The sequence below is a fragment of the uncultured Shimia sp. genome (assembly GCF_947498095.1).
Lineage (GTDB): Bacteria > Pseudomonadota > Alphaproteobacteria > Rhodobacterales > Rhodobacteraceae > Shimia.
On the sequence record NZ_CANMJE010000014.1, the window covers coordinates 1 to 54,129 of the forward strand.

Below are 54,129 nucleotides of genomic sequence, written 5' to 3' on the forward strand. Positions count from 1 at the left end.
AACCATCATACCAATGGAACCCAGGCCGATCATGCACTAACAATCAACTTGGACCCGTCAGATAGGGCTGCTCAACGATAACCGTGGATAAACACGGACATTCATGGAATGTTTTTGAAACATTTTGTGAAGAAAAAACCCCTCTAAGGGTTTGACCTTAAAGGGGTTATTTATGGCTCCGGCGGTAGGGATCGAACCTACGACCAATTGATTAACAGTCAACTGCTCTACCGCTGAGCTACGCCGGAACATGGGGCGTGATATAGCGATGGAAATTTCTGGCGTCCAGTGGATTTTGTCACATTTCCAAAGTTTTCCCGATTTTTTCTCAGAGCCTCTCAAACACGGCTTCGGATTCCAATGGACCTTGGGGGGAAACGATATTTTTTCCTGTAAGATCAACAAGGTGTGCAAAGACGTTGCGAGTTGCCGCACCCATAAGAGCGGTGGGGGTTTCAGTGTAAATTCGGCAAGCGAGATCATAGGCACGCGCGGGGCCGTCTTGGAGGGCAGCCAATATCTCAGCCTCTCGGCCCAATCGATGATCTATCAACCAATCAAGCCGCGCATTGGGTTCCGTGATTGGCGCGCCATGGCCTGCGTGAAAAACCGACCATTGCCGTGCATTCAACCGGTGGCATGACGCCATAAAGTCCGTCAGGTCTCCGTCCGGGGGGGAGACCAGCGAGCTGGCCCAACCCATCACGTGATCTCCTGTGAGGCAGATATCGTTCCACGCAAACGACACATGGTTGCCGAAATGGCCCGGCGTGTGCAGCGTTTCCAGCTGCCAGCCATCACCCATTACCAACTCACCGTCAGCCAGAGTGTGGTCCGGACGAAAGGATGCGTCCACGCCTTCTCCACCGCCGGCAAGCCCCTGTGCTGCAAGTTCTTGCATCACGGCACTGCGCCCGGCAAGGGCATCTCCGAACGCCCAGATGTCAGCACCGCATCGCTGGGACAGGCGGGCCGCAAGCGGGGAATGGTCCACATGTGCATGTGTCACAAGGATGTGGCTGATGCTCTGGCCCGGTTCAAGAGCGGCAAGAATCGCCTCGAGGTGCGCGTCGCTGTCGGGGCCGGGATCAATCACAGCGATCTCGCGTGTACCAACAAGGTAGGTGTTGGTACCACGAAAGGTCATCGGCGAAGGGTTGGTTGCAAGCACACGTCGCAGGCCCGGTGACAGAGCTTCGGGTTGCCCGGGCGTGGGGTCAAATTCAAGAATTTCCGGTGTCATGGGCTTTCCTTTAGGGCCGTGTCACGGCAAGGTTTAACCATGATGTTCAATTGGCTCAAACGCTATATGCCCCGCAGCCTCTATGCGCGGGCCGCCCTGATCCTGATCCTGCCGATCGTGATGCTGCAACTTGTGGTGACGACGGCCTTTATTCAACGGCATTTTGAGGGCGTCACAGACCAGATGACACGTGCGGTTTCGCGCGAGATTAATCTGGTGGTGGATGCGGTGAACGATCTTGATCAAGGCCCGCCACAAGATGCCGAGTTGGCAGAGGTTCTGGATCTTCTTGACATTGATCTGCGGTTCGATGTGCCGGATCCGGGCGAGAACCTGCGACGGTGGTTCGATTTTTCTGGAATCGTCGTCATTCGCACGCTGAACGAGTATGTCCCGGGGGTGGTGCGGGTCGATTTGCCCAACAACCGGCGCATGCGTGTCTATGTCGAAACCAATCGCGGGCTGGCTCAGATCGAATTTGAACGCAAGCGCGCCTCGGCCCGCAATCCACATCAGATGCTGGTCGTTATGGTCTCCTTTGGCATTTTGATGACGGTGATTTCTTTTCTCTACATGCGCAATCAACTGCGCCCGATCACGCGATTGTCTCGCGCTGCCGAAGCCTTTGGCCGCGGCCGCCATGTCGCCTATAGCCCCGGAGGAGCCATCGAAGTGCGCGCGGCTGGCAATGCGTTTCTGGACATGAGGTCGAGGATCGAGCGTCAAATCGAACAGCGCACGATGATGTTGTCGGGCGTAAGCCATGACCTGCGCACGCCTTTGACGCGGCTTAAGCTGGGGCTCAGCCTGTTAGATGACGAGGATGTTGAGCCTTTGGTGCGCGACGTCGAAGACATGCAACGGCTTCTGGACGAGTTCTTGAGTTTTGCCAAAGGCGCCTCGGAAGGGGATGTTGAGGATATTGACCCCGTAGCTTTGGTGCGCGGATTGGTCGAGGACAGTGCGCGGGGCGGCAGCAAGATCACGCTAGGGAACGTATCTGGCGAAGGCAATTTGCCGCTTCGAGAAATCGGGTTGAAACGGGCGATCGAAAACCTGATTGGCAATGCCGTGCGCTATGGCACGAATGCCAAAGTGTCTGTCGAGCTTTCAAACAAGTTTCTGCGCATTCGGGTTGAGGATGACGGACCGGGCATTCCACCGGAAGATCGCGAAGAAGCAGTAAAACCCTTTGCCAGACTAGAGCCCGCCCGCAATCAGAACCGCGGCTTGGGTGTTGGGCTGGGCTTGGCGATTGCGGCCGACATCGCACGTGCGCATGGCGGCGTTTTGCGATTGGGTGAAAGCGAGACCATGGGTGGGCTCTGCGCCGACATCGTTATCGCACGCTAGTATCCTTGGGCACGATCGACTTCGTGAAGCAAAGACTCTCCGGCGACAAGGCTGCGGTAATTCCGGGCCACGTCCGCAAAAGCGTCCCCCAAGTGCCAGCCAGACACATGCGGGGTGATGGTCACGCAGGGATGTTGCCACAGAGGGCTGGAGGCGGGCAGGGGCTCTTGGTTCAGAACGTCCAGCACCGCGTGGCCGGGGCGCTCTTTGTCCAACGCTGCGACCAGGGCGCCTTCATCTACCAGATCCCCGCGCCCTGCATTTAGAAACGTGCTGCCGGGCTTCATGGCCGCGAACATCTTTGCATCAAACAGGCCTCGCGTCGCCTCGGTTGAAGGCAGAATGGCGGCTACGTGATCTGAGCGGCCTAAGAGGTCAAGTAAGCCGTCAATTCCGTGCAGGCATTCAATGCCATTTACCGACTTGGGGCTGCGACTCCAGCCCAGCACATTGAATCCGAGTTTGTGAAACAAGTCAGCCGTATAGCCGCCAATGTGGCCAAGCCCCAAAACACCAACTGTGGTTTTGTGGGTCTCGCGCGGCGCAACGGACGTCCAGCGGCTGGCTTCTTGCTCGGCTGCATAAAACCGCATGTTGCGTTGTTCGCGCATTACGTATGCCAGACAGTACTCTGCAATCTCGCGGGCCGGGGCCTCGGGTTTCAATCGAGCGACGCGCACATGTGGTGGCAAGGCCGGGTGCGCAACAATGGTTTCGACCCCGGCACCCAGTTTCTGAACCAACTCGAGATTCGGCAGGCGCGCGGGAAGATCAGGACGCAGACGTGACACGGCCACCATACGGATCGCTGAAGGGTCCCAAGCATCTTCATGGGTCACGATGTCGAGGTCGGGGTCGAACCTGCGCACTTCGGCCCGCAATTCTGAGTCGGAAAACCAACCGGATGTTGCAGCATCGATCAACAAAGTCATGGGAATATCCTGAAAAGGGCGGAATTTGGTAGGCCCGGCATTCACCGGACTGTCGGCCTAGAATGTCTTTGGGTTTGTTGCAAGCCCCGTAAAAAAGGATAGTGGGCACCCTCTACGAATTAATCGTCCAAGGACATCTCCGCATACGCACCCGAAAACCGGTATCAATCCTGTACCGTGGAGAATTGACATGAAGCTCAAGGACGCAGAAATCCCCGCCAAGAAGGTCGGTTCCAAACCCATTCGAATGTCGGATGGTCGAAGGCTATCATTGATGATCCGCTTACGCGGGTCTCGCAGCTGGCAACTCGGCTACACGCGCTCGAACGGCAAGGCCGCGACCGCTTCCTTGGGAACTTACCCTGAAGTCAGCCTGAAGAAGGCGCGCTAACTGGCTGAGAAGACCAGTGCGCAGATCCGGCGGGGTCTTGATCCCTTCGCTGAGAAGCGCCGGGACGGGGCGCAAGGTGAGTCGGTTGACTCTTCCAGAAGGTCACCTAGGACTTTCTTGCCAAGCGCACCAATTGAAGTGACTGCCATATGGAGTGCTTTCGTAACCGGATGCGGAATGACGTCTGGCCCCGTATTGGCGGCCTGCCTGTCGGAGACATTCAAGCCATCGATGTCATGTCGGCAATCCAGCCCATCCTCGACCGTGGCGCGGCGAATACCGCCAAGCGCGCCGTGGGCATAATTGGGCAGATCATGTCCTACGCTGTGGTCATCGGTCTGGCATTATCCAACTCTACGCAAGGGCTGACCATTGCACTGGACGACCCTATTCCAACCAAGCACCGCGCGGCCGCCACCAACGACCACTATACCCTCGGCAAGATTCTTGATGAGATCTGGTCGTGGGAAGTTGGCTCGATGGCGCAGCGGCTCTTGCCGATGTACGCTTTGATCTTGGCGCGTGCCGGTGAAATCCTGAACATGCGCTGGCCTGAGATCGACGGTGATCTCTTGCGCTAGAAGGTCAGCAAGACCGGCGTCATCCAGATCGCGCCACTTTCCTGGCAGGCTCTGGAGGTCATTGAGGGCGTTCGGGCTTTCATTGGTCATCGCGAGTTCTTGTTTGCGAATCCTAGAGGATCCGGAAACAGGAGCGACTGTGACGGTGTTTAATCCCGAGTGCTGGCTCCTTGATATCAATCAAGAAGACAGGTTTGGACTATCATCAGCGGGAAAGCTTGCCCCAAATTCGTTGTGACAACGCTCGATCACATCGAATGGCAATTTTCAGAAACATTTTGGCAGGCTCTCACAAGTGATTTGCCCAATTGCCTCCCATTTACAGCTTTATAAGGTAGCCAAAAGTGTTGCCTCAGTTAGGTGATGATTGCCAAATTTACAGCGACCTCATGCCCCACCCGGCTCGTTGTAGAACATGAGTGAAGACTAACCCGGCAAGCGTTAAGTTTGTCGGGCCTTTTTTAGGGTGGAGTTATTCATTTTGCACTTAACCGGCAGATTTTTTTGGTTTCACAACTAGCTATTCGCCTCATCCGCAGGTGCGATGCCCAGCTAGAATTTCCAAGCTGGCTAAATTGATCTTAGAAGTTTGATCTACGAAAAACATTTGTGCGACTTGTGCTTTTCTGCCAGAGTTGTCGACATTGAAATCGCTCCCTTCTTTGGTGCTTCCTTCATGCAGGCCAACAATTTTCGACTAAAGCATATTTTTGAATACGTTCAGCGGCAAGACAGACCTTTGGCTAATAAGTGTCTTGCTGAGGTAGGATTATCAAAAGCCGACCTGCATTCTGATAAAGTCGTAATTGACACCATCAAAGAGGCTCAGTTCTTGAGACTGGCGTTTCATGAATTAGGCGACCCCACAATTGGTGCGAAGGTTGGCCTCAAATATTTTTCTTCGGCTACATTGCCCGGCTACATCGCTCGCTACTCGGAGAACACGGCGGCAGCGATTGAAACTTCCGCGCGTTTTTACTCCCAAACAGACACCTATTATAGATACTCACTCCGAAGGTCGGGAAACGCTGCTGCATTTGAGATTGAAGCAGCGGACGCAAGGGTTGCAAAATACCATCGGCATAACGAATTCTTGCTGTATGGATCGTTGACCTATTTGCGAAGCATCACAGAAAGTAATTTCTTTCCACTGGAGATGAGGTTCGCGCATGAGCACAGGTCAGAAGTGAAGTCCTTCGCGCGCCTTGCTGGTTGTTCCGTAAAATTCGGGTGCGAAAAAACTGAGATGATTTTGTCGAATAGTACGCTTCAAATCCCAATCCCCACTTATGATCCGAGATTGCGAAAACATTTAACAGAGTACGGTGAGCGATTGCGTCAGGAGGCTCCAGAAGAGCTTCCTAGTTTGCAGGCACTTATCGAAGGTGTTCTCACCAAGGGCTTACCCAATCGACTGGAACCTTCCGATGAAGTTGCGGCCAGTCTGGGTCTAAGTTCCAGAACAATGGCGAGACGCCTGACTGAAGAAGGTACTACCTTTAGGACAATTGTTGATGACCTTAGATTTGAGCTCGCAAAGTCTTACCTCAAAGACAAAATCAGCGTTACGGAGATTGCCTATTTGTTGGGTTACTCGGACACGGCGGCATTTTCTTCAGCTTTCAAACGTTGGTCTGGCGAAGCTCCAAGTGGATATCAGAAGAGAAAAAGCTGGTAGTTTGCTTGCTCGTTGGGGCAAAGACCTAGATTGCTACAATTCTCCCTGCTTCTCAATCCAAGTTATTGGCAAGAAAATCAATGAATGCTCGAATTTTTGAGGGAGTGTGCTGGGTTGCTGAGTGAAGCGCAAGCACGCCAATTCGCCTTGTTGGAAGCGTGGGCAGTATCTCAACAACCTCAGCGTTTCCTAATGCTTCCGAACATAAAAAGTCTGGTAAATGAGCAATGCCCAAACCAGCACGGGCGGCCATGAGTTGTGAAGTTCCATCGTTAACAACTAGTTTTCCTACATTGCGAACGTGCCGTGGTTGACCTATCGTAGAGGACAATAGCCATCTCGCTTCAGCGGAACTTCCGGAGGAGTGAATAAGCTGATGGTCTTTGAGATCATCAATAGTGTCTGGTTTCCCATTGATCGCGATGTAATCATGGCTGGCTACTAGCCGCATCGTCGTTTCTCCAACCTTTCTGCAGCGTAATTCACAGTCGCCCAATGGCCCTAATCGGAGGGAGACATCCCAACCGCGTTCTATCATGTTCGCCCCGCCCCTATTCAACTCTATGTCCAGACAAACTAGAGGATATTGGTCGCTAAAGGATTTCACCAATGGCATGAGTCTATGAACCGCAAAATCGGCTTGGCATCCGACTTTCAGCATTCCAATTGGTTCAGACTGCATATCTAACACCACCGCATCGGCTTCATGTGCGTCGCTGAGCACGCGCCGAATGCGGTCATAATAAATGTTACCAACTTCCGTTGGCGAAACTCTGCGCGTGCTTCGGTTCAAGAGGCGTGCACCCAACCGAGATTCGAGTGCGGCCACGTGTTTGGAAACTGAAGATTTTGAAACGCCCATTAACTTTGCGGCATCAGTAAATCCTCCTTGATCCACAACAGCTGCAAAAGCCTCTAGTTCGCAGAATTTGTCCATTGTTTTGTCCTCTTGATACGATTGGGATTTAAGGACATCGGCACTTGATGGTTTGTGATTTTCCGACAATTTTATGTTGGGACTTGCAAGCCCTTTCTGCCCACTTAAGCCAAGGAACAGATCTCTGGCATTGAATGGCCAAGAGATTTAGGAAACCCACTCGGTCAGTTGATGCTGGCCGCGTCATCGCTTACAAGAACCTGTCCGGCCCCTGCGCGGCCAGTGCACCCGCTAAGGCCTCCGGGGGCATCTTCCAAGCAATATGGGCAGCGTCCCACTTTGGCGCGGGCAAATCAGCGTCGGTAACCGTGCGCAAAGGGAATGCCCCCTGTAAGCCTGCCCTGATCAGAGACCTCAAAAGGTAGCCCTCGCCACCGGACCCAGAGCGGCCAAGGTCCACGGCCACAATCGTGGTCTTGCAACCCAGTTGCCCGTTCATCCGACCATAACCCCGAGCATCGCAGAACGAAGGCGAAATCCGAGTTTTCTGTTCCTCGAATGCCCACCCTGCGCAGATGTACTTCATGCACCTACCCGTGACCGATGATCTGACGCCCGATCGCGCGTGGGATTATGAACGCAAGTGCTTGATACTCACTGACGACCACGCTGACGAGCTCATTGAGCTCAACATCGATGACCTGCCGCAGGACGATCCCATCTAGCGCAAGGTGAAGTCCAACTGATGGGAGCCGTGACAGCATGTCGCTAGTGTACCCATCCGATTGACGGTGGGTACGAGCACCACTCATAGGCTAGGTTCTGCTGCCTTTAGGGGAGTACGTTCAGGATCTCGAGATCGAGAAACGTCTGGGTGAGGAATGGAAAGATTACAACGAACCAGACTCATCGGCTGATGAGAAGCATGTCCAGACACTGGAGAACGCGGTCTATTGGTCGAACTTCTATTCGAAGCCTGATGCGTGAGAAAATGAGTACAAAAAGCACCAATTCTCCCAGATGTGTTTAATGGTTGTGAGTACCGGTTCCGGGTCAGGGAACAAATAGCCACATAAAAAATAGTTTTGCGGTGGAATTTGGTAGGCCCGGCAACTAACATACCCCCTGTCTCATGCCATCTCAAGAAGTATCATAAATCATTGTATATATTAGCTTTTATTATATAACTTGCCATTTCCTGTCTCACCAAATATCAGCGTGTCTCAAGAAATCAGGGCACAATCAGGGCACAGCATGGCACTTTCAGAAAGCAAAATCCGCACCGCAAAACCCCGCGATAAACGCTATCGGATGACCGACGGTGGTGGGCTGGTGATGGACGTCACACCAGCAGGCAAGAAGGTCTGGCGCTACCGCCTACAGGCGGACGGGAAGGACCGCACCGTCACCTTGGGCGAATATCCTGCTATGGGGCTGCTGGACGCCCGTCAGACCGCCTTGGACCTCAAGCGTGACGATGTGGACCCCAAGGTCGCTGTGGCACGTCAGCAGGCCGCACAGGCTACGACGTTCCGCGATCTGGCCGAAGCCTACATGGAACGCGAGAAACCACATTGGGCCGATGGTCATCACCTGAGATTTAGAAACCGAATGGTCAACGATGTCTTTCCGGTCCTCGGTGACATGGCACCGCGCGACATCCAGCCCGTCGATGTGATCCGCGCCGTTACCGGTATTCAAGACCGTGGGGCCACAGACACGGCTGTCAGGGTGGTCGGCATGATAGGGCAGGTGATGCGCTACTGCGTGGCCCGAGGACAGGCGGACAGGGACGTCACAGCCGATCTAAAGGGTGGTCTGGACCGTCCACCCCCTGTGAAGCACATGGCCGCTGTGATCGACCGTGACGACCTCGGGCGCATGCTTGTCGACATTTGGGACTGGGCAGGGAATTCCTACGGCAAGCCACTCCTGCAATTGGCCGCGTATCTGTTCCAACGCCCCGGCGAGATACAGGCGATGCGTTGGGCCGACATCGATCTGGACAAAGCGCTCTGGACCTACACCGTCAGCAAGGTCGGCGTGGAGCATGCCGTGCCATTGCCAGCGCAGGCGGTCGAGATATTGCGGGAACTGCACAAACAGACCGGACGGTTTGAGTTCGTGTTCTACAGCCACAGCGCCAAAAGCGGACACGTCAGTCCACAGATCGCGGTCAAGCTATTGGACAAGATCGGTTGGCGGGATCGTCAAACGGTTCACGGGTTTCGCGCTATCGCCCGCACGGTCATAGCCGAAGACTTAGGGGCCGAGCCGCGACTGATCGAACAGCAGTTGTCACACAGCGTTCCAGAGGTTCACGGCAAAGCCTACAACCGCACCAGATTCATCAACGAACGGCGCAAAATGGTGCAGGAATATGCCGATCACCTGGACAAAATTCGCGCTAAAAATACGGGTGTATGCGCGTAGTTTTTTGGCATGTCATTGTTCGCACTGGTTTATTGGATATAAGAATTTCTATATATAAAACTAAGCAATAACAAGGGGTTGTGGAATCTTCCTCAAGTGAATTAGTGTTTCTCCAGATGTCACTATCAATGGAGAAAGACATGCAAAAAGCCGTACCAATGTTGCGTATGCCGCGCGTTCTGGAACTCACTGGCCTTAGTCGGCCTGTCCTTTACCGTCTTGTTAAAAAGGGCAAGTTCCCAAAGCCCAAACAGGTTAGCCCGAATGTCATCGCGTGGCCTGAATCTGTGATTGCCGAATGGCAGGCAAACCTGCCCGAAAGCACCATTAAATCCTGCAATCCGAAGGTGGGTGCGGTATGACCCGTCTCGCTACGGTATCCCACGTGACGGACCGGGCTATCATTGAGGCGGCACAGGCGTTTGTGCGTGAAGCCGAGTCCGTGGTGGTCCGTGGCGTCAAGCTGGGTCACATGCTGAACGAACGTAAACGGGACACCCCGCACGGTCAGTGGACCCCGTGGGTGGAAGAAAACCTGCCGTTCGGTATCAGCTTTGCACAGAAGTTGATGAAGCTGGCCGACAACGAACAGGTCATTACATCAAATGCCGCATCGGTTCCGCTTTTGACCATCAACGATGCGCTGGCGGTTGCGCGCGGTAAACCCGCACCGAAGCCACAACCACAGCCGCAGCCGAAGCCCGCACCAGCACAGCCACAGGCCACGCTTGGGGACTTGGAAGCCACGTTGTCAGCATCGGCCAAGGTGCGGCTGGACAAGACCGTCGAGGCGCACAAGGCCGCGCTGGATGAAGCCCATGACATGGTGTTGCGGACCGTTGAGAAAAAACACAAAGCCGAAATCGACCGACTGGCATGGGAACGCCTTGATGCCATATTGCCCGGTTTCGAAGAACGGGTGAAGAAAGCGGAACGGTGGATGCGCAAGGATAAGCCGTTCACACAAGCCGAATTCAAATTGCTGACGATGGCAACACACCCCGACAAGTTTGGTGATAAGAAGCAAGCTGCCGCATCGGACCTTCACAAGAGGTTGCGGGACATGGGTGATGCGCTGGTAACCAAGCCAAGATCATTGCCTGATCGAATGCCGTCGCTGGATGAAATCCGTGCCAGTCACGCGTCACGGATCGAACAGAAAATGACCAAGCGTGAACGTCACGCACGGGGCTTGGCGTTCGACATGCTGCGTCGGCTGTATCCCGATTTTTACGGTGACACCTGAACGACCCTGACACACTTGAATAACTGATCCTTGCCGAGTGTGTCGGCCAAAAGAAAACCCGTCGCGCTGCGAGGGCGCGACGGGTCCAACAACAACCCGCGATCTGCAAGGAACAGGCCGTCATGAATGACATAGTACAATACCCACCGGGAGTGGTACAGCAACCGACTCTGTCTTACGAAGAAACCATTGCCCGCGAACGGGCGATTTTCGCAAGCATGAAGGCTGAAGCACAAGTTCGGCAATTGACCACCGCAACAGACTTGCCCCGAAACTGGCCGCACATTGGAACTTGGGAAGATCGGGTCAGGGATCACGAAGGTGATGTCGAATACCTGGTGCCTGACCTGATACCGCGTGGCCTGATCACAACGCTGTTCGGGCGCGACGGGATCGGTAAGTCGTTTCTGATGATGTACGTGAGCATGTGTCTTGCCGTAGGCAGATGCCCTCTGACCAACGACTCAGGGGGCACACCACTGCGCGTGTGGTTCTTGTCCACCGAAGACCCCGAACGCGCCATTGTGAGCCGTTTCAAGGCGATCAGTGAATCCCTATGCCTCGACCCATACGAGGAATCCCAACTGTCTCAGAACTTCGTCATGCCGCAGATGAAGGGCATAGACACCTGTTTGCAGATCACCGGGAAAGGTGGCCAACCAACTGCGTCACAATATGCGCGGATGTTGGAACGTGCGCTTGACCAAGGCGCACCCGATCTTCTGGCAATGGACCCGATCAGCGATCTGTTCAGGGGCAACCAGAACGCGGCAAACGATGTCGCCCCGTTCCTCTGGTACTGTGAGACGCTGGCCGACCGGTACAACATGGCACTTGCCCTGATCGGTCACCCTGCCAAGGACGAAGAATCGCGGTACGCTGGGCACTCGCTGTGGTCCAGCAAGTCCCGTAGTCGGCTGTTCCTGTTCTGCGAGAAAAACGTCACGTGGTTGGAACAGGACAAGCGCACCAACGGCCCGAAGGCGAAACCGATCAGATTGAAGTGGAACGATGGTGTTCTTGCCCCGGTGTCCGAACTGGAACAAGGCGACACGGACCGTGCGATCCGTCAGGCCATTGAGGAAGGATTGCCCCACTGGGCCGCTCGTGGCGAAGTGGTCTCTGTGGCCAACACCGCGCCGAACAAGATGCACAAGATGTTACCCGACTATGATGAAGCCGATGTGCGCCGTATAACGGGCCAACTATGTGCCGACGGCACGTTACGGACCGTTGAGTTTGATGGCACCGATAATGTTCCAGACATACGTAACAAGCGTAACGTAGCCAAGAAAGGTGTGTGGTGGAACAAGTGAAGAACTACTGCTGAACAACTGCTGAACTACTTCCCAGTGGTTCTTTGCACCTTACAAAGACGGTTCGTTGGCTGGTGTCCTTGCGCTCCGCTGAACTACTACCCCCTGTAAGGGGGAGTAGTAGCAGCAGCGTCACCGGACAACCAACACGACATTGTTAACGCAGTAGCGTTGGTGTGATGAACCACTATCCACCCGCAAGTATGTCACGCACCGCACGCATATAACCGTCACACCATATGCCCACCACGCAACGACAGCGTCCCATCACGCAACGACAGCCCAACCACCAACGACAAGCAACGACACGACCTGCCACACCACCAGCATCATCACATCCGCAACGGCACGACCTGCACCGTCATCGTCACGCAACGGCCTATAACGGGTCGGCTATATCCATCAGGGGCGGGGTGTTCCGTAACTTCGACTTGGGGGTCACCACCGCACAGGGGAGAGAGATTCTAGAACTAATCCGAAAAATGACCCCCCTGTACCAACCTTCCAGTTACTGGAATCTTGCGCTATAATAGGCCGTCCGCGCGCCCCGACGGGTGTCCTTGTTTGTGGGGAATCATGATCGAAGACCGTGAATTTATGCGTCGAATCCGCCTAGAAGCGATGATCCGTCACGCTCGACGGTGTATTGCCAGAACCGCTGGCAGACCGACCACGTATGAGACGGATGGCGTCGAGCATTTCATCACCTGCGCTGGTGTTCACATCCACGTCGCCCCGGACAGCAAATCCAGCAAGCAAATCCTGCAACAGTGGTGCAATGAGGCGAACATATGAGATTGAACCCCGCGCTTTTGGCTGACGCCGCTGACTGCAATCGACACCTGCGGTGGATTGAAGGTGAGACGATCCCCAAAGTGGCACGTGCTGGCCCTCGTATGGGTGAAGGTATCCAGCGCAGGGCCAAAACGTGCTGTGCGTCCTGCGACAAACTCATGGCTCCGGGGTTTAAGAAATACCGAGGTGATCCGTGGTGCGGTCGACAATCTTGCGCGGTTCGTTTGGACCGTTGGTGGAATAAAAGTACGACATAAACCACTGATTTATTTCGTTTTTGTCGTACCTAAAATCTATACAGACGCAAAATCCATGAGCATACTTGTCGACAACCAAGGATGGATCGACGTATGCCCAGCATCAAAACAGCCCCCACAGCATCCCGAAAACTGATTAAGTCGCTGGCCTTTCGCCGCCGCGAACTATTCCTGACGGCCAAACAGGCTCGTGATGGTGTAGCAGGCGCGGACCGTGAGACGGACACCCAGATCGCGCGTATCCGCAAACACGTCCATCGAGCCACCGAGGCCACCGAGGCCGCACAAGCTGCCGCTGATGACTTCAACACCGCATCCCTCATTCTGAAATCTGGTACCGACTGTGGACCCCTTTCCAGTCCGGTATCCAGACTCGCAGCGCTTTCTGTCCGGTTGGGAGGGAGTTCGGCCCTGACCGATCTGGTGGAAAGCGCTGCACACCAAGCCCGAGATGCCGCAACCCTGTCGCAAGATCGCCTCGACAATTTTAGCGACGACATCGCGGCATCACTGGCCGCTTGTGATCTGGTCGAGGCGCAACGTGACGGTGATGACGCCCGCGTCCGCCGCACTCGACGCAAATACCAATTCCACAAAGACGCACACTCCGAGAGGACCGCCCGATGACCAACCCCTTTAAAGACACGGGAACCAATCCATACGATTTACCTGGTGGCCCCTCTGCGACCCGATCTGCCAACTCTGACGGCATGATCGGCATCGGTGGGGGTGTTGGTATCAAGGGTGACCAGATCGTCACGATGGATGCTGCCGCTGGCACCGTGAACCCCGCTGGCCAAGCCCTTTTGCGCTTCATTCTCGGTCGTGTGGACCAGCGCGAAGCGGCAATGGCCGAAGTGATCGGCAAGCTGATCGCCAAACACATCCAGCCTTATGAACGCCGGATCGATGAACTGGAAAAAGCCCTCGACCAAGCCCGGTCCGATGTGTCCGACGCGATCCGCACCAGCGTGGTCGGATACTTGGATGACGCCCCGACGCTGGATGAACTCGACAAGATGGCCAAGCGCCACAAGAAAACGATGGAGCAAAACCAATGACCCTTTTCCAAGGCAACACCACCGCCGACCGCAAGGCTCGCACAGCCCTCGAAAACGAGACCAAGGCCGCTGCTTTTGACGATGCTCTGGCAATGGCCAAAGACGCGCCGAAGACGGCCCGAGAACTGGCCGCAACCAAGGCTGAACTGGCCGCACTGCGCAAAACGGTTGATCGTCCCGTCCATGTGACTGTCCGACCGCCTGCCGAGCCTAAGAAGGCCGCGAAACAGGCCCAGCTATCATCCCTGCGTCTTCTGTCTGCGGCTGCTTATGGCGGCATGAAACAGCACGCCGATCAGGGCCATATCCACGCCCATGTCGAAAAGCTATTCGGGGATCGCAACACGCACCAGCATGTGATCCGCGATGCGACATCCGTGGCGACCACAACGTCCGCTGGTTGGGGTGCAGAACTCACCAATTCCATGAGCGTGGGTTTCATCCGTGATCTGGCACAAACGTCCTGTGCTGCCCAACTGATCGCCCGTGCTGGTATCCAGCCGTTCAACGGTGCCAACTCGCTCACATGGGGCATGCGTGCTGACGACGCCAAAGGCGACATGAAACCCTCTTGGGTGGCTGAAGGCGCGACCATCCCTGTGATGCAATCTCGGTTTAGTTCCGTGACCCTTGCCCGTCACAAGCTGGGTGCGATTGCTACGGCATCGGACGAACTGATCCGTGTATCAAATCCGGCGATCCTGAACCTGATCGAAGAATTTGTCAGGGAAGATGCCAGCACCGGACTCGATGACAGCATGTTCAATCCGAACCTTGCGGAAATTGCTGCGGTTCGTCCGTCCAGCCTGACCTACAATGCCACCAACGACGCCAGTGATGGCGGCTCGACCCTTGCCGACATCCTGAAGGACATAAAATGGCTGCGGTCGGAAATGTCTGCGGTCAACGCTGTCGACCCGGTAATCCTAATCCACAGCGACCGCTACATGGCGCTGCAAATGGTGACCAGCACCGACGGCAACAGCTTCCCGCTGCGTGACGAACTGGCCAGCACTGGTGGTTTGTTCGGTGTGCCGATCATGCACAGCCCGTACATGAACGCACAGCACGCCATTGCGCTTGATGCTGCCCGTCTGGTCGTCGCAATGGATGGTGTCCACGTGGACACATCCAGCGCTGTGACGCTTGTGATGGCTGATGCGGATGGTGTTGCCCCGACAATGCTTGATGCGGGTGCTGTGAACGACAGTGGCGGATCGATCCACGTGTCCGATGCGGCTGGTACCACACCACCCCCACAGGTGCGCGGCATGTTCCAGACATCCTCGACCGCGATCCGGTTGGTCATCCCGATGACCTACAAGATGTTGAAACCGTCCGTCGCGTACCTAACGAACGTGCTTTGGTGATCTGATGGGTATGCGTATCGTAAAAGCCAATCCTGATCCGCTGACCGCAAGCGTGGTGACGGTCAACGCCTGTACTGCGGACGTCACGATCCGTGCGGGCGATCAGGTGCGTATCTCGGACACTGGCGACATCCGCACTGCAATTGGCCTCTATCTGATCGACAATGGTTTCACCGGAAACGAGACGATTCACATCCGCACTTTGCAGCGGTCCGAGTGGGCTTGTCAGTCGAACGAATACACCAACCTTGCGTCCGGTCTGACGAAGACCAAGGCGGCGAAACTCAGGAAGGCGTCCCGCCCATGAGTGAGCGCATCCCGATCTACACGAAACAAGGCGTAGCCACCGGCCAGACGGTCGATCCGTCACGGTACGACATGCGGTCGATCCCTAGTCGCGGTCTGGTGGCGCTTGGACATCGTGTCGGTCGGGACGGTCTGCCCGAGTGGTCGCGGATATTTGTGAAACAAGGAGACCTGCCCGATGACACCCCAACGGAATAAATACGGCACCCTGACGGGCCAGACGTTCGATGAAACCCGCTTTGATCTGCAAAAGACCGTGGTACCTGGACTCGTCCAGATGGGCCGATCACAGGCCATGCACGGCAGGGCCGATGATGCCGACTGGTGGCCTGTCTATGCTCTGGCGACCGACTTGCCGTGACCCGCAAAAAGAGGACCAAAAAGATGCCTTTGGACATGACCGGACAACCAGACCGACCGCAAGTCGACCGTGATGCGGTTGCGCTGGCCCTACAGCGAGAACTGGGCCGACCCTTGGCGTGGTCCGAGTATGTCCGCATCTGGAACGTGACGACCGACAAGATGGGTCGGTCGGATTTTATCCGCGACTGATGACGATCCGTGATCAGATACTCGCCGCGCTTGATCCCTTTGTCGCGCTCGGTCTGCCGGTCAATGTAGGCGTGGTGGACCTGAGTGGGTCACGGGTGGAAGTGGTTGCCCAGATCGGCCCTCTGACGGTCCTGTCTGGTCGGATACCGGCGACGTCTCAGGCTGTGGATGACCTCTTGGCGCGGCAGGGATGGATGTTGGCGGCACTCTATCGCCTTCAAGGTGGGCCACGCTCACCAACCAGTCTGCAAACCAATGTCCCGCCATATCTGACCCCCGTCGCATAACCTAGCCGATACGGTCCGTTGTGTCATTGTGGCTGGTACCTGGTATCTGGTGGCCGGGGGTATGCCGAGACCTAAGCCCGACAGATCGCCACCGCACACCGAAGCACGGAAAGTTACACAGCGGGGCTTAATGCTCTTTTTGTAACGAGTATTTAAGCCTATTCGCCATTATGATGGCCAATTAATAAAAATAACCGTTACAAAAGCGCTTGCACATACCGCGTTTCGCTCCTATTTCGGTCTCGAAAAGGGGAAACAGATGCGCAAGAAAGCCACAACACGGGAAGTTATCCGGGCCGAAGCCTTGGGTAAAACCGTATCCAAACAAACAATGATCAAGACGGAACGCTTTGTTGAAGGCGTGTTCTCTGAACTGACGGACCTGCCTATTTCCCTTCGTCACGATTGGACTATCCGGTCTTTGACCGCGAAGAAGTCAGTGAGCAAAGGCGGGAAATACAAGGCGCGGTTCCGTAACTATGAGTTGGACGCCGCCGATCAGTTTGGTGAAGACGGTGCAGGTGTTGCGCTGCGTCTGATCCGCTATGTTGATGACGATACGGATTTTGACGCTTTGGTCGATTGGACTGAATATCCTTCGTTTGCCGCCGATCCCGAAATCGGAAGCCTGTTTCGCATAACCACATGGGACTCCCTGCGCTGCCTTGTGGCGCACGAAGTGGCCCATGCTGTCGATTTCCACCAAGGTGGCGATGGTGGTCATCGTGAAAGCTGGAAGGCGATCTATCGCGACTATCGCAAGCGTCTGGGATTGGTCCGTGTCGCCCCGTTAACCTCAACGGCGACAGACACAACCTGCAACCACTGCGGAGAACTTTTCATCCCCGCCCGTAAGAATACAAAGTATTGCAGCACCAAGTGCCGTGTCGCAGCGCACCGGGAGTCGAAGCGATGACCAGCATCACCCGCAAGATCGGCGCGAACCGTGGCAAGCCCCGGCTCTGGCTGGAAGGCAAGGTGCTGGTGTCGGCTGGTCTGGACCATGGCAACCGCTGGAACCTCGTTCCGGTGGAAGGTGGTCTTGATCTGGTCCGAAGCGATGACGGCAAGCGCAAGATCGCCGGAAAGCCCGGTCGACCCATCATCGATCTGGCTGGCGCATCGGTCCCTTGGCCCACTGGTACCGTCGTGACGCTGACCTTTAAGCAAGGCAAAGGAGTCATCCATGTCAGATAATATCGTCCAGTTTCCGACCGCATATGAGCCATACGAGGCCCAGCCACAGCCCGTCTCGGTCCGAGTGGTCCTGACACCACCCCCTGCGCCTTTCCTGACGCCTTTGGGCGTACTGGTGGCTGTGTTGGCTGGTGTGGTGACGTTTGTCGCGGTGTCGGCTTTGATAGGGTAGTGCTTGGCAGGATCAGCGCTCAGAAATGGCCTTCGCCACCGAAGAAATGATAGCTTCTATATTGTCGTCAGACTGACGGCAGTCGAACGTCATTACATAAACGCTTTGTAGCGCTTGGCCCGGTTCCATGATGGAAATCCCGAGGCTCGATACATACATTCCCTGCCAGTCATTCTTGTAATATCTTCTCAAGGAAAGTGTTCGATTCCCCAGGAATTGCTTCGACATTTTGATGGTATCTGGGCTGAATAATGAATCAGAGAAATGGTCGCTGAAAACCAATCTGGTGGAGTTTACTTCCACAATACCATCTCCACTCATAGCCGAGTCGATTAGGATGTCTTGATATGTGTTTCCAAAATTTACGGATAAGGTCATGCTGTCGCTGCCATGAGTGGAATAAGTAACTCTCAAGCTATCACCAAGACTGAGACTATCTTCGTAACCAGAATATTCTACTGGTTTGCCCTCCTCAATTCCGATGATCTTTTGGCTGTTGATGGTGCAATCCATTGAGCCTTCAATGTACTCAGCAAAAGCGGGTGTCGAGCAAAGGGCGAAGCAAACGGCCAGAAATGTCTCTTTCATAAAATCATCCAATCATGCGTTCTAGGCTTATGAATAAAGCCTGACGGCGAAATCAATCTTTGAGGTTCGCCACATCGACAGCCGACAATCCGCCGCCCTGACTGACCTCAGAACTGAGCTTCGCGCAATGAAATCTCCAACGTCGCCTGCACATCGATCCTGCATTGGTTTTCCCTGCAAGGGATCTATGTTGAGGCTCGTGCGCGGCGAGATTTCCTGCGCGCGGCGATTGCGCCAAAACACCCTAGACCACCTATTAAGAGCATTCCCGCAGCGGGAAGTGGTACTGGAGCGGGTGCTTCGATGCCTTCGGCCTCAAAGCTATAACCAACCAAGAAAAAGTGAGCACTGAACCAAGCCCCCATTCGATGCCACCCGTCGACATCCCAATCAACACTGACTTTATAATTTTCGCCATCGGGATTAAACGTGACATAACGTGGATCAGGGTACCTTGGGTCGCTATAGTCGTAATTGTAAATCGTGCGATCACCATTGAAGTATGGGATGTTGAAAAACAGTTCGGTGATTTTTCCCTTGCCCAAGTTCCATTCGATTGGTTGGATGTAGCTGATTTCCATGCCCAGACCTTCCCAATAGCGATTGTGCTGACTGAAAACGGCCGGGTTATCCTCGTCGATCATGTATGTTGTCGCGGACGCAGTACCGGCAAAAGCCAATAGTGCAATCAGAGAAGTCGTAGTTAAGCTTTTCAAATCTTTTCTCCAAAAACATCGTCTTTGGATTTTACTTAATGTTTCTCGCTCAACAGTATTTTCGAATGGTGGTCAAAAGCTTGCTTTATTACGCCAAAGCAAGTTGGGCTTCATTTCAACCGCTCGACCTTATCACCACCCCGATTGATGTCAGCGCCAAGCATGGCGTCCTGTGCCGCTCCGTCGCCGTGATAGACCAGCCGGTAATCTTTGACCTTATGCTGTCCACAGCGGCGACACCGCGCCCGCTCAACGGCCTGTGCGACCGTCTCGGGTGGTTTGCTCAATGCGAGCAATACCGGTACTGGCAGGCTGGCATGGTGACCGCAGGCACACTCGCACCAGATCAAATGTTTCGGGATACTGGTCAGGCGTGTTCCGCCAGCTTTGAGTCGTGCCACCATGTTTTTGGGTGTACTGGAAGTGAAACGGTACGGCTACCTTGATTGCTTCGCCCGCTTTGCGATGAGAAACTCAATTTGCGCTGCGAGTGCCTCAGCTTCGGATGGTTCCAGCAATTCTACTAAGTTTAGCAATTTGTTGTCTTCGAGGACTATCTCACACTTCAAAAACTGTTCGAGAGTTTTGCCGTAACAATGAGCTACACGTAGAGCGTTCTCGACTGTTGTGGTAGCTCCAGCACGTAATTTGACCTTGGTTAAAGCGCCCCGTGAGACGCCAGAGTGACGACACACTTCTGCAAGTGTCAGTCCCTCGTTTTCCAAGTGCCAAATCAAGGCGTTTTTGAATAGGCCGTCCACAAATTCCACACACTTTTTGGTTGCTAAAACATTTATGTGCAGAAGGGCGATTGTTGGTCAATGTTTCCAATAGCCGCCTATACCTCAGTTTCTTTCTGGCAAAACGTAAAACGGCCCGCACAAGACGGACCGTTTAGTGAGACATCATCGCAAGCCATAACTGGGACTGCATCATCCAGCCTGACCGCTCCGTCTCGGGTGGACAATGGCACGGGCAGGGCGGAACGTAAAGAATCAGGGCACACATCAGGGCACAGATTTCTCCGTGATCCACCTAAGTGATTGTTTTAGAGGTGATATTATGGTGGAATTTGGTAGGCCCGGCAGGACTTGAACCCGCAACCAAAGCGTTATGAGCGCTCTGCTCTAACCAATTGAGCTACAGGCCCACCGTTTAGGCCCTTTTGCTAACATAAGGCACGCCCGCGTCAAGAGTTACCGTTGCCTGTTGTCAAATGATGGTCTAGTGCCTCTGCAAGTCCTGAAATGGAGTGGATTATGAGCGACGGCAAGAACGGCATCACCTATGCAGATGCAGGTGTGGACATCGATGCAGGCAATGCGCTTGTGGACCGGATCAAACCTGCTGCCAAGCGCACCACGCGCTCAGGCGTGATGGCGGGGCTTGGCGGGTTCGGCGCATTGTTTGACCTGAAAGACGCAGGCTATGTCGATCCGATCCTTGTGGCGGCCACCGATGGTGTGGGCACCAAGCTGCGGATTGCGATCGATACCGGCAATGTTGACGGCGTGGGGATCGACTTAGTCGCGATGTGCGTCAATGATCTGGTGTGTCAGGGTGCCGAGCCTCTGTTCTTTCTGGACTATTTCGCAACTGGAAAACTGGAAACAGATCAGGCCGCACGGATCATCGAAGGCATTGCCGAGGGGTGTTATCAATCCGGCTGCGCACTGATTGGTGGCGAAACCGCCGAGATGCCCGGCATGTACGAAGCGGGTGACTTTGATTTGGCCGGTTTCTCGGTTGGCGCGATGGAGCGTGGCGCGGATCTGCCGGCTGATGTCGCCGAGGGCGATGTCCTCTTGGGACTGGCGTCTAGCGGCGTGCATTCCAACGGCTACAGCCTTGTGCGCAAATTGGTTGAGATCTCGGGCCTTGCTTGGGGTGATGAGTGCCCCTGGGCCGAAGGCACTTTGGGAGCGGCTCTGCTGGCCCCCACAAGGCTCTATGTGAAACAAGCGCTGGCAGCGGTGCGGGCAGGGGGCGTGCATGCTCTGGCCCATATCACTGGCGGTGGGTTGACCGAAAACCTCCCACGGGTTCTGCCTGATGATCTGGGCGCCGACATAGATCTTAGTGCCTGGGATTTGCCGCCTGTGTTCAAGTGGCTCGCCGCCACGGGCGGTATGGCCGAGGCGGAAATGCTCAAAACCTTCAACTGCGGTGTAGGCATGATCCTTTCAGTGGCACCTGACCGCGCCGAGGCCGTTGAGGCGCTGCTGCTAGAGCAGGGCGAAACTGTGTACCGACTGGGTACTGTGACGTCCGGTGCTGGCATGCGTTACGCGGGTAAGCTGCTGTGATCCAACGGGTTGCCATCTTTATCTCGGGTGGCGGCTCGAACATGGTCAGCCTTGTGCAGGACATGTTGTCGGGTGGCCACCCAGCGACTCCTGTGCTGGTGCTGGCCAACGACGCAGATGCAGGCGGGCTGAAGAAGGCCGCTGATATGGGTGTTGCAACTGCCGTGGTTGATCACCGCCCTTTCAAAGGTGACCGCCCAGCATTTGAGGCTGCTTTGCAATTGGAACTGGACAAGGTGCAGCCTGACATCCTGTGCCTGGCCGGCTTCATGCGCGTTCTGACTGAAGGATTTGTCGCCCCTTGGGAAGGGCGCATGTTGAACATTCACCCGTCGCTTTTACCGAAATACAAAGGGTTGCAAACCCATGCCCGTGCGCTTGAGGCTGGTGAAACGGAGCATGGCTGTTCAGTACATCTGGTGACACCTGCATTGGATGATGGCCCAATCCTTGGTCAGGCACGCGTGCCAGTATTGGCGGATGACACGCCTGATACCCTTGCGGCGCGGGTTCTTGAGCAGGAACATCGCTTGTATCCGGCCGCGTTGCGCCGCTTTGCGGCAGGGGATCGCACCCGCTTTGATCTCTGACCGCAGCACCTTACTTAAGGTGATTTGCAATTTGACCTATTTCCCCGTAATCCCTCGGGACCGGGCAGAATTTGAACAAAAAGACACGCTGCAATGAAAACACTGACTACGACCGAGGAACTGGCCTCCTTCTGCGAGATGGCTGCGAGCAAACCCTATGTCACAATCGATACCGAATTTCTGCGCGAACGCACCTATTACTCCAAGCTATGCCTGATTCAGCTGGCCGTGCCGGATCACGATGGGGATGATGCCGTACTTGTTGATCCTCTGGTCAATGGCTTGTCGCTTGAGCCGCTCTATGACCTGTTCCGCAATACAGATGTGGTCAAAGTGTTCCACGCCGCGCGGCAAGACCTCGAAATCTTTTTTGTCGAAGCGAAGGTGTTCCCCGAACCCTTGTTTGACACGCAGGTTGCCGCCATGGTTTGCGGCTTTGGAGATCAGGTCGGGTATGAAACGCTGGTGCGAAAGATCGCACGTGAAAGTGTTGATAAATCAAGCCGTTTTACCGATTGGTCGCGTCGTCCGCTGACCGAGGCGCAGCAGCGATACGCGCTGGCAGACGTCACACATTTGCGCCAGATTTACGAGTTTCTCGCGAAAAAGCTGGAAGAAACCGGACGCGCGCATTGGGTGCGGGAAGAGCTGCAGATTCTGACCCATGAAGACACCTATATCATCAAACCTTCTGAGGCTTGGCGGCGGATCAAAACGCGTACCACAACACCAAAATTCCTGGCCATTGTGCGGGAATTGGCGCGTTTCCGCGAAGGCTATGCCCAGAGCCGCAACGTGCCGCGCAACCGGGTTTTCAAAGATGATGCGCTGATTGAGCTGGCTTCGACCAAGCCACAATCGATGCAGGACCTTGGGCGCTCACGCCTATTGTTGCGAGAAGCCCGCAAAGGCGAAATCGCAGACGGGATTCTGAACGCGGTGACACAGGGTCAGGCTTGCCCGCAGGACCAGATGCCAAAGGTCGTGAATGGCCGCGACAAACAGCAGGTTAATCCGGCATTGGCCGACCTTTTGCGGGTCCTGCTCAAAGCCAAGACCGAAAGCTCGGGCGTGGCGTCAAAACTGATTGCGCCGGCAGCTGATCTGGATGCAATTGCTTCAGGCGATCGCGATGTTCCGGCACTGAGTGGATGGCGCAAAGAGGTCTTTGGCGACGACGCGCTGCGCCTGTGCAATGGTGAGATTGCTCTTGCAGCCAAAGGCAAGAACGTCAAAGTCATCTCTATCTGATTTGGTTTAGCGGCGACGCGCCTGGCGTGCGTTGTCGGCTGCGACGACCTTGATCGTGCGCACGCCTTCCAGCTGTTGATCTGTCAGGTTGTGCGCCACGGTAACTGTGCGCGCCTGATCGGTCCCACCACGCGTGCCCCATGAGGGATGAACTGCCAACAGTTCATACGTCAGAACGCCATTTTCCGGCTTGCCTTCGTTCAGGGGCTGCAGTTTCACGCTGAACGCGCCTTGCACGTAAGCCACGCCACTGGCCCGGATCAACGCGCCATCATCCAAGCGTTCGACAACAAGTTCCGTCACCTTTTGAACGGGAACGCCCGGGTAGACTTCTTCAGGCCGTGTCGCCAAGGCGTTTTCTTCAGGAATAAGGGGATTACGCTCAGTGGTAGAGCCTGTCGCCACTTCTTGCGAATTCCCAAACCAGTTCCGCGGATTCAACCGTGTGCTACACGCGCTCAGCACGATTGCCGCTATGGCTAGGCTAAAAGCAATTTTCCGCATTGGCTCACCCTCATTCTCTTTTCCATCAATTAACGGATTGTGATTGCATTGAAAAGCATCAAGGCAGGGCTGGACCTTTGTCTCTGTGCATCCTAGTTGATTTGTGCGGAGTAAGGAGAGCCCGGAATGGCCAGCGCGGCGTTTGAAGAGATTGTCGAAGACTTTGAGTTCATGGATGACTGGGAGGACCGGTATCGCCACGTGATTGATCTGGGCAAGGACATGGACGCGCTGGATGATGCGTTGAAAGTACCAGCAACCAAGGTTGACGGGTGTGCCAGTCAGGTTTGGCTACATCCCCGGATCGAAGGCGGTGTGTTCTCATTTGACGGTGACAGCGATGCCATGATCGTACGTGGGTTGATCGCGGTTTTGCGTCGTCTTTACAACGGTTTGACCCTGGCCGAAGTCGGCAGTGTCGACGCGCGTGCCGAAATGGAACGGCTGGGTATGAATGAGCATTTGTCGTCGCAACGCTCAAACGGTTTGCGGGCCATGATTGAGCGCATTCATCAGGTGGCCGCCGACGCGGTTTGAACCGCGTTACTGGTCCTTGGTTGCACGGTCGCGAAAGTGCGCCAATACATGCAGACGGATGGCCGAGGCCAAACCTGTTTCAAAGCCGCGTTCTGCATCAATTTCGGCAGCCAAGACGTTGATTGGTTTCGATTTTTCTTCCGCAATTTCTCGAAAGGCGCGCCAGAATTCGTCCTCTAGAGAGACACTGGTCCGGTGACCTTTCAACGTCAGGGAACGTTTGACGGGTCGATTCATTCGCGTTCTTTTCCGTCAAGATCGCGCCGGGCCTTATCCGTTCGAGCATCCTCCAGAGATTTCTGGGCCTTCGTTCGTCCGAATTTCACAGTGTTTTCATCCGCCCGTGCTTTCTGATCCCGACGGGATTTGGCTTTGCGAAACTGATTAAGGTTGGTGACATTGCTCATGGGGTGAGTGTATCGGCAATCGCGGGCTTTTCCACCGTTTCCTTTGATCTGCGACGCGACGGGCGCAAATACCAATACCATATCCGGTAGGCCTCAAGGGCGATCAAGGGCCCAAAATGCACCATTGCAGGCACCACACCGCTCCATTTGTGCAGCGCGGCCCAATGCACCAGCGTCAACACCGCGGCCACATAGGTTGTTCGTTGCAAGGTCTTCCAGTTTGGCCCCAGGATTCGCATGAAACAGTCCATGCTGGTCACTGCGAGGGGAATGAAAATGGCAAAGGCCAGCCATCCGGTCCAGATGTAAAGCCGGGGCAATTCCATAAGAATGCGATCGAGCGAAGCCTTGTCGATCAGGTAAAAAATCGTGTGCGCGGCAGCGTAGGCAAAGGCAGCCACTCCAAAGTAACGACGGTTCTTACGCAGCCATCGCGGCCCGCGCCAGCCTTTGAACAGCAGCATAAGCGGTGTGGCCATCATAGAGATGATCATGAAGCGGGCCGAAAACTCACCCGTTGGATGCACAAGAATGTGGTAAATGCGAGGGCTGTTGGAGGTCAGCAATTCATTTGTCATCGCCAATGCGGGCAAGGCGAGCACCAGCCAAAGCCAATAGGGAGAGAGACGGGACATGGCAAACTCCTGATTTCCAGCCGCTTGATACCTGTTCAAACGCGCGTAACCAGGCATTCCGTCGCTCGAAAAACAAAAAAGAGCGCCGAAGCGCTCTCTCTCGTAGTTCGTTTTTTCAGGATCAGTCTTTGGGACCTATCATCTGTTCGGGTCGCACAACGGCGTCAAAGGTTTCGGCGTCAACAAAGCCCAGCGCGATAGCCTCTTCTTTCAGTGTCGTGCCGTTCTTATGCGCGGTCTTGGCCACTTTGGTGGCGTTGTCATACCCAATCGTTGGTGCGAGCGCTGTGACCAGCATCAGCGATTCTTTCATCAGCTTGTCGATGCGGGGCTCATTGGCCTGAATGCCGTTTAGCATACGGGTGGTAAAGCTGTCGGCCACGTCACCCAAAAGCTGGATCGACTGCAGCAGGTTGTAGGACATCATCGGGTTGTAGACGTTCAACTCAAAATGACCTTGCGAGCCGGCAAAGGTCATGGCGGCATTGTTGCCCATCACGTGCGCGGCAACCTGTGTCATGGCCTCAGCCTGAGTTGGGTTCACCTTGCCGGGCATGATAGATGAGCCGGGTTCGTTTTCCGGCAGGATCAGCTCGCCCAGACCGGAACGTGGTCCGGAGCCCAAGAAACGGATGTCGTTGGCGATCTTGTACATCGCGCCCGCTACAGTGGCCAAGGCGCCCGACATGAACACCATGGCGTCATGCGCGGCCAGCGATTCAAACTTGTTGGGGGCCGTCACGAACGGCAGGTCAGTGATCCCGGCCATATGGGCAGCCACCGCTTCGCTCCAGCCGTGTTGGGTGTTCAGACCGGTGCCAACTGCTGTGCCACCCTGTGCCAGTTCGTAAATGCCGGGCAGGGCGGCCTCAACGCGGGCGATGCCCATGCGGATCTGGTGGGCATAGCCGCCAAATTCCTGACCCAATGTCAGCGGGGTCGCATCCTGAGTGTGGGTCCGGCCAATCTTGATGATGTCTTTGAATTCTTCAGACTTTGCTTCAAGCCCTTCGGCCAGCTTGGTCAGGCCGGGCATCAGCACATCACGCACGCTCATCGCAGTGGCGATATGCATGGCGGTGGGGAAGGTGTCGTTAGACGACTGGCCCATGTTGCAGTGATCGTTGGGGTGCACGGGGTCTTTCGACCCAATCACGCCGCCAAGGATTTCAATGGCACGGTTGGCGATGACCTCGTTCGAGTTCATGTTCGATTGCGTGCCCGAGCCGGTTTGCCAAACGACCAGAGGGAAGTTGTCGTCAAACTTTCCGGCGACCACTTCGCTGGCGGCCTGAATGACCGCATCGGCAATCGTGGCGTCCAGTTTGCCGGTCGCCTTGTTCTGCATAGCGCAGGCTTGCTTGATCACGCCCAGCGCGCGCACGATGGCGACCGGTTGTTTTTCCCATCCGATGGGGAAGTTCATGATCGAGCGTTGGGTCTGTGCGCCCCAATACTTGTCAGAAGGCACTTCCAATGGGCCAAAGCTGTCGGTTTCTGTGCGGGTCTGGGTCATGCGAGGCTCCGTGTCAAAAATCACGTTCCTCTTATCGGAATCCGTGGAAAGTTCAATAAGTATACAATTGAATACCGTCGAAATCGCTCTGTCTGCGAAAGGATGCCGCGGCAAAGACCGCTCAACAAGTTCGAGTTAGCGCAATCATGTCGCTTTGGCAGTTGCGCTCGACCGCGACTTACCGGCGGAAGCTGTCCAAGCTGACGATCTCGGCGTCTTTCTTGGGCTCATCTTCATCGTCGATCTCAGCGATTGGGGCCTCTGGAACCTCATCGCCGTCCTCGGGGTCATCATCATCCTGGGTTTCGAACCGCAGGCCAAACTCAACAGACGGATCAACAAAGGTCTTGATTGCGTCATAAGGAATATAGAGAGGCTCTGGCGCGTCTCCGAAGTTCAGTGTCACCTGGAACCCTGTATCTGTAACGTTCAGGTTCTCGTACCAATGTTGCATCACAACCGTCATCTCACCGGGATAACGATCCACCAGCCAATCCGCGATGTTCACGTCTGGATGGTGCGTGTCGAAGGTGATGAAGAAATGGTGTTCGCCGGGCAATCCGTTGGCTTGCACATCGCTCAGGACCTCTTGGATGAGGCTGCGCATGGCGCGGTGCATCAGGTTTCCATAGTCGATCGTGCGCGGCATGGGTCCACCCCTGTTCATTCGTCTCGACAATAATAGATTCGTCGGGAAACAAAAGACGTGACGGCAATTTTCAGCAATTCGTTTTGTGTCACATCAACGGCGCGGCAAAGATTGCCGCAACGGCTGTGATGACAAGTACAATCACGAGGGGCAGGCGCAAGCCCAGTAGCAAGCCGCATCCCAAAAGAACCAGAAGTGCTGGCAGAAGCTCAAAACTGCTGAGGTTCGGGAGCGTGACAGGGCCGACGCTCTGGTGTTTGGAAAACAGAACGTGGAGCGCGAACCATAGCCCGAGGTTCGCAATGACCCCAACGACAGACGCAGAAATCATGCGCAATGCGTTTCCAAGTCGAGGTGCATGCAAAAGGCGCTCAACATAGGGCGCACCGGCAAAAATCCACAGAAAACAAGGGGTAAAGGTGCACCATAAGGTGACCAGACCTGCCAATACGGCCAACCCAGTACCACCGGCTTGATATCCAGCAAGATGCCCAACAAATTGGGTGACCAGTATCAGTGGCCCCGGTGTGGTTTCCGCCAGTCCCAGCGCGTCCATCATCTGGGGCGTTGTCAGCCACTGATGCTCTTGCACCACGGCCTGCACCATATAGGCCAGAACCGCATAGGCCCCGCCAAACGTCACCACGGCGAGTTTGGAAAAGAACAAGGCCAAATCGATCAGGAACTGTGCCTGTAAGACGATAAGCAGAGCCACAGGCGCGGCCCACAAGAGACCCCAAATAAGAACTGTTCTGGCTGTGCGTTTAAACGGGACCGAGGCTGGTTTTGGACTGTTGGTTGGTTGTAACGCGGGCAGGGTGGCCCCGGCCAAAGCTGCCAGCAAGATCACCGCCGGAAAAGGCAACATCTGTGTGAACAATGCTGCAAAGGCGACCATGGCGGCAAGCCAGGCCGCCTTGTCGTTCAGAACTTTGCCAGAGAGGCGGATCAACGCTTGCAGCACCACAGCCACAACCGCGGCCTGCACGCCCACAAAGGCATGTTGTACCGCGCTGACCTCGCCAAATGCCACATAGAGGGCGGCTAGTGCTGCAATAATGAGTGCGCCGGGCAAAACGAACAGCAACCCACCGATCAAGCCGCCCAAAGTGCCGCGCAGCTTCCAGCCCGTGTATGTCGCGAGCTGCATGGCTTCGGGCCCCGGCAACATCATGCAAAACGACAGTGCACCAAGGAACTCTTTTTCCTCAAGCCAGGGGCGTTGCTCGACCAGCTCCCGGTGCATCAGGCTGATCTGCGCGGCTGGCCCGCCAAAGGACAACAGGCCAATGCGGCCAAAAACGCGGACGAGTTGCGAGAGTGAGATTTGCTCCATTTTACTGCTCTTAGACATGCTCATGGACCTCATTGGCCCCGTCTCGGGCCCAGCGATAAAGGGCATCATAAAGCGGCAAACCTGCAGTCAATTGCGCCTGATCTTCTTTGTAAAGTCTTGATAAACCTACCGAAAGCGCCAAGAGCCCCGCGGCTTGTGGAACCTTGGTAAGGTGGTTGGTGTCGGCGGCACGCACGACCTCAGCCAGCCGCTCCAATGGGTCGTGGGTCAGGCCAAAGCCTTTGACCATCGCGTCAAAGCTGCATTGGTCCGCGACGTGGCCCCAAGGGGCGTCGGGAGTGTCAAAGGCGATGGCTTGAAATCGGTCCGCAACATCCAAAACTTCGGACGGCGGGACAAACAAAAATCGGGCTTTGGGGTCAATGAAGCGGCGGATGAGCCACGGACAGGCGATGCGATCGACTTTCGGGCGGTGGCGCGTCACCCAAAGCGAGCCTGCGTCGGAACAGGGAGGCAAGGCTGTAATAGGCGTGCACGGCAACTCCGCGGCCTGCCACGCGAGGATACCTCCGGCCAGTACTTCGGCAGCAATTCCATGGGTTCGTAGCAGCGCCGCAGCCCCGTGGCTAAGTTTCTTGCCCTTGTGGCAGATCACAACGGCCTTTTGCCGAACAAGCTCTGGGGCGAGTGCGGCGACTTGAGTGTGTGCCACACGGCGCGCGGTAGGAACAACAAAGGGGTGGGTGGCAAGATCGCCATCGATCCGCACATCCAGAATAACTGGCGCGTCCGGTCCGCCAAGCTGGCGCATCAGGTTTGCAGGGGAAATCTCGTTCAAAGACGGCACAAGGCATCCTTTCTGAAAAGGGTCAGTGGATGCGATCCTTGAGCCAAAGCCTCACGGGGTGGTCGCGCGACCCCATAAGACGAATGTGCCCAATCGTGTGTGTTCCGTCAATCGGTTTGCAAACTAGGCGCCGATACGCTGCCCTGTCAGGCATAGCGCGAGGGATTGTTCCGGCAGCAGGCCAATTTGTTCAAAAAAGCTCATGAAATCGAAACTGTTATAGGTTTCAACCATCTTGTCGCCGTCAAAGCGGGCGAACAGCTGGCCCGTACCCATCAACGGTTTGCCCGTCGCTGCAACGGTGACGTGCACGGAATAGAGTGCTGAGGCCCAATCGCCATCTTCCATCACCATGTCGAGTGATACGGTGGGGTTTTCAACCACGTTCAGAAACATCGGCACCAGTTCGCGAAACTCATCCGGGCCCATCTGCATTTCCGGAATTACTCCGGCGGCCTGCGTGACTGGTGTAAACAACTCGTCAATCGCGTCCAGATCGCCATTGATCCAAACCCTTTGATACCAATCTTCCAGCAGTTGGCGCTTGTCCATGATGTCATCCCCTCGGTTCAGTGACACTGCGAGCATGCGGGCCAGAGGCGAAGATTCGGTTAATGTGGGAAAGTGCAGGCTTCTGTTGCCAGGTGCCTGCGAACCCCGCCTTAGGTCGCTAAACCCAAGGAGTTAGTTTCGGCGACATTTACAGCTTACGCTGCAACTGCCATTGCCGGAGCACGATTGTCATTTGCAATTGTACAAGTTTCGCCGGTAACGGTGGCAGACAGCCGAGACAAAGCTAACACCTTTAGACGTTCGTCGATCCTATTTCGTCCCCATCGATCCCCAAATGAAGGATGTGTTGGTGGAGACGCCGGGTACCGCCCCCGGGTCCGATCCGCTTATTACGAGCGCGTTTATGTCCATAGTTCCCGAGGGAACGACACAAACATAAGGGGTTTAGAGAGTGATTTAAAGAGCGAAACGACGGGTGCTGACAAAATGTGAAAAGTTATTATTAGTACGTGCGTGCAGCCTCTAGCTAATGTTGTTTGTACTGAATCGACTGGTAGATGCCCTCGGGAATACCATATCGCAGGGCTGCGCGCGCCGCTTTGCATCTCCAGTTGGGTGACTTTTGGCGTGCCGGTGGCAAAAAAGCCAGCCCCGCCAGTGCCCATACCCAGGTTCGGGCAGGTGCAGCGACATGCGAGGTTTTGTCATCACGGTCCATACGAAAGCTGCGTAGTTCTTCGTAGATCGAGAAGAACCGGGTTTGGCAGGTTTCACATCGCCCGCGTTGGATGGCTTTCTCGTCCCAATGGGGCGGGTTGCGGCCAAGTTCGACGCTATCGACGATGTTGTATGTCCCGGTTTTACACTTTGGACAGACAAGCGATTTGGACACGGGTGTCTCCTGACCGCTCTATGGGTAGGACTTGATGGTGAAGCCTTCGGCTGGATCTGGCGCAAGGAAGTGCGCGGTGATCCAGTCAAATTGCTCGTCCGTGACGGTGAAAGGAGGGTCACCTGTATCGTTGCGGGCCTTTAGCCGGGCGCGGCAGACATCGTCAGGCACGTCGAGATAATGCAAAAGGTGCGGGCACTTAGCGTCCTTGGCGATTTCCATCATCCATGCGCGTTGATCGGGAGTGTTCGCGGCAAAATCCATCACCACGGTCGTACCAGCCCGCAACAAGTTCAGTACATGGTTCGTCAGCCCCGCCCGCAATCGCGCAGAATTGCGCACATAGTCGCTGACATCTTTCATCTCGCCCTCATAAAGCGTCGCCAGTAACGTGTCTTCGCTCAGAACCACCGTATGAGGTGCCGCAGCCAGTTGCGAGGCAAGCGTGGACTTGCCCGAAGCGATCTTACCGCAAAGAATGTGCAGGGTGGGTGGGGACATCATGGTGGGCCGTTACTCCGGCGCTTTGGCCGCGCGCGCCGCCATAGCCTGTTGGCCCAGTTCCAACGTGTATGACGTCAGCTCAGCCAAAGCCGCGTCTGCCTGATCTGCAGCATGAGTCTCAATGGCGTCAGCGATACGGCTGTGTAGACTAACAATCATGTCGCGGTTGCGTTGGGTAAATGTGATCATGTTCATCAGCGGCTGCATGGCTTCAACAGCGCCGGCCAGTTGGTAAGACAGCACAGGATTCTCAGCGCCATCGACCAGGGCACGGTGAAAGGCGACGTCGCTGTCGCAAAAACTCTCATCAGACAGGCCCGGTTGACCCTGACGATGAATTTCGGCGCGCATGGTGGCCAATTGGTCCGGCGTCCGGCGCTTGGCAGACAAAGGTGCACAGGCACGTTCCAGTGCAAAGCGTGCCTCGCAGGCGGTTTCAAAATCGACCGCGTTCATCGACAACAACAGCGTCGAGGTGGTGATGTGGTTGGCGTAGGCGTCCTGATAGCTCAGCCGCCGCACAAAGGCGCCCCCCGTCGCGCCACGTTGTGTGCGGATCAAGTTCTGGGCTGCCAGACGTTTCAATGCCTCGCGCACCGTGGAACGGGACACGTCAAACTGTTCGCTCAACTCAGTTTCCGAGGGCAGGCGGGCATCGACATCCATATCCCCGGAAATGATTGAATCCCGGATGGCTTTGGCAATTTGTGCCGGCAGGTCGGCCTTACTTTTGGGGTCTATTTTCATTTGTCTGACATTTAATGTTTGATCGAAGTTTAAATGTCTGACAATTTACTTGCAAGGAATGAGTCGCCCAAAGGAGTGACGACGTGTTTGCTGCCCGTATCCGAGCCATGACCGGATTGCACTGGATCGCGCTGTTTGCTGCGATCCTTGGGGCGTGGAGTATTCTTTATATGATGTCGCTACCTGCGGACCTTCGGGACGCGGGGCGTATTTATGGCGCGGATTTCTGGGTCGCGCTTTGCACAGTGACACCAGATACTGCTGGCTATCTGCGGGTTTTAACTATGTGGGCGCTGATGTCTGCAGCGATGATGGCCCCGACGGCTTTGCCCGCGTTCGCCACCTACGACGATCTGGGGCATTCCACCACCGGAACACGGTTTTCGCATCTGGTGTTGGGGTATCTGGCTGTCTGGTTGGGCTTTTCGGTCTTGGCAGCCGCCGTGCAAATGGCGCTGTTTCAGGCTGATCTGATCAGCGCCTTTGGTGACAGCCGCTCGACATGGCTTTCGGCGTTTCTGCTGGCCGTCGCTGGTTTGTACCAATTCTCGTCCGTGAAAGAAGCCTGCCTCAGCAAATGCCGCATGCCTCTGACGTTCTTCATGCAGCATTGGGACGAAGGCCCGTGGCGCAATGGGGTGCGCTTGGGGCTGGTTTGTCTGGGCTGCTGTTGGGCGCTGATGCTGCTCGCGTTTGTCGGTGGCGTCATGAACATCGCCTTTATGGGGCTCGCGACCATCATCATGGTTCTGGAAAAACTGCCCGAGATCGGGCGTTACATCACGCGGCCCTTGGGGGCCGTGTTGCTGGCATCCGCCGCCGCACTTGTGGCGACAACATTTTGAAATTTGAAACGGAGGAATTCTAATGGCTTTGGACCAAGTGGGCACAGTGCCCTGGACGATCAAAGGGGAGCTGATCCTCAACTGCAACTGCACCGTGTTTTGCCCTTGCGTGGTAAGTCTGGGCAAGCACCCGCCCACAGAAGGTCACTGTCAGGCCTGGGCCGGTGTGCGCATCGACGAAGGCCAGTACGGCGATGAGGACCTGTCGGGTTTGAACGTCGGCCTGTTCCTTGAGATTCCGGGGAACATGGGTCGCGGCAACTGGAAAGCAGCGGCATTTATTGACGATCGCGCCTCTGAGGCGGCCTATGAAGGCCTGGTCAATATCTTCAGTGGCGCCGCGCGCGGAACCACCGGGCTGTTTGGCTTGTTGGTCAGCGAATTTCTCGGCGCCGAGCGTGAAGAAGTGGTGTTTGAGACCGAAGGCAATGAACGTCGCCTGATGGTCGGCAAAAAGATCCAAGGTGCCGTTGTGCCGGTCGAGGGCAAGGGCGGTGAAGACATCGTTGTGACGAACACCGAGTACTGGATGGGGCCGGACATCACCGTTGCGACCGCCACCAAAGGCAAGGTTCGCGCCTTTGGCCGGGTCTGGGATTTTGATGGCCGCTCAGCCGAGATTTGCCAGATCGATTGGAAAGGCCCGCGCTGATGATCTCAGTCGGATACTGCCAGATGATGGCGCGCTACAACGCGTGGCAAAACGAGCAGGTCAAGGCTGCAGCTGAACGGCTGACCGAAGCAGAATTACGCGCTGATCGTGGCGCGTTTTTCAACTCGATCATGGGAACGCTGAATCATCTCTTGTGGGGCGATCTCTTGTGGATGTCGCGGTTTGATGGCGGTGAAGGGCCGAGCGTTGGGCCAGAGGGCCACACGACGCTTGCGCCCACGTTGGCGGTCTGGAGTGCAGAGCGGTTCCGGACCGATGGACGCATCCGTCTATGGGCAGACAGGCTTCACGAGATTGACCTTACGGGTGACATGTCCTGGGTTTCCACTTCTGATAACCAGGATGTCACATTTCCGATGGCGCAGGTCGTCGCGGGTTTCTTCAACCACCAGACCCATCATCGCGGGCAGGTTCATGCCATGCTGACCGCAGCGGGTCAGGATCCGGGTAACACGGATCTTACTTTTATGCCTGAGGAGCCGACATGGCGGTAATTGTTCCTTCGCGCCGCGTGCGCAAAACCCCCTTTTCCCCCGGCGTCGAGGCGGCGGGCGTTAAGGGCTATACGGTTTACAACCACATGCTGTTGCCGGTGGTGTTTGAAAGCGTCGAAGCCGACGCGGCACATCTGAAAGAACATGTGCAGGTCTGGGACGTGGCGGTCGAGCGTCAGGTGTCGATCAAAGGGCCGGATGCATTGCGGTTGATGAAACTGATCAGCCCACGGGACATGGACAAGATGGCGCCGGATCAGTGTTATTATGTTCCAACAGTGGATCACAACGGCGGCATGTTGAATGATCCTGTGTCGATCAAGCTGGCTGAAGATCACTATTGGCTTAGCATCGCCGATGGCGACGCGCTGCAGTTCGCTTTGGGACTGGCGATTGCCAAGGGTTTTAACGTCGAAATCGACGAACCTGATGTGTCTCCGCTGGCAGTGCAGGGGCCGAAAGCCGATGACCTGATGGCGCGTGTGTTTGGCGACGTGGTGCGCGACATTCGATTTTTCCGGTACAAGCGACTGACCTTTCAGGACACGTCTTTTGTGGTGGCGCGCTCAGGCTGGTCGAAGCAGGGTGGCTTTGAGATTTATGTTGAGGGCAGCGAGTATGGCATGCCCTTGTGGGATGCTCTGTTTGCGGCTGGTGAAGACTTGAACGTACGAGCAGGCTGTCCGAACAATATCGAGAGGATCGAAAGCGGCTTGCTGTCCTACGGTTCGGATATGCGGCGCGAAAACACCCCGGTCGAATGCGGTCTGGGCAAGTTTTGCAACAGCCCCGAAGACTACATCGGCCGTGCCGCGATCGAGGTGCAGCTTCGTGATGGGCCGCCGCGTCAGATCAGGGCGGTGGCGATCTCGGGGGATGAGATTCAGTCCTGCACCGAAGGTTGGCCAATGTTGGCGGGGGGCAAGCAGGTCGGTCTGGTGGCCAGTGCTGTCTGGTCGCCGCAGTTCCAGACAAATGTGGCCATTGGCATGGTCGATCGCAGCCATTGGGATGCGGGTACGGTGACAGAGATCGCAACCGAGCACGGCATGAGGTCTGCGACTGTTCAGAAATCATTCTGGCGGTAGCGTAAGCGGCGGGGGCAAGGTGCCTCCGGCGGGAGTATTTTTGGCAATACGAAGCCCGGTTTGGGTTTTGGTGAAATGGAGAAGAACATGTTCAACGCTTTGGTGATGGAACAGAACGAAGACGGGCTGGCCTCGGCCAACATTAAGCAAATTGGGGATGACGCGCTGCCCGAAGGCGATGTCACGGTGGCCGTTGAGTATTCCACGGTAAACTACAAAGACGGTCTGTGCCTCTCGGCCAAAGGGGGCGGTCTTGTGCGCAATTACCCGCATGTGCCGGGCATCGATTTTGCCGGAACCGTCGAGGCCTCTGACGATGATCGCTACAAGCCGGGCGACAAGGTTGTATTGACCGGCTGGCGCGTTGGCGAAATGCACTGGGGTGGCTATGCCCAAAAAGCGCGGGTCAAAGCCGATTGGCTGGTGCCGCTGCCCGAGGGCGTCAGCGCCAAGCAAGCGATGGCTGTCGGCACGGCGGGCTTTACCTCGATGTTGGCGGTGATGGCGCTGGAAGATCATGGGCTGAAGCCGGGACAGGGGCCGGTTTTGGTGACCGGGGCCGCCGGCGGTGTTGGCTCTGTTGCAACCGCCATTCTTGCCAATCTTGGCTATGAGGTGGCGGGTGTCACAGGGCGTCCCGAGTCAGGGGATTACCTGAAATCTCTGGGAGCCACGACGATTGTGCCACGCGAAGAACTGAATGAGACCACCAAACGCCCGCTTGAGGCGGAAACCTGGGCGGGGTGTGTGGACGCCGTAGGTGGCGACATGCTGGCGCGTGTTCTGGGGCAGATGAAATACGGTGCGTCTGTTTCAGCCGTCGGACTTGCCGGGGGGGCAGGGCTTCCGGCAACTGTGATCCCGTTCCTGCTGCGAGGTGTTAACCTCTTGGGCATCGACTCGGTCATGCAGCCTTATGACAACCGTCTGCGGGCTTGGCAGCGGATTGCCAGCGATCTGCCAATGGACAAGCTCGAGGCGATGATCCGCCCGGCGACCCTGTCAGATCTGCCGCAATTGGGCGCCGATATCCTTAAGGGGCAGGTGCAGGGCCGCGTGTTGGTTGACGTCAACGCCTGATCCAAGCTCACGGTGACAAATCGAAAAGGCGGATCCGTGTGATCCGCCTTTTGCATTATGATCTAGGGGTTTTGATGAAGAAGGTCGGTCAGGCCGGCGACATAGCTATCCCAGCCTGCGGCATGGTTTTGAAAGCTCTCTTGCGTTTCAAAGCCTAGGTGACGCACCGTGAGCTTTGTGCCCGAACCGTCATCGTGAAAGGTGACAGTGATCTCTGTTTTTTCCGGATCTCCAGACCATTGCCAGCTGCAACGCAGCAGCTCTCTGGGTCGAACCTCAGCAAATCGACCCTCGCAATCCGGTTCGGCGCTCGTGCCGGTCATAAACAGCTGGTACGCACCGCCAATGACTGGCTCGACAAACATGCGTTTTGCCGGCGCGATAACCGTGTCCGAAGACACCCAGGCTGCGTAGACATCCGCGGGTTTGGCCGGGACAACATATGATTTTTCAAAATCCATAAGGAGAGGGTAGCAGCAATCCTGATTTCGCCCAAATTGGCGCCGAAACCCAAGGCGATAAATCCGACCCGAGACGCAATTTATACTCTGTCAGAGGCAGAAGTGTTGAGCTAACCTGCGCCAAAGATCACCTGAGGAGCCGCGCGTATGGCCTACGACACCGACAACATTTTCGCAAAGATTCTGCGTGGAGAAATCCCGTCTGAAAGGCTGTATGAAGACGACGAAACATATGCGTTGATGGATATCATGCCGCGCGCGGACGGTCATTGTCTGGTGATCCCCAAAACCCCGTGTCGCAATATGCTGGATGCATCGCACGGGCAGCTCAGCGCATGCATGAACACGGTGCAAAAACTCAGCGCTGCCTGTATGACCGGCTTTGACGCGGATGGCATTACTCTGCAGCAGTTTAACGAGGCCCCCGGAGGGCAGGAAATCTTTCACCTGCATTTCCATATCTTGCCGCGTTACGAGGGGATCAAGCTACGCCCACCGGGTCAGATGGCGGATTTCGCGGTGCTTAAGACGCAAGCGGACAAAATTCGCGCCGCGCTGGCCGGCTGATCCCTTTGCCTGTTCGAACACCAACCACGGGCTTTGCATCGGCTGCGGTGTTCATTTCCGCTTCGGCTTGGGGGCTCTATTGGATTCCGCTAAGGTTTCTTGAGGATCAAGGTGTAGGCGGCAGCTGGGCCGTCGCGCTGTTGAACGCCCCTGCAGCACTGCTGTTGGGTGTGGTTCTGTTATTCCAGCTCGCAGCGCATCGTGGCCACATGCGAGAGGCCGCCGCCATTGGCGTCATCACCGGGTTGGGGTTAGCGCTTTATGGTTTGGGACTGGTGTTTTCATCGGTTATGCGGGCGACGCTGTTGTTTTACCTGACGCCTGTCTGGGCCACCCTGATCGGTATTGTCTGGCTGGAAGAAAAGGCAACATGGTTGCGTTGGGTCGCCATTGGCGTCGGGCTTATTGGTCTTTTGATGCTGGTGTCTGGAGGGGGCGCATCGGTGCCCCTTGGCATCGGCGATGTTTTTGCATTCTTCTCGGGTATCGCATGGGCCGTGGGGGCCGCGATGATTAAGAAATACAATGCGGTACCACTGGTCGGCATGACCGTGTTTCAGTTTGCCTCCACCGCGTTCTTTGGCCTTTTGCTCGGGGCCGTCGCCGGGCTGTTGGTGCCACCGGACCTGTCGGTCATCGCAGCCTCTCTGCCATCTGCGGCTGGTATTTCGATCCTGTTCATCATTCCGGCCGTGATGGTCTTGTTCTGGGCCCAGAAATTTCTGTTTCCGGGGCGTGTTGGGCTGTTGATGATGTCCGAAGTCTTGGTGGCTGCCATCACCGCCAGCCTGTTCCTGCCGCATGAGCGGATGAATGGTATTGAATGGCTGGGAGCAGCTCTGATCATCGGGGCCTGTTTGGTTGAGGTCTTGCTGGCGCCAAGCGATAAGGTGTGACCAAAGCGCTTTCGACTTGTGTTTAAAAATAACCTGACGCACCTTTTTGCCGAGCATCTGAGTGAGGGGTTTCATGCAGCTTGATATCGACTTTGTCCGTGACCAGTTTCCGGCCTTTGAGGAACCGTCATTGGCGGGACAGGCGTTCTTTGAAAACGCGGGGGGGTCTTATACTTGCAAGCCCGTGATTGATCGCCTCACGCGGTTTTATCACCAACGCAAAGTGCAGCCCTATGCGCCCTACGCCGCCGCCCAATTGGCGGGCGCTGAGATGGATGAGGCGCGCACGCGTCTTGCCCAACTCATGGGGGTGGACACCGATGAGGTGAGCTTTGGGCCGTCGACCACGCAGAATACCTATGTTTTGGCGCAGGCATTTCGCCAATGGCTGAATCCCGGAGATGCCATCATCGTTACCAATCAGGATCACGAGGCCAACACAGGGCCGTGGCGACGCCTGGCCGACGAAGGCATTGAGGTTCGCGAGTGGCAGATCGACCCTGAAACCGGCAAGCTGGACACTGACAAATTGGAAAACCTATTGGATGACGATGTGCGTCTGGTGTGTTTCCCGCATTGCTCGAACGTCGTGGGTGAGATCAACCCTGTGGCTGAAATCTCGGCCCGTGCCCATGCTGCTGGTGCCTTTGTTTGCGTGGACGGGGTCAGCTACGCACCGCACGGGTTGCCGGATGTCGGGGCGATGGGGGCGGACATCTACCTGTTTTCAAGTTATAAAACCTATGGTCCGCACCAAGGCATCATGGTGATGCGCCGGGCGTTGGGGATGACACTGCCGAACCAAGGGCATTACTTCAACGCTGACTCGCTTTATAAGCGTTTTACACCTGCTGGGCCGGATCACGCCCAAATTGCGGCCTGTGCGGGCATGGCGGATTACGTCGAGGCGTTGGCCGATCACCACGGCGTTGCGCATTTTGGCCCAACCGAACGTGGTGTCGCCGTGCACAATTTGATGCGCGATCACGAAAACCGCCTTTTGCAACCGGTGTTGGACTTTGCCGCAAGCCGTAATTCTGTCCGGTTGTTGGGACCAACAGAGGCCGAAAACCGTGCGCCGACAGTGGCGCTGGCCTGCGAAAAATCCGGAGAGGCGCTGGCCGCGGCCCTTGCCGAACACGGGATCATGGCAGGCGGTGGCGACTTTTATGCGGTACGGGCTTTGCAGGCTCAGGGCATCGACCCTGACAAAGGTGTGCTGCGTCTCAGCTTTGTGCATTACACGTCGCAAGCCGAAATCGACAAGTTGCTCTCCGCGTTGGAATCCGTTCTTTAGGGTTTGATTTCAGACTGTTAAGTCTTGCTGCTTTGCAGCAGATGAAACTCTTGCTCAAACGACAAAGGCTGGATTAGCATTTCAGCATCAGTCGCGAGGGGAGAGTGCGGATGATCCTGACCAGCACAGAGGGGCAAAACGACCTGCCGCGTTATTTTGCCAGGGTTTTTGACATTGCCACCCGGATCAACCGGGGTCGCTTGGACTTTGTCTTAGAGGACGGGCGCCGGTTTCGTGCCGAGGGGGAGCATCCCGGACCCGTGACCGAGCTTTGGATCCATAACGCGGACACATTTGCACGGTTGATGCGCGAAGGTGACCTGGGATTTTGTGATGCCTACATCGAAGGTTGGTGGAGCACACCTGACCTGCAGGCGTTTTTGGATTTTCTGAGATCAGACAATGATGTGCTCTATGACGGATTCCCCGGCATGGCATTTGTACGCGTTTACGAGCGGATGCGCCATTGGATGAATAGGAACACGCGTGCACAGGCCAAGAAAAACATCAGTTTCCACTATGATCTTGGTAATGAGTTCTATGGGTTGTGGCTGGATAACACGATGACCTATTCCTCGGCGCTGTTTCGCACGGGGCAAGAAAGCCTTGAGATAGCACAAACCCAGAAATATGCCTCGATGGTGGATCAGATGGGGGCCGAGCCGGGGGACCACGTGCTAGAAATCGGCTGCGGCTGGGGAGGGTTTGCAGAATACGCAGCAAGAGAGAGGGGACTGAAAGTCACCTGCCTGACAATCAGTCAGGAACAATTTAACTTTGCCAAAGAACGTATTGAAAGAGCGGGATTATCTGATCGCGTGACGTTTAAGCTTCAGGATTACCGGGACGAAATCGGCCACTATGATGGGATCGCGAGTATCGAGATGTTCGAAGCTGTTGGCGAAAAATACTGGCCGGTGTACTTCGACAATGTCCGTGATCGCTTGAAACCGGGCAAAGCGGCGACTTTGCAGATTATCACTTTAGCCGAGGAACGCTTTGAGTCCTATCGTAAAGGCGTTGATTTCATCCAGAAGTACATTTTTCCCGGCGGCATGTTGCCCAGCCCCGGTGCTTTGCGAACTGAAGTCCAAAGGGCAGGGTTGGAGTTTCTGCGCTCGGTGGAATTTGGCGAAAGCTACAGCCAAACTCTGCGGCGCTGGCACGACACGTTTAATGCCAAGTGGAATGACGTTCAGATGCTGGGGTTTGACGAACGTTTCCAACGCATGTGGAATTTCTATCTCACCTCTTGCGCTGCCGCCTTTCACAGCGGAAACTGCGATGTGACACAGATTACAATACGCAGGCCAAATTAATGCCCACCGGATCCAAACTCATTGGCGCTCTTTGTCTCGGCATTCTGGGCGCCGTTATTGCTGAAATGGTCAAGCCGTTGTTTCCGGAAGGCACTGGGTTTGGCTATTTCACCTATGTCAGCTTTGCCGTGGGCTTGTTTGTCGGCTGGAAGTTTCTGGGCGCACGGGCTGCAGGTCGGGGCCTGACCGAAGCGATCAACAACGGTCTCACCTCGGTCATAGTTCAGGTGTTTTTGGCGCTGTTTGTTTTCGGCTCGTACGAAATGATCATTCAGGCGCTTGGCCATCGCTACAGTGAGCCGATGGAAGCGCTACGAGGTATCTTGGAATTAGGCATGTTCTACGGCGCCTTTTTGCTGAATGCTCAGGTGATTATGACCCTGGTTGTTGGGGCAATTGTCTCAGGTATCATCACAGATTTTGCCTATCGGCACTGGAGATAACATTTTGAAATCCCTGTTTTTTTTCGGCACGTTGCGATACGTGCCGCTTCTGTCTCTGGTGCTTGGTCGTGATGCGGAAGCGCTTGATGTGACGCAGGCCAGTTTGCCGGGGCATCAGGTGCATTGGGCCAAGGATCAGGCCTTTCCGATGATCGTCAAAGGGGCCGGTGTTGCTCAGGGTCTTCTGGTTGAAGGCCTTAGCGATGAGGACGTCGCGCGGCTCAATTATTACGAGGGCGGGTTTGACTATACATTGCGGGATGTGACGCTTGAAGCCGGATCTGGCACTCGCACCAGTCAGGTGTATTTTCCGACAGAAGGTGTCTGGGTGGCTGGAGATCCTTGGGTTTTAGAAGATTGGGTGCAGCGATGGGGAGAAATGACCCTCTATGCTGCAATCGAGGTCATGAGCTACCTCGGCACGCTCAACGCTGACCAAGTCGCGGCGATGTTCCCGATGATACGGGCGCGGGCGACAGCGCGGGTTAATGCACGGCAGTCCAATCCGGCCCTGTCACCAAGCGGTTTTTCTGACCAGGATGTCACGGTCACCGCAGTCTCACGTCGATATGTGAATTTCTTTGCTCTCGACGAATACGACCTGTCTTTCCGGCGCTATGATGGCGGGGCCAGCAATATGGTTCTGCGCGCGGTGTTTCAGGGCAGTGATGCGGCGATTGTGCTGCCTTATGATCCGGTCCGAGATCGGGTCTTGTTGATTGAGCAATTCCGCCCCGGTCCCTTTGCAAGAGGGGACGAAAAACCTTGGCAACTTGAACCAATTGCCGGCCGTGTTGATGCAGGCGAAACACCCAAGGAAACGGCGCATCGAGAAACCCGGGAAGAAGCGGGGTTATCGCTCAGGGAATTGCACGATGTTTCGCATTGCTATGCCAGCCCCGGCTGCACGACCGAATACTATCATATCTACCTTGGCATCTGTGACTTGCCCGATGACGTGACCGGCATCAGTGGTATCGAGTCCGAGGCCGAGGACATCCGGTCTTATCTGTTTGATTTTGATGAGCTGATGGACATGGTCGACAAGATGCAGGCGGTGAATGCGCCGCTTGTTCTGGCGGCTTTGTGGCTTGCACGACATCGTGAACGGTTGCGCGCGGGCGCTTGAGTTCCCTTGATGTGCGTCCTACACAGGATATCAAGGAATTTGGAAGGAAAACGCGATGCGAATTGCCGCTGATTTGGCCGCCGCTGTAGGCAACACTCCCTTGATCCGTTTGCGCAAGGCCAGCGAGGCCACAGGCTGCGAGATTTACGGCAAAGCCGAGTTCATGAACCCCGGTCAGTCGGTCAAGGACCGTGCGGCTTTGTTCATCATTCGGGACGCCATTGCACGCGGTGACCTCAAGCCCGGTGGATCCATCGTTGAAGGCACGGCCGGCAATACCGGCATCGGTCTGGCGCTGGTTGGCGCCTCGATGGGCTTTAAGACGGTGATCGTGATCCCCGAAACTCAAAGCCAAGAAAAGAAAGATATGCTGCGTCTTGCGGGGGCTGAACTAGTTCAGGTGCCTGCGGCGCCATATTCAAATCCCAACAATTACGTTCGATATTCGGGTCGTTTGGCGGAGGAAATTGCAAAAACTGAACCAAATGGTGCGATATGGGCCAATCAGTTCGACAACGTTGCGAACCGTCAGGCGCATGTGGAAACCACTGGGCCAGAATTGTGGGCGCAGACCGAAGGTAAGATCGACGGCTTTACCTGCGCGGTGGGGTCGGGTGGCACGCTGGCTGGTGTCGGTGAGGCCCTACAGAGCAAAGGGGTCAAGGTGGCGCTGTCGGATCCCGGTGGCTCGGGCATGTTCAAGCTTTATACTGGCGTGGATCACGGTGGAGATTCGATCACCGAAGGCATCGGGCAGGGGCGTATCACCGCCAACCTCGAAGGCTTTACGCCCGATATGTGCTATAAGATTCCCGACGACGAGGCCTTGCCGATTGTCTTTGATCTCTTGAGTGAAGAGGGTCTGTGTCTGGGTGGGTCCTCTGGCGTCAACGTCGGCGGTGCCATGCAAATGGCGCGCGAGATGGGGCCAGGACATACCATCGTTACCGTGCTTTGTGACTATGGCACGCGCTATCAGTCAAAACTGTTTAACCCGGCTTTCCTCAAGGAAAAGGGGTTGCCAAGCCCATCGTGGCTTGGAAACGAAGGTCCAAGCAGTATCCCCGGCGTATTCGAGGACTTCTAAACCATGTTCATCCTGCGCACTTTGCTCTTTCTGTTGGTTCTGGCCTTTACGACAGGATCACAAACAGCTTGGGCGCAGGACGAGACCACCGCAATTGACTATGAAGAATGGCGCAAGGTTGCCACGCGCGCCGAGAACGCGATCGAAGCCGGGCGAGCTTCGGGTGCAGCGATGGATGAGCTTCGAAATCAGCTTGCCGATTGGAGTGCACGGTTCGCCGAAGCCAAAACCCGATCAACGATTTCTGAGGCGACACTTCAGGCGCGTCTTGATGCGTTAGGCCCCGAGCCAGAAGAAGGATTTACCGAACCCGACGAGATTACTGAAGGTCGAAATACCCTGAAAAAGCTCTTGTCCCAGGCACGAGTTCCTGCGGTTCGGGCTGAGGTTTCAAATGTTGAGGCGGATCGGTTGATCGAGGGGATCGATGCGCTGCTGCGGGATCGGTACACAAGTGAGCTGTTGAAACGGGGGCCCGTTCCCATTTCTCTGGCGAGTGTGAGATCTGGATTTGACAACTTAATCATGTCCTTCTCGCATGTCATCGGCGAGGTCAGAACCGCATGGGCCTATGAGCGCCACTCGAGGGAAATAGGGCAAAACCTGCTGCGCTTTGTGGTCTTTATGGCCATCGGCCTGACTTTCTTGATCCGGGGTGGCAAGTGGACAACCAGCGTTCAGAGGGTGGTGATACGGGGACAACTAGGCCCTGCGGTGGAAATTGCAGCGTTCTTGCTATCACTTGGATTTCTGGTGTTCCCGTTAATCGGTATCTTTTTCGTATCAGAAGCCTTCTATGCCACGGATTTGGCAGGTCTGCGTGGTGACCGAGTGCTTTCGACGCTTCCTCAAGCGCTGTTCTCATTTATTGTGCCGGTTTGGATTGGCCGGCGCATTTTTGATCCAGCTGAAGCCTTGCCGGAAACCGGTATTCTAAACGCCCGACAACGTAGAGTGGGGCTACGGTCCTTTTACGGGATTGGCATTGTTGTCGCGTTGTATCAGATGGTCCGTGCGGTCGCTGGCTACGATGGTTGGAACACCGAGGCAAGATCTGTGGTCTTGTATCCTTTGATCGTTTTGTCGTGCTACTTTTTGCTGCGTGTGGCGCATGTATTTCGCAAACGCACCATCGCGAGCGTTGAAAAACAACAGGGCGACGCGCGTTATTACGACCACTTCCCTAGTTTCGTCGCACGGTTCTTTCAGATCGCCGCGATCGTCGGAATTCTGTTGGCCACTGCAGGATATACGCGTGCCTCTGAGGCTCTGGTTTTTCCGGCGATTTACACCGTTCAGATGATCGCGTTTTTGGTGCTTCTGCATCGTTTTTACAACCGGCTTTTTGCCTATGGCCGTCCTGAAGGCAGCGACGACAAAACGCTTTGGCCATTGGTGTTGTCAGCCTCCTCAATTCTTCTCGCAAGCCCAGTGTTTCTGCTCATTTGGGGTATGAGGGCGCAGGAGATAGCAGGCTTGTATCAGCGCGCAATCGCTGGTTTCAGGGTTGGTGAAATCACGATTTCGCCCTCTGAAGTTATTATTTTCGTTGCTTTCTTCTCGGTCGGCTATGCGCTGACACGGTTGGTTCAATCCTTCCTACGGAACACATTCTTGCCGCGCACACGTTTGGATATGGGCGGGCAAAACGCCATTGTCGCAGGCGTGGGCTATGTCGGGATCACCGTGGCCGCAATTGTTGCCTTGAACAACACTGGTATCGATCTCGGATCCATTGCACTGGTTGCCTCGGCACTCTCGGTCGGCATTGGTTTTGGTCTTCAGACAATCGTCTCTAACTTTGTGAGCGGTATCATCCTTTTGATTGAGCGCCCCATCGCTGAAGGGGATTGGATCGAGGTCAACGGCCAGATGGGCTATGTGCGCGACATCTCAGTCCGGTCTACGCGTGTTGAGACCTTTGACCGGACGGACGTCATTGTTCCGAACAGTGATCTCGTTGCGGGCACAGTGACAAACTATACCCGAGGCAACACGGTTGGGCGGGTGATCGTGCCCGTTGGCGTGGCCTATGGCACGGACCCGCGTCTTGTCGAACAAATCCTTTTGGATGTCGCCAATGCACATCCTATGGTCCTGGCGGCCCCGGCTCCTTATGTGGTGTTCCAGGGGTTTGGGGCCAGCTCGCTCGATTTCGAAATCCGCGCCATCCTAAGGGACGTAAATTGGGTTTTGTCGGTGCGGTCTGACATGAATTACGAGATTACCAAACGCTTTATGGATGCTGGAATTGAGATTCCTTTCCCGCAACAAGATATCTGGCTACGCAATCCTGAAACCATCGGTCGGGATCACAAGGTCGAAGTTGAACCGCTCAACGAGGCAGAGTTACGCGAAGCGACGCAAGCCATGCGGCCCTCGCGTAAGGGGCAGCCAGACGCACCCGACAGTGGTGACGGCGGCGGCGGTGATGGAGACCGATAAATGACTGAGTTGTTGTTCCGCGAAGACGCTTACTTGCGCGACACACAAGCGACTGTCACAGCGCATACGCCCGAAGGCGGGATCGTTCTGGATCGCGCCTTGTTTTATCCAACGGGTGGTGGTCAGCCCGGCGACAGCGGCGCCATCCATTGGGATCAAACCACGCTGAAGATTGCCACCACAGTCAAGGGTGAGAAGGAACCTGTGGTTCTGGTTCCGGCTGAGCCCGCGGCATTGCCACCGATCGGGGCCGAGGTGGCGCAAACACTCGATTGGGACCGTCGTTATCGCCACATGCGCATTCACACCGCACTGCATTTGTTGTCGGTGGTTGTTCCGTTGCCTGTCACTGGTGGCTCTATCAGCTCTGAAAAGGGGCGACTGGACTTTGACATGCCCGAGGCCCCGGAGGACAAAGAGGCTTTGACCGACGCCTTGAATGCCTTGATCGAACAGGATCTTGTGGTCAGTGAAAGCTGGATTACGGATGAAGAGCTCGTGGCAAATCCAGGCCTGGTAAAAACCATGTCGGTCAAGCCGCCGATGGGGGCTGGTCAGGTCCGTTTGGTGCGGATCGGGCAGGGGGACGATCAGGTCGATCTGCAACCCTGTGGTGGCACCCATGTTGCCCGCACAGGCGAGATTGGGCGCGTCCGCATTGGCAAGATCGAAAAGAAGGGTCGCCAGAACCGTCGCGTCAATCTTTTGCTCGACGATTGAGAATTGCGATCTTGCGCGGTTTGCCCCTTGCGAGTCGCCTCTGATGCGGGCTAAAGAGCGCTCTAACGGAGCGGTGGCCGAGTGGTCGAAGGCGCACGCCTGGAAAGTGTGTAGGCGGGAGACCGTCTCCAGGGTTCGAATCCCTGTCGCTCCGCCACCCACCCCAGTCTCTGTCATCAAAGTCGCTATTTCCCTGTTTTATCCCGACTTTACGGGGGCTTGTGCTGTGCCATCTGCGTGGGAGACACTCGTGATTCAGTTGATCAGGGCCAAATCACTCGGCCGTCTCTGCCGCCAGCATCACGCGCTTCGGTTAGGCCTGATTTTCCCTGCTAACAGGGAATTAACAGGGAAATTTTGCAAAATTGGCCTGATTTGATCCAAAACACCCGCTAATAACCACAAAATATCAATGCGTTACGAGTGATTTCCCTACGCAAATTAACAGGGAACTTTTTAACAATTAACAGGGACATTTCCATCGGGAACAGGGAATGAAGCGCACAGATCAGGGATAGTTTAGATCTCGGCTGAATCCGTAAATCCGCGCCTGCATATCCCAGTCAAGCGGGATCGGTTTGCGGATAATTTTTTCCAGGGTCAGTTCTGGCGGATGGCGACCGTAGAGAATTGTTTTTTGGATCGCAGGCGAGAGGAAAGCGAGTTGGGCTCGCGTCCGAACGTATGACTCAGAGTGGCTGGTTGCGGCGGCGATGTCGTTCAATGATTTTCCCCGGCGCAGGTCCGCTGTCCAGATATGCGCGCGGGCCAGCGCACGCAGCATTGTTCTGTCCGGTTCAGGCTGGTGATCGCCAGCGACGATCTTTCCCTCGACGCCCCGTCGGCGCAGTTCGAAGGGTGCCTGGATTTGCAGCGCGGACGGATCGATCTCGTCAGGTTTCAAGCCAAGTTCATTTGCTAACTCGGTCGCTTGCAGGTTCAGGATGATGCTCCTTTTGGCCAGTTGGCCTCCCGCTGTGAGATTTGCGAGAAGTCCGGGCGCCCCTTTCCGCAGCCTCTGTGTCAGATCCTGAGCCTTGGTATAAACCACGTCGCCAATCTGAAGATCTGGCATGACGCAAATCCGATGACGGCGAGCAAGATCGCTCAGATGCTGCGCGATGATGTTCGCAACTGCCTGCTCCAGTGCCACTGCGGGCAAGCGCCAGCCACTCGGATCGGTACCGCCTGAGATCAGGCGATTGGAGACATAGTAGCGTAGCCTTCGTCCATGACGCTTGGTATGTGTCGGCGTCAATCGGTCCCCGGTCTCGTCCCGGAGTTTACCGGTTAAAGGTGCAATCCCACCCTTTGAGGGACTGCTCACGGAGCCGACCTGCGATCTTGGCCGGGCGCTGGCGACCTGCAACCTGGACTGAACGCGATCCCAAAGCTCAATGTCAATGATGGCCTGATGCTGCCCGTCCCAGACATTTGCTTTGTGTCTGATTTTTCCGATGTAAATGGGATTGCGGAGCAGCGCGTAGATCTGGCCGCGGGAGAAGGAATTGCCGCCCTGGGTCCGCCCCAATTTGAAGTGATGCCGTTTTGACCGCAATCTCATTGTCGTTGTCTCGCGCATGACCTTGTTCAGGCAGCCAAGCTGGACATAGAGTTGAAAGATTGCTTCCACGGTTTTCGCCTCGTTCTGATTCACCACAAGCCCTCTGGTTTTCGGATCGGGGTGCGGATCGTAGCCAAGGGGCGGCACCCCACCCATCCAGAGGCCTTTCTTTTTGAACGCGGCAATCTTGTCGCGAATCCGCTCGGCCGTGACCTCTCGTTCAAACTGGGCAAAGGACAACAGTACATTGAGCGTCAACCTGCCCATTGACGAGGCCGTGTTGAAGGCCTGTGTTACAGAAACGAACGAACACCCCGCCGCGTCAAAACGCTCCACAAGCTTCGCGAAGTCGGCCAGAGAGCGGGTCAGGCGGTCGATCTTGTAAACCACCACCATCTGGATGCGACCCGCGTCAATGTCATCAAGCAAGCGCTGCATCGCGGGCCTGTCGAGCGTGCCTCCGGAGATGCCACCATCGTCATAGCGGGTCTTGTCAGGAACCCAACCTTCATGCCGTTGGCTTGCGATGTAGGCCCCGCAGGCCTCGTGTTGCGCGTCGAGCGAGTTGAAGTCCTGATCGAGCCCTTCGTCAGAGGATTTGCGGGTATAGATTGCACATCGGATCCGTGGTTTGGTCATCGGGATGCCGATTTCTTGAGCCCGAAGAACCGAGGCCCGGACCATCTGGCGCCAGTGATCGCACGGGCGATCGCTGACAGTGAGGAATGGCGCTGACCGTCCCAGATGAACCCACCTTCAACGACATCGACGGCATGCGTCACGCCGTTCCATTCCCTGATGAGCCGTCCGCCCGGTTTGAGCGCAGCGCTCTTGGTGTCAGCCTTTTCATTGGTCGCTTTTGCAAGCTTTTCCGCAAAGCCCTTTGGCAGCCCGCCGAACTGTCGCGCCTGAATTTCAAAGCCGAGGAATCGGCGTAGAAACGGGCTGCTAAGCCGCTTTGGGATCGGGGTGCCGAAGATCTCTGACCAGACGGTTATCAGGGCCGTCCGGTCCATCGCTTCCAGTTCTGTCACCAATGGCGTCATCGGGCACCCGCCGGGCCGTCGGTGATGCGGTAGACGGGCCCATTGTCAGGTTTGGCGGCATCTGCGCGCTTGATGGTGTACCCGGCCTTCCTAAGCCCGCTGAGGCCCGCCCGAACTGAATGTGGCTGCCAGCCGGTGGCCGATTGCATGGCGGCAAGGTCGGCACCAGCCTTTCGGGCAAGAAGTCGGCGCAGGATTGCGGCTTTTGTTTCGCGCGCGGGTGTTTTTCTGGATGTTGGCATATCTGCTCCTCGGATCTGCCGGGCCAGCGGATTGCTGGCCCTGGTACCGAGGTGCGCCCGGGGACGCAGCCGGGCGTGGCATCAGTGACGCTCGTGTCGGCCCGGAAGTCCAGTGCGGAGTGAGCGACCCCGCGGCTATTCCGACGCCTCCGGAATATCCACCCCCATCTTCCGCAAAAGAGCGTAGACCTGCAGCCTTTTTGTTTGCTCTCGCTCTTTATCGGCCTGAACAGCTGGGCCAACGTCCAGCATGATGCGGATCGCTTCGAGCAAAGACGTTTTGTGGCCCTTCAACCCTTTTTTGCAGAGCGCAAGATAAGCGGCCTCAATCCCATCAAGTTTGACCGTCCGGCCATCCAGTGTTCGAGCCTCAATCGGCTGAGTCAGGATTTTGGCCGCATCTTGCACCATCTCTGACTTTGACTTTGGCCGGCCCTTGGGATTGCCAGATTGGCCTTTCTTCCAACGGGTGGTTTTCGGGGGGGGTGAAAATCCAACTTTGTCTTCGGTTCGCAAGTTATTCACTTCTCCCATTTCACAGGAACCCCCATATTCTCGAGCGCTTTTAGGAATTCTATTTTTTTTGCTTCCGGATCATGGGCATCGGTTTGATCGAGGCCGGCCTGTTCGATGATCCGTCGTTGCAGGGACAAAGCCTGTTTGTCGCCCTGCAAGGCCAGGTCACGCAGCCTCCAGATCAAGGCGTCGCGGATCGGGACCTTCCGCTCTTCGTCCCGGACCGGGACCTTGCGCTTTAACACCCGCTCTAAAACCGTGTTCAGATCATCTCGCTTTCGAGGGCGACCGCGCGGATTGCCGGATTTGCCCTTTTGAAACTGCGTGTGTTTCGGCGGGTTCATGAAGCCGGAAGTTGGAGTTTCACGATCAGTCATTCGGCAGCCTCCTCAGATTGCGGTGCGATGTCAGCGGCACGATCTATCGCCACATTTCCAAAGGCCTGGTTGGTGCCGTCGAGATGGGCGCGTTGGCCAGTGATGGCTTCATAACGGCGGCAGATGACGTCGCAGTAAGGCGGGTCGAGTTCAATCAGGCGCGCGATGCGGCCAGTGCGTTCGGCGGCCAGAAGCGTTGTGCCGGAGCCACCAAAGCCATCAAGTACGATCTCGCCGCGTTTCGTGACATCTTTGATCGCGTCAGCCACCAGTGCCACCGGCTTGACCGTTGGATGCAGCGCCAGGTCTTTCTGATTGGCACCAAAGCTGTTCACGCCAGGATAGTCCCAGACATTGGTGCGATAGCGCCCGGTGTCGCCAAGGCCAAAGGTGTTGGTGTGGGGCTCAGTGCCAACTTTATAGACAAAAACCAGCTCATGCTGGGAACGGTAGAATGTCCCCATGCCACCGTTAGATTTCTTCCAAACCACAAGATTCTTCAGCTCTGAATACACTTTGTCGCCAGTGGCCTGCAATTCGGGCATGTGGCGCCAATCCATACAGACAAAGTGGATGGCACCATTGACGCTGACATTTGCCATCTCGCTAAGTGCACTTTCAAGAAAGGCGGTGAAACCGGCTTCATCCATCTCGCCGGACGCCATGGCGAACTCGCGGTGCTGAATTGCGCCAGAGCCGCAAACATGGCCATCAATCTTCACGTTATAGGGCGGATCGGTGAACACAGCGCGGGCGCGATCAGAGTCCATAAGGGCCGCGTAAACATCGTGGTTCTGCGCATCTCCACAGATCAATCTGTGTTTGCCAAGCACCCAGATATCACCCAGTCTTGTCACTGCCGGGCCCATCTCAATGCCAGAGACATCGTCGTCGGGATCGGCTTCGTCTGTATCAGGGCCGTCAAGCAGGAAATCCAGTTCAGCGGTTTCAAAGCCTGTGATTTCGAGATCGAAGTCCAAATCCAGTTCAGACAAGGCCTGAAATTCAATCGCCAGAATTTCGTGATCCCAGCCAGCAAGCTCGGCCAGGCGATTGTCGGCAATGATATATGCGCGGCGTTCGGTATCACTAAGATGCGAAAGTTGGATTGTCGGCACGTCGGCAATGCCGAGTGTACGGGCCGCAGCGACGCGGCCGTGTCCGGCGACAATGCCGCGCTTGCCGTCAATCAGCACGGGGTTGGTAAACCCAAATTGCCGGATCGACGCTGCAACTTGTGCAATCTGTTTGTCAGTATGTGTACGGGCATTGCCCGCATAAGGTAGAAGATCATCAATCTTGCGATATTCGATCTTCAACCGGAATGTCTCCGGCATTGCCAGAGCAGAAGCTCCGTTTTTTAACGTTGGGGCCTCGGTGATCATGGTAAAGTTCCTTTCGTGCCTACCACATTGTCGCCACGCTCGTGTTGAATAGTGGCTCGAAGGAAACCTAAGGAATCATCGACAGCATGGCAGTTGAGCAGGATCCAGATGATCTCAACTCGGGCACCGAAGAAGTTGGCGACGCGTTCATGGCATGGGCTGTGTTATCGACCAAGCTCGACAAACTACCGGATTGGGTGCGCTCATACTTTGAAAAGCTGCTCGAACAGATTGACGCCTTTGACCCCCATTACGACGCGGAGATCGCGCTGACATGCGGACTTGAGGTTCCAGAAATTCGGTCAAAGGCGTGCAAGCTACTAGGGGCCAAGTCGCCGCATGACTATGCAAGCATCTTCGATTGGGTCGCCGCAAGGCAACAAAAACAGGGCGTCAATCTCGACACAGCGTTGTGGGATTATGTTGAGGATTTTGAACTTGATCCTGATGAGTATGAGACGATCAAGTCGGCATACCACAAGGTGCGCCGTGTCCGCCTTGCCAGCATGGATCAGGATCACCCAGCCTTTCAGAATCCAAAAGCTGAACCTGAACTAGGGTGAATAATGAGATGGGGCTGCCGTCTACCCAAAGCAAGAAAGAAATTCAAAACATATAAATCGCCTATATGGAATCAAACATATTCGAGCGATTGAGAGTATCCAGGCGGTAGAAGCTACAAAACGGGCGGCAGCTCACAGCAAGGGAGCAAATCACGATTGGCTCGACTGATCAACCCCGCTTGAGTGGTCCAGTTTGAATGTTAGTGCATGATTGGCCTTGGTTCCATCGGGACGATGGTTTCATACACCGGCCTTGTCGAAAGAAACATGTATAGGCAGCGCGGCGGGCCGATCTAACCTGTGCTAAGACCAAATGCTCTTCTTTTCGATACTTCTAGATCACTCCGGAGTTCATCCGGTTCGCAGTGATGGTGTACATCCGGATTAGGGCTATTCAGCTTGTCCAGAAATCGGTACGGTAATGCCGTCAGAATTCGTCACAGTATTTCAAGGACATTAGGAGTAGCATCATGAAGAACCTAGCCGCGGGTTTGTGTTGTCTGTTCTGCCCGCCCTCCGTTGTCACTGCAGATCCTGCGACCGAGTGTGGAGGAGGCAGTCAGGTCGAAATTGGTGACTGCGTCGCGGAAACGCTGGCTCGCGTTGATTCAACAATCGACATCTACTTGGGCTTTGCGGTGAGTGCTGCAGAAGAGCTAGATGCGGTAACGGGTCGAGAAGTTGCTGCTCTGGCTCTGGAAGCCGGGCAAGCTACGTGGGCGGCTTATCGAGAGGCGCATTGCGAGTTTGTCGGGGCGACGTTTGGAGGTGGCTCTGGGACAGGTATCGCAATCAATTCTTGCAGGATTGAGCTCGGCCGGGACCGAGCAGAAACGCTGATGCGCTACTCGCAATGACATTCAAATGGATGCGAAGGATTTCAGAGAAGATGATGAATAGGACCCGCGTCTTCCAAAATGCATTGTCCTCGCTGGCCATCTGCATTGCATTATTCGCAATGCCACACGCAATGCACGCCCAACAAACCCAAATGGGTACTTGCGCTGCAATCTCAAATTCAGCTTCTGACGTAAAGAAAGCTCTGGATGGCGTACTTGCACAGGCTCTCGACTCTCCGCTCGGTACAGCACCGGGCGCCGTGCTTTCAGTGCGCACAGGAGATTGGCAGTACATCGCTGCAGCCGGATATTCTGACCCTGCAACCGCCACGCCAATCGACTGCGCGATGCCATTCCAGATCGGAAGCAACACTAAGATGATGACGGCGGTTGTCCTGCTGCAACTCATGGAGGAAGAGCGACTAAGAATCGACGATCCTTTGTTTGCGCATCTTCCAGAGATCGCGACACGGTTACCATACGGAGACGCTATAACGTTGCGTCAAC

Annotated in this window: 67 protein-coding genes, 3 tRNA genes and 1 other RNA gene (1 of these 71 only partly in view); 42 read left to right on the top strand and 29 right to left on the bottom strand. The window is 55.6% G+C overall.

All coding sequences use genetic code 11. The features are described 5' to 3' along the window. Positions 1–173: 173 nt before the first annotated feature. Together Q0932_RS17580 and Q0932_RS17585 are read right to left on the bottom strand one after the other, a co-directional pair. Positions 174–248, bottom strand: a tRNA-Asn gene (locus Q0932_RS17580). A gap of 80 nt (positions 249–328) precedes the next feature. Further along, on the bottom strand, positions 329–1,243 hold the full coding sequence (locus Q0932_RS17585) for an MBL fold metallo-hydrolase (RefSeq protein WP_299356044.1): 915 nt from the start codon (positions 1,241–1,243) through the stop codon (positions 329–331). A gap of 39 nt (positions 1,244–1,282) precedes the next feature. Between Q0932_RS17585 and Q0932_RS17590 the strand changes: the two genes are divergently transcribed. Next, entirely contained in the window at positions 1,283–2,596 is a 1,314-nt protein-coding gene (locus tag Q0932_RS17590) for an ATP-binding protein (protein WP_299356046.1), read from the top strand. On the opposite strand, the gene Q0932_RS17595 is transcribed toward Q0932_RS17590, so the two are convergent. Next, positions 2,593–3,528: a glyoxylate/hydroxypyruvate reductase A gene (locus tag Q0932_RS17595; protein ID WP_299356048.1), complete on the bottom strand. Its 936-nt coding sequence runs from the start codon at positions 3,526–3,528 to the stop codon at positions 2,593–2,595. The genes Q0932_RS17590 and Q0932_RS17595 overlap by 4 nt on opposite strands. 190 nt (positions 3,529–3,718) lie before the next feature. On the opposite strand from Q0932_RS17595, the gene Q0932_RS17600 reads away from it, so the two are divergent. From Q0932_RS17600 to Q0932_RS17610, 3 genes are all read left to right on the top strand, one after another. Next, positions 3,719–3,919, top strand: coding sequence for an Arm DNA-binding domain-containing protein (locus Q0932_RS17600; protein WP_299356050.1), 201 nt, complete (start codon positions 3,719–3,721; stop codon positions 3,917–3,919). 149 nt (positions 3,920–4,068) lie between these two features. Continuing rightward, positions 4,069–4,500 carry a hypothetical protein gene (locus tag Q0932_RS17605; protein ID WP_299356052.1) on the top strand — a complete coding sequence of 144 codons (432 nt, stop codon included), beginning with the start codon at positions 4,069–4,071 and terminating at the stop codon, positions 4,498–4,500. A 589-nt stretch (positions 4,501–5,089) separates the two neighbouring features. Then, a complete protein-coding gene (locus Q0932_RS17610; RefSeq protein ID WP_299356054.1) occupies positions 5,090–6,178 on the top strand; it encodes an AraC family transcriptional regulator in 1,089 nt (362 codons plus the stop codon). 52 nt (positions 6,179–6,230) lie between these two features. Here the strand turns inward: Q0932_RS17610 and Q0932_RS17615 are convergent, their stop codons facing one another. Both Q0932_RS17615 and Q0932_RS17620 read right to left on the bottom strand, forming a co-directional pair. After that, the gene (locus tag Q0932_RS17615; protein WP_299356056.1) at positions 6,231–7,115 is read right to left on the bottom strand and encodes a LysR family transcriptional regulator; all 885 of its coding nucleotides are present in this window, start codon (positions 7,113–7,115) and stop codon (positions 6,231–6,233) included. Between the two features lie 190 nt (positions 7,116–7,305). Beyond that, on the bottom strand, positions 7,306–7,641 hold the full coding sequence (locus Q0932_RS17620) for a hypothetical protein (protein WP_299356058.1): 336 nt from the start codon (positions 7,639–7,641) through the stop codon (positions 7,306–7,308). Between Q0932_RS17620 and Q0932_RS17625 the strand changes: the two genes are divergently transcribed. From Q0932_RS17625 to Q0932_RS17700, 16 genes are all read left to right on the top strand, one after another. Further along, on the top strand, positions 7,640–7,780 hold the full coding sequence (locus tag Q0932_RS17625; RefSeq protein WP_299356060.1) for a hypothetical protein: 141 nt from the start codon (positions 7,640–7,642) through the stop codon (positions 7,778–7,780). The two genes, Q0932_RS17620 and Q0932_RS17625, sit on opposite strands and share 2 nt — an antisense overlap. Positions 7,781–8,309: 529 nt before the next feature. Further along, complete coding sequence (locus tag Q0932_RS17630) at positions 8,310–9,488, top strand: integrase arm-type DNA-binding domain-containing protein (protein WP_299356062.1); 1,179 nt, start codon at positions 8,310–8,312, stop codon at positions 9,486–9,488. Positions 9,489–9,628: 140 nt separating this feature from the next. After that, on the top strand, positions 9,629–9,850 hold the full coding sequence (locus Q0932_RS17635; protein WP_299356064.1) for an AlpA family phage regulatory protein: 222 nt from the start codon (positions 9,629–9,631) through the stop codon (positions 9,848–9,850). Further along, positions 9,847–10,734, top strand: coding sequence for a DUF3102 domain-containing protein (locus tag Q0932_RS17640; protein WP_299356066.1), 888 nt, complete (start codon positions 9,847–9,849; stop codon positions 10,732–10,734). The genes Q0932_RS17635 and Q0932_RS17640 overlap by 4 nt, the downstream gene beginning before the upstream one ends. Before the next feature lie 122 nt (positions 10,735–10,856). Continuing rightward, positions 10,857–12,050 carry an AAA family ATPase gene (locus Q0932_RS17645; RefSeq protein WP_299356068.1) on the top strand — a complete coding sequence of 398 codons (1,194 nt, stop codon included), beginning with the start codon at positions 10,857–10,859 and terminating at the stop codon, positions 12,048–12,050. 1,145 nt (positions 12,051–13,195) lie between these two features. Next, on the top strand, positions 13,196–13,729 hold the full coding sequence (locus Q0932_RS17650) for a hypothetical protein (RefSeq protein WP_299356069.1): 534 nt from the start codon (positions 13,196–13,198) through the stop codon (positions 13,727–13,729). Then, a complete protein-coding gene (locus tag Q0932_RS17655; protein WP_299356071.1) occupies positions 13,726–14,163 on the top strand; it encodes a hypothetical protein in 438 nt (145 codons plus the stop codon). Before Q0932_RS17650 ends, Q0932_RS17655 begins: the two co-directional genes overlap by 4 nt. Continuing rightward, entirely contained in the window at positions 14,160–15,533 is a 1,374-nt protein-coding gene (locus Q0932_RS17660; RefSeq protein ID WP_299356073.1) for a phage major capsid protein, read from the top strand. Before Q0932_RS17655 ends, Q0932_RS17660 begins: the two co-directional genes overlap by 4 nt. A gap of 4 nt (positions 15,534–15,537) precedes the next feature. After that, positions 15,538–15,840 (top strand): hypothetical protein, encoded by a 303-nt coding sequence (locus tag Q0932_RS17665; RefSeq protein ID WP_299356075.1) that lies wholly within the window; start codon positions 15,538–15,540, stop codon positions 15,838–15,840. After that, positions 15,837–16,037, top strand: a complete 201-nt coding sequence (locus Q0932_RS17670; RefSeq protein ID WP_299356077.1) for a hypothetical protein — start codon at positions 15,837–15,839, stop codon at positions 16,035–16,037. Before Q0932_RS17665 ends, Q0932_RS17670 begins: the two co-directional genes overlap by 4 nt. Next, positions 16,018–16,200: a hypothetical protein gene (locus Q0932_RS17675; RefSeq protein ID WP_299356079.1), complete on the top strand. Its 183-nt coding sequence runs from the start codon at positions 16,018–16,020 to the stop codon at positions 16,198–16,200. Before Q0932_RS17670 ends, Q0932_RS17675 begins: the two co-directional genes overlap by 20 nt. A 23-nt stretch (positions 16,201–16,223) precedes the next feature. After that, complete coding sequence (locus Q0932_RS17680) at positions 16,224–16,391, top strand: hypothetical protein (protein ID WP_299356081.1); 168 nt, start codon at positions 16,224–16,226, stop codon at positions 16,389–16,391. Then, positions 16,391–16,678, top strand: a complete 288-nt coding sequence (locus tag Q0932_RS17685; protein WP_299356083.1) for a hypothetical protein — start codon at positions 16,391–16,393, stop codon at positions 16,676–16,678. Before Q0932_RS17680 ends, Q0932_RS17685 begins: the two co-directional genes overlap by 1 nt. Before the next feature lie 259 nt (positions 16,679–16,937). Next, positions 16,938–17,594: a hypothetical protein gene (locus tag Q0932_RS17690; RefSeq protein WP_299356085.1), complete on the top strand. Its 657-nt coding sequence runs from the start codon at positions 16,938–16,940 to the stop codon at positions 17,592–17,594. Then, positions 17,591–17,875, top strand: coding sequence for a hypothetical protein (locus tag Q0932_RS17695; RefSeq protein ID WP_299356087.1), 285 nt, complete (start codon positions 17,591–17,593; stop codon positions 17,873–17,875). Before Q0932_RS17690 ends, Q0932_RS17695 begins: the two co-directional genes overlap by 4 nt. Further along, positions 17,865–18,047 carry a hypothetical protein gene (locus Q0932_RS17700; protein ID WP_299356089.1) on the top strand — a complete coding sequence of 61 codons (183 nt, stop codon included), beginning with the start codon at positions 17,865–17,867 and terminating at the stop codon, positions 18,045–18,047. The genes Q0932_RS17695 and Q0932_RS17700 overlap by 11 nt, the downstream gene beginning before the upstream one ends. A 12-nt stretch (positions 18,048–18,059) precedes the next feature. On the opposite strand, the gene Q0932_RS17705 is transcribed toward Q0932_RS17700, so the two are convergent. The 4 genes from Q0932_RS17705 to Q0932_RS17720 all read right to left on the bottom strand — a co-directional run bounded on the left by Q0932_RS17705 (position 18,060) and on the right by Q0932_RS17720 (position 20,501). Then, complete coding sequence (locus Q0932_RS17705) at positions 18,060–18,635, bottom strand: hypothetical protein (protein WP_299356091.1); 576 nt, start codon at positions 18,633–18,635, stop codon at positions 18,060–18,062. A 185-nt stretch (positions 18,636–18,820) separates the two neighbouring features. Then, complete coding sequence (locus Q0932_RS17710; RefSeq protein ID WP_299356093.1) at positions 18,821–19,279, bottom strand: VPLPA-CTERM sorting domain-containing protein; 459 nt, start codon at positions 19,277–19,279, stop codon at positions 18,821–18,823. Positions 19,280–19,461: 182 nt separating this feature from the next. Next, positions 19,462–19,755 carry a hypothetical protein gene (locus Q0932_RS17715; protein WP_299356095.1) on the bottom strand — a complete coding sequence of 98 codons (294 nt, stop codon included), beginning with the start codon at positions 19,753–19,755 and terminating at the stop codon, positions 19,462–19,464. 669 nt (positions 19,756–20,424) lie between these two features. Continuing rightward, positions 20,425–20,501 (bottom strand) — tRNA-Ile (locus tag Q0932_RS17720). Between the two features lie 109 nt (positions 20,502–20,610). Here Q0932_RS17720 and purM point away from each other — a divergent pair. From purM to rnd, 3 genes are all read left to right on the top strand, one after another. Next, positions 20,611–21,657, top strand: coding sequence for a phosphoribosylformylglycinamidine cyclo-ligase (purM, locus tag Q0932_RS17725; protein WP_299356096.1), 1,047 nt, complete (start codon positions 20,611–20,613; stop codon positions 21,655–21,657). Further along, on the top strand, positions 21,657–22,247 hold the full coding sequence (gene purN, locus Q0932_RS17730) for a phosphoribosylglycinamide formyltransferase (protein WP_299356200.1): 591 nt from the start codon (positions 21,657–21,659) through the stop codon (positions 22,245–22,247). The genes purM and purN overlap by 1 nt, the downstream gene beginning before the upstream one ends. A gap of 93 nt (positions 22,248–22,340) precedes the next feature. Next, positions 22,341–23,498: a ribonuclease D gene (gene rnd / locus Q0932_RS17735; RefSeq protein ID WP_299356098.1), complete on the top strand. Its 1,158-nt coding sequence runs from the start codon at positions 22,341–22,343 to the stop codon at positions 23,496–23,498. Between the two features lie 6 nt (positions 23,499–23,504). On the opposite strand, the gene Q0932_RS17740 is transcribed toward rnd, so the two are convergent. Continuing rightward, complete coding sequence (locus Q0932_RS17740; RefSeq protein WP_299356101.1) at positions 23,505–24,002, bottom strand: hypothetical protein; 498 nt, start codon at positions 24,000–24,002, stop codon at positions 23,505–23,507. 126 nt (positions 24,003–24,128) lie between these two features. Here Q0932_RS17740 and Q0932_RS17745 point away from each other — a divergent pair, with 126 nt between their 5' ends. Then, complete coding sequence (locus Q0932_RS17745; protein WP_299356102.1) at positions 24,129–24,539, top strand: SufE family protein; 411 nt, start codon at positions 24,129–24,131, stop codon at positions 24,537–24,539. A 6-nt stretch (positions 24,540–24,545) separates the two neighbouring features. Here the strand turns inward: Q0932_RS17745 and Q0932_RS17750 are convergent, their stop codons facing one another. The 12 genes from Q0932_RS17750 to Q0932_RS17805 all read right to left on the bottom strand — a co-directional run bounded on the left by Q0932_RS17750 (position 24,546) and on the right by Q0932_RS17805 (position 32,546). Further along, entirely contained in the window at positions 24,546–24,776 is a 231-nt protein-coding gene (locus tag Q0932_RS17750; protein ID WP_299356103.1) for a ribbon-helix-helix domain-containing protein, read from the bottom strand. Then, positions 24,773–25,027: a DUF4169 family protein gene (locus tag Q0932_RS17755; protein ID WP_366141427.1), complete on the bottom strand. Its 255-nt coding sequence runs from the start codon at positions 25,025–25,027 to the stop codon at positions 24,773–24,775. The genes Q0932_RS17750 and Q0932_RS17755 overlap by 4 nt, the downstream gene beginning before the upstream one ends. Continuing rightward, positions 24,943–25,581 carry a ferric reductase-like transmembrane domain-containing protein gene (locus Q0932_RS17760; protein ID WP_299356107.1) on the bottom strand — a complete coding sequence of 213 codons (639 nt, stop codon included), beginning with the start codon at positions 25,579–25,581 and terminating at the stop codon, positions 24,943–24,945. The genes Q0932_RS17755 and Q0932_RS17760 overlap by 85 nt, the downstream gene beginning before the upstream one ends. 121 nt (positions 25,582–25,702) lie before the next feature. Beyond that, the gene (gene fumC / locus Q0932_RS17765) at positions 25,703–27,097 is read right to left on the bottom strand and encodes a class II fumarate hydratase (RefSeq protein ID WP_299356109.1); all 1,395 of its coding nucleotides are present in this window, start codon (positions 27,095–27,097) and stop codon (positions 25,703–25,705) included. Between the two features lie 178 nt (positions 27,098–27,275). Further along, positions 27,276–27,746 carry a ClpXP protease specificity-enhancing factor SspB gene (locus Q0932_RS17770; RefSeq protein WP_299356111.1) on the bottom strand — a complete coding sequence of 157 codons (471 nt, stop codon included), beginning with the start codon at positions 27,744–27,746 and terminating at the stop codon, positions 27,276–27,278. An 88-nt stretch (positions 27,747–27,834) separates the two neighbouring features. After that, positions 27,835–29,100 carry a chromate efflux transporter gene (gene chrA / locus Q0932_RS17775; RefSeq protein ID WP_299356112.1) on the bottom strand — a complete coding sequence of 422 codons (1,266 nt, stop codon included), beginning with the start codon at positions 29,098–29,100 and terminating at the stop codon, positions 27,835–27,837. Next, positions 29,093–29,890 (bottom strand): sulfurtransferase/chromate resistance protein, encoded by a 798-nt coding sequence (locus tag Q0932_RS17780; RefSeq protein WP_299356114.1) that lies wholly within the window; start codon positions 29,888–29,890, stop codon positions 29,093–29,095. The genes chrA and Q0932_RS17780 overlap by 8 nt, the downstream gene beginning before the upstream one ends. 123 nt (positions 29,891–30,013) lie before the next feature. Next, on the bottom strand, positions 30,014–30,442 hold the full coding sequence (locus Q0932_RS17785) for a nuclear transport factor 2 family protein (protein ID WP_299356116.1): 429 nt from the start codon (positions 30,440–30,442) through the stop codon (positions 30,014–30,016). 71 nt (positions 30,443–30,513) lie between these two features. Beyond that, positions 30,514–30,868, bottom strand: a transfer-messenger RNA (tmRNA) gene (gene ssrA / locus Q0932_RS17790). A gap of 61 nt (positions 30,869–30,929) precedes the next feature. Then, positions 30,930–31,295: a hypothetical protein gene (locus Q0932_RS17795; protein ID WP_299356118.1), complete on the bottom strand. Its 366-nt coding sequence runs from the start codon at positions 31,293–31,295 to the stop codon at positions 30,930–30,932. Between the two features lie 18 nt (positions 31,296–31,313). After that, on the bottom strand, positions 31,314–31,799 hold the full coding sequence (locus tag Q0932_RS17800; protein WP_299356120.1) for an ATP-binding protein: 486 nt from the start codon (positions 31,797–31,799) through the stop codon (positions 31,314–31,316). Between the two features lie 9 nt (positions 31,800–31,808). Further along, complete coding sequence (locus tag Q0932_RS17805) at positions 31,809–32,546, bottom strand: FCD domain-containing protein (RefSeq protein WP_299356122.1); 738 nt, start codon at positions 32,544–32,546, stop codon at positions 31,809–31,811. 107 nt (positions 32,547–32,653) lie between these two features. Here Q0932_RS17805 and Q0932_RS17810 point away from each other — a divergent pair, with 107 nt between their 5' ends. The 5 genes from Q0932_RS17810 (at position 32,654) to acuI (ending at position 36,726) form a co-directional block, all read left to right on the top strand. Next, entirely contained in the window at positions 32,654–33,391 is a 738-nt protein-coding gene (locus Q0932_RS17810) for a DUF2182 domain-containing protein (RefSeq protein ID WP_299356202.1), read from the top strand. Positions 33,392–33,413: 22 nt separating this feature from the next. Then, the gene (locus Q0932_RS17815) at positions 33,414–34,043 is read left to right on the top strand and encodes a DUF1326 domain-containing protein (protein WP_299356124.1); all 630 of its coding nucleotides are present in this window, start codon (positions 33,414–33,416) and stop codon (positions 34,041–34,043) included. Beyond that, entirely contained in the window at positions 34,043–34,558 is a 516-nt protein-coding gene (locus tag Q0932_RS17820) for a DinB family protein (protein WP_299356126.1), read from the top strand. The genes Q0932_RS17815 and Q0932_RS17820 overlap by 1 nt, the downstream gene beginning before the upstream one ends. Next, positions 34,549–35,646, top strand: coding sequence for a dimethylsulfoniopropionate demethylase (locus Q0932_RS17825; protein ID WP_299356128.1), 1,098 nt, complete (start codon positions 34,549–34,551; stop codon positions 35,644–35,646). Before Q0932_RS17820 ends, Q0932_RS17825 begins: the two co-directional genes overlap by 10 nt. A gap of 87 nt (positions 35,647–35,733) precedes the next feature. Continuing rightward, positions 35,734–36,726 (top strand): acryloyl-CoA reductase, encoded by a 993-nt coding sequence (gene acuI, locus Q0932_RS17830; protein WP_299356130.1) that lies wholly within the window; start codon positions 35,734–35,736, stop codon positions 36,724–36,726. Between the two features lie 62 nt (positions 36,727–36,788). On the opposite strand, the gene Q0932_RS17835 is transcribed toward acuI, so the two are convergent. After that, a complete protein-coding gene (locus tag Q0932_RS17835; protein WP_299356132.1) occupies positions 36,789–37,187 on the bottom strand; it encodes an SRPBCC domain-containing protein in 399 nt (132 codons plus the stop codon). 147 nt (positions 37,188–37,334) lie between these two features. Between Q0932_RS17835 and Q0932_RS17840 the strand changes: the two genes are divergently transcribed. The 10 genes from Q0932_RS17840 (at position 37,335) to Q0932_RS17885 (ending at position 47,247) form a co-directional block, all read left to right on the top strand. Beyond that, the gene (locus Q0932_RS17840; protein ID WP_299356134.1) at positions 37,335–37,754 is read left to right on the top strand and encodes an HIT family protein; all 420 of its coding nucleotides are present in this window, start codon (positions 37,335–37,337) and stop codon (positions 37,752–37,754) included. Between the two features lie 5 nt (positions 37,755–37,759). Then, positions 37,760–38,650 carry a DMT family transporter gene (locus Q0932_RS17845; RefSeq protein ID WP_299356136.1) on the top strand — a complete coding sequence of 297 codons (891 nt, stop codon included), beginning with the start codon at positions 37,760–37,762 and terminating at the stop codon, positions 38,648–38,650. Between the two features lie 73 nt (positions 38,651–38,723). Further along, positions 38,724–39,947: an aminotransferase class V-fold PLP-dependent enzyme gene (locus tag Q0932_RS17850; protein ID WP_299356138.1), complete on the top strand. Its 1,224-nt coding sequence runs from the start codon at positions 38,724–38,726 to the stop codon at positions 39,945–39,947. A 110-nt stretch (positions 39,948–40,057) separates the two neighbouring features. Next, on the top strand, positions 40,058–41,266 hold the full coding sequence (locus tag Q0932_RS17855) for a cyclopropane-fatty-acyl-phospholipid synthase family protein (protein WP_299356140.1): 1,209 nt from the start codon (positions 40,058–40,060) through the stop codon (positions 41,264–41,266). Beyond that, complete coding sequence (locus tag Q0932_RS17860; protein WP_299356142.1) at positions 41,266–41,709, top strand: TrgA family protein; 444 nt, start codon at positions 41,266–41,268, stop codon at positions 41,707–41,709. The genes Q0932_RS17855 and Q0932_RS17860 overlap by 1 nt, the downstream gene beginning before the upstream one ends. Before the next feature lie 4 nt (positions 41,710–41,713). After that, positions 41,714–42,838, top strand: a complete 1,125-nt coding sequence (locus Q0932_RS17865; protein ID WP_299356144.1) for an NUDIX domain-containing protein — start codon at positions 41,714–41,716, stop codon at positions 42,836–42,838. 55 nt (positions 42,839–42,893) lie between these two features. Then, a complete protein-coding gene (locus Q0932_RS17870) occupies positions 42,894–43,925 on the top strand; it encodes a cysteine synthase A (protein ID WP_299356146.1) in 1,032 nt (343 codons plus the stop codon). A 3-nt stretch (positions 43,926–43,928) separates the two neighbouring features. Then, positions 43,929–46,370 (top strand): mechanosensitive ion channel domain-containing protein, encoded by a 2,442-nt coding sequence (locus Q0932_RS17875; protein ID WP_299356148.1) that lies wholly within the window; start codon positions 43,929–43,931, stop codon positions 46,368–46,370. Beyond that, a complete protein-coding gene (locus Q0932_RS17880; protein ID WP_299356150.1) occupies positions 46,371–47,090 on the top strand; it encodes an alanyl-tRNA editing protein in 720 nt (239 codons plus the stop codon). 67 nt (positions 47,091–47,157) lie between these two features. Then, a tRNA-Ser gene (locus tag Q0932_RS17885) sits at positions 47,158–47,247 on the top strand. A gap of 351 nt (positions 47,248–47,598) precedes the next feature. Here Q0932_RS17885 and Q0932_RS17890 read toward each other — a convergent pair. The 6 genes from Q0932_RS17890 to Q0932_RS17915 form a co-directional block, all read right to left on the bottom strand. Beyond that, entirely contained in the window at positions 47,599–49,338 is a 1,740-nt protein-coding gene (locus Q0932_RS17890; RefSeq protein WP_366141428.1) for a recombinase family protein, read from the bottom strand. After that, positions 49,290–49,700 carry a DUF2924 domain-containing protein gene (locus tag Q0932_RS17895; RefSeq protein ID WP_299356154.1) on the bottom strand — a complete coding sequence of 137 codons (411 nt, stop codon included), beginning with the start codon at positions 49,698–49,700 and terminating at the stop codon, positions 49,290–49,292. Before Q0932_RS17895 ends, Q0932_RS17890 begins: the two co-directional genes overlap by 49 nt. After that, entirely contained in the window at positions 49,697–49,942 is a 246-nt protein-coding gene (locus Q0932_RS17900) for a DUF3489 domain-containing protein (protein ID WP_299356156.1), read from the bottom strand. The genes Q0932_RS17895 and Q0932_RS17900 overlap by 4 nt, the downstream gene beginning before the upstream one ends. Before the next feature lie 135 nt (positions 49,943–50,077). Further along, the gene (locus Q0932_RS17905) at positions 50,078–50,476 is read right to left on the bottom strand and encodes a DUF5681 domain-containing protein (RefSeq protein ID WP_299356158.1); all 399 of its coding nucleotides are present in this window, start codon (positions 50,474–50,476) and stop codon (positions 50,078–50,080) included. Beyond that, a complete protein-coding gene (locus Q0932_RS17910; RefSeq protein ID WP_299356160.1) occupies positions 50,464–50,835 on the bottom strand; it encodes a DUF5681 domain-containing protein in 372 nt (123 codons plus the stop codon). Before Q0932_RS17910 ends, Q0932_RS17905 begins: the two co-directional genes overlap by 13 nt. Continuing rightward, a complete protein-coding gene (locus Q0932_RS17915) occupies positions 50,832–52,220 on the bottom strand; it encodes a DNA methyltransferase (protein ID WP_299356162.1) in 1,389 nt (462 codons plus the stop codon). Before Q0932_RS17915 ends, Q0932_RS17910 begins: the two co-directional genes overlap by 4 nt. An 86-nt stretch (positions 52,221–52,306) precedes the next feature. On the opposite strand from Q0932_RS17915, the gene Q0932_RS17920 reads away from it, so the two are divergent. The 3 genes from Q0932_RS17920 to Q0932_RS17930 form a co-directional block, all read left to right on the top strand. After that, entirely contained in the window at positions 52,307–52,783 is a 477-nt protein-coding gene (locus tag Q0932_RS17920; RefSeq protein ID WP_299356164.1) for a hypothetical protein, read from the top strand. A 470-nt stretch (positions 52,784–53,253) separates the two neighbouring features. Then, the gene (locus Q0932_RS17925; RefSeq protein ID WP_299356166.1) at positions 53,254–53,640 is read left to right on the top strand and encodes a lysozyme inhibitor LprI family protein; all 387 of its coding nucleotides are present in this window, start codon (positions 53,254–53,256) and stop codon (positions 53,638–53,640) included. Continuing rightward, positions 53,637–54,129 carry the beginning of a serine hydrolase domain-containing protein gene (locus Q0932_RS17930; protein ID WP_299356168.1) on the top strand. Its footprint extends 746 nt past the window's final position, so only the first 493 of its 1,239 coding nucleotides appear in the window; its start codon is at positions 53,637–53,639; the stop codon falls past the right edge of the window. The genes Q0932_RS17925 and Q0932_RS17930 overlap by 4 nt, the downstream gene beginning before the upstream one ends.

Coding starts and splice junctions, on each gene's coding strand:
- Q0932_RS17585 (WP_299356044.1), bottom strand. CDS start 1,243: ATGACACCGGAAATTCTTGAATTTGACCCCACGCCCGGGCAACCCGAA.
- Q0932_RS17590 (WP_299356046.1), top strand. CDS start 1,283: ATGATGTTCAATTGGCTCAAACGCTATATGCCCCGCAGCCTCTATGCG.
- Q0932_RS17595 (WP_299356048.1), bottom strand. CDS start 3,528: ATGACTTTGTTGATCGATGCTGCAACATCCGGTTGGTTTTCCGACTCA.
- Q0932_RS17600 (WP_299356050.1), top strand. CDS start 3,719: ATGAAGCTCAAGGACGCAGAAATCCCCGCCAAGAAGGTCGGTTCCAAA.
- Q0932_RS17605 (WP_299356052.1), top strand. CDS start 4,069: ATGGAGTGCTTTCGTAACCGGATGCGGAATGACGTCTGGCCCCGTATT.
- Q0932_RS17615 (WP_299356056.1), bottom strand. CDS start 7,115: ATGGACAAATTCTGCGAACTAGAGGCTTTTGCAGCTGTTGTGGATCAA.
- Q0932_RS17625 (WP_299356060.1), top strand. CDS start 7,640: ATGCACCTACCCGTGACCGATGATCTGACGCCCGATCGCGCGTGGGAT.
- Q0932_RS17620 (WP_299356058.1), bottom strand. CDS start 7,641: ATGAAGTACATCTGCGCAGGGTGGGCATTCGAGGAACAGAAAACTCGG.
- Q0932_RS17630 (WP_299356062.1), top strand. CDS start 8,310: ATGGCACTTTCAGAAAGCAAAATCCGCACCGCAAAACCCCGCGATAAA.
- Q0932_RS17635 (WP_299356064.1), top strand. CDS start 9,629: ATGCAAAAAGCCGTACCAATGTTGCGTATGCCGCGCGTTCTGGAACTC.
- Q0932_RS17640 (WP_299356066.1), top strand. CDS start 9,847: ATGACCCGTCTCGCTACGGTATCCCACGTGACGGACCGGGCTATCATT.
- Q0932_RS17645 (WP_299356068.1), top strand. CDS start 10,857: ATGAATGACATAGTACAATACCCACCGGGAGTGGTACAGCAACCGACT.
- Q0932_RS17650 (WP_299356069.1), top strand. CDS start 13,196: ATGCCCAGCATCAAAACAGCCCCCACAGCATCCCGAAAACTGATTAAG.
- Q0932_RS17655 (WP_299356071.1), top strand. CDS start 13,726: ATGACCAACCCCTTTAAAGACACGGGAACCAATCCATACGATTTACCT.
- Q0932_RS17660 (WP_299356073.1), top strand. CDS start 14,160: ATGACCCTTTTCCAAGGCAACACCACCGCCGACCGCAAGGCTCGCACA.
- Q0932_RS17665 (WP_299356075.1), top strand. CDS start 15,538: ATGGGTATGCGTATCGTAAAAGCCAATCCTGATCCGCTGACCGCAAGC.
- Q0932_RS17670 (WP_299356077.1), top strand. CDS start 15,837: ATGAGTGAGCGCATCCCGATCTACACGAAACAAGGCGTAGCCACCGGC.
- Q0932_RS17675 (WP_299356079.1), top strand. CDS start 16,018: ATGACACCCCAACGGAATAAATACGGCACCCTGACGGGCCAGACGTTC.
- Q0932_RS17680 (WP_299356081.1), top strand. CDS start 16,224: ATGCCTTTGGACATGACCGGACAACCAGACCGACCGCAAGTCGACCGT.
- Q0932_RS17685 (WP_299356083.1), top strand. CDS start 16,391: ATGACGATCCGTGATCAGATACTCGCCGCGCTTGATCCCTTTGTCGCG.
- Q0932_RS17690 (WP_299356085.1), top strand. CDS start 16,938: ATGCGCAAGAAAGCCACAACACGGGAAGTTATCCGGGCCGAAGCCTTG.
- Q0932_RS17695 (WP_299356087.1), top strand. CDS start 17,591: ATGACCAGCATCACCCGCAAGATCGGCGCGAACCGTGGCAAGCCCCGG.
- Q0932_RS17700 (WP_299356089.1), top strand. CDS start 17,865: ATGTCAGATAATATCGTCCAGTTTCCGACCGCATATGAGCCATACGAG.
- Q0932_RS17705 (WP_299356091.1), bottom strand. CDS start 18,635: ATGAAAGAGACATTTCTGGCCGTTTGCTTCGCCCTTTGCTCGACACCC.
- Q0932_RS17710 (WP_299356093.1), bottom strand. CDS start 19,279: ATGATCGACGAGGATAACCCGGCCGTTTTCAGTCAGCACAATCGCTAT.
- Q0932_RS17715 (WP_299356095.1), bottom strand. CDS start 19,755: ATGGTGGCACGACTCAAAGCTGGCGGAACACGCCTGACCAGTATCCCG.
- purM (WP_299356096.1), top strand. CDS start 20,611: ATGAGCGACGGCAAGAACGGCATCACCTATGCAGATGCAGGTGTGGAC.
- rnd (WP_299356098.1), top strand. CDS start 22,341: ATGAAAACACTGACTACGACCGAGGAACTGGCCTCCTTCTGCGAGATG.
- Q0932_RS17740 (WP_299356101.1), bottom strand. CDS start 24,002: ATGCGGAAAATTGCTTTTAGCCTAGCCATAGCGGCAATCGTGCTGAGC.
- Q0932_RS17745 (WP_299356102.1), top strand. CDS start 24,129: ATGGCCAGCGCGGCGTTTGAAGAGATTGTCGAAGACTTTGAGTTCATG.
- Q0932_RS17750 (WP_299356103.1), bottom strand. CDS start 24,776: ATGAATCGACCCGTCAAACGTTCCCTGACGTTGAAAGGTCACCGGACC.
- Q0932_RS17755 (WP_366141427.1), bottom strand. CDS start 25,027: ATGGTATTGGTATTTGCGCCCGTCGCGTCGCAGATCAAAGGAAACGGT.
- Q0932_RS17760 (WP_299356107.1), bottom strand. CDS start 25,581: ATGTCCCGTCTCTCTCCCTATTGGCTTTGGCTGGTGCTCGCCTTGCCC.
- fumC (WP_299356109.1), bottom strand. CDS start 27,097: ATGACCCAGACCCGCACAGAAACCGACAGCTTTGGCCCATTGGAAGTG.
- Q0932_RS17770 (WP_299356111.1), bottom strand. CDS start 27,746: ATGCCGCGCACGATCGACTATGGAAACCTGATGCACCGCGCCATGCGC.
- chrA (WP_299356112.1), bottom strand. CDS start 29,100: ATGTCTAAGAGCAGTAAAATGGAGCAAATCTCACTCTCGCAACTCGTC.
- Q0932_RS17785 (WP_299356116.1), bottom strand. CDS start 30,442: ATGGACAAGCGCCAACTGCTGGAAGATTGGTATCAAAGGGTTTGGATC.
- Q0932_RS17800 (WP_299356120.1), bottom strand. CDS start 31,799: ATGATGTCCCCACCCACCCTGCACATTCTTTGCGGTAAGATCGCTTCG.
- Q0932_RS17805 (WP_299356122.1), bottom strand. CDS start 32,546: ATGAAAATAGACCCCAAAAGTAAGGCCGACCTGCCGGCACAAATTGCC.
- Q0932_RS17810 (WP_299356202.1), top strand. CDS start 32,654: ATGACCGGATTGCACTGGATCGCGCTGTTTGCTGCGATCCTTGGGGCG.
- Q0932_RS17815 (WP_299356124.1), top strand. CDS start 33,414: ATGGCTTTGGACCAAGTGGGCACAGTGCCCTGGACGATCAAAGGGGAG.
- Q0932_RS17820 (WP_299356126.1), top strand. CDS start 34,043: ATGATCTCAGTCGGATACTGCCAGATGATGGCGCGCTACAACGCGTGG.
- Q0932_RS17825 (WP_299356128.1), top strand. CDS start 34,549: ATGGCGGTAATTGTTCCTTCGCGCCGCGTGCGCAAAACCCCCTTTTCC.
- acuI (WP_299356130.1), top strand. CDS start 35,734: ATGTTCAACGCTTTGGTGATGGAACAGAACGAAGACGGGCTGGCCTCG.
- Q0932_RS17835 (WP_299356132.1), bottom strand. CDS start 37,187: ATGGATTTTGAAAAATCATATGTTGTCCCGGCCAAACCCGCGGATGTC.
- Q0932_RS17840 (WP_299356134.1), top strand. CDS start 37,335: ATGGCCTACGACACCGACAACATTTTCGCAAAGATTCTGCGTGGAGAA.
- Q0932_RS17850 (WP_299356138.1), top strand. CDS start 38,724: ATGCAGCTTGATATCGACTTTGTCCGTGACCAGTTTCCGGCCTTTGAG.
- Q0932_RS17855 (WP_299356140.1), top strand. CDS start 40,058: ATGATCCTGACCAGCACAGAGGGGCAAAACGACCTGCCGCGTTATTTT.
- Q0932_RS17860 (WP_299356142.1), top strand. CDS start 41,266: ATGCCCACCGGATCCAAACTCATTGGCGCTCTTTGTCTCGGCATTCTG.
- Q0932_RS17870 (WP_299356146.1), top strand. CDS start 42,894: ATGCGAATTGCCGCTGATTTGGCCGCCGCTGTAGGCAACACTCCCTTG.
- Q0932_RS17875 (WP_299356148.1), top strand. CDS start 43,929: ATGTTCATCCTGCGCACTTTGCTCTTTCTGTTGGTTCTGGCCTTTACG.
- Q0932_RS17880 (WP_299356150.1), top strand. CDS start 46,371: ATGACTGAGTTGTTGTTCCGCGAAGACGCTTACTTGCGCGACACACAA.
- Q0932_RS17890 (WP_366141428.1), bottom strand. CDS start 49,338: ATGGTCCGGGCCTCGGTTCTTCGGGCTCAAGAAATCGGCATCCCGATG.
- Q0932_RS17895 (WP_299356154.1), bottom strand. CDS start 49,700: ATGACGCCATTGGTGACAGAACTGGAAGCGATGGACCGGACGGCCCTG.
- Q0932_RS17900 (WP_299356156.1), bottom strand. CDS start 49,942: ATGCCAACATCCAGAAAAACACCCGCGCGCGAAACAAAAGCCGCAATC.
- Q0932_RS17905 (WP_299356158.1), bottom strand. CDS start 50,476: ATGGGAGAAGTGAATAACTTGCGAACCGAAGACAAAGTTGGATTTTCA.
- Q0932_RS17910 (WP_299356160.1), bottom strand. CDS start 50,835: ATGACTGATCGTGAAACTCCAACTTCCGGCTTCATGAACCCGCCGAAA.
- Q0932_RS17915 (WP_299356162.1), bottom strand. CDS start 52,220: ATGATCACCGAGGCCCCAACGTTAAAAAACGGAGCTTCTGCTCTGGCA.
- Q0932_RS17920 (WP_299356164.1), top strand. CDS start 52,307: ATGGCAGTTGAGCAGGATCCAGATGATCTCAACTCGGGCACCGAAGAA.
- Q0932_RS17925 (WP_299356166.1), top strand. CDS start 53,254: ATGAAGAACCTAGCCGCGGGTTTGTGTTGTCTGTTCTGCCCGCCCTCC.